General features: G+C 42.1%; 60 protein-coding genes (1 of these 60 running past the window's edge). 31 read left to right on the forward strand and 29 right to left on the reverse strand.

Annotation, left to right across the window (positions count from 1 at the left end):
- The first annotated feature begins 10 nt into the window (after positions 1-10).
- The gene (locus IRQ78_RS20800; protein ID WP_138602026.1) at positions 11-115 is read left to right on the forward strand and encodes an IS3 family transposase; all 105 of its coding nucleotides are present in this window, start codon (positions 11-13) and stop codon (positions 113-115) included.
- Positions 116-273: 158 nt separating this feature from the next.
- On the opposite strand, the gene typA is transcribed toward IRQ78_RS20800, so the two are convergent.
- A complete protein-coding gene (gene typA / locus IRQ78_RS12950; protein WP_054552393.1) occupies positions 274-2,097 on the reverse strand; it encodes a translational GTPase TypA in 1,824 nt (607 codons plus the stop codon).
- A 507-nt stretch (positions 2,098-2,604) separates the two neighbouring features.
- On the opposite strand from typA, the gene glnA reads away from it, so the two are divergent.
- The 5 genes from glnA (at position 2,605) to IRQ78_RS12975 (ending at position 7,704) form a co-directional block, all read left to right on the forward strand.
- The gene (glnA, locus tag IRQ78_RS12955; RefSeq protein WP_054552391.1) at positions 2,605-4,011 is read left to right on the forward strand and encodes a glutamate--ammonia ligase; all 1,407 of its coding nucleotides are present in this window, start codon (positions 2,605-2,607) and stop codon (positions 4,009-4,011) included.
- Positions 4,012-4,129: 118 nt separating this feature from the next.
- Positions 4,130-4,666 (forward strand): DUF4124 domain-containing protein, encoded by a 537-nt coding sequence (locus tag IRQ78_RS12960; RefSeq protein WP_194442441.1) that lies wholly within the window; start codon positions 4,130-4,132, stop codon positions 4,664-4,666.
- An 80-nt stretch (positions 4,667-4,746) separates the two neighbouring features.
- Positions 4,747-5,817, forward strand: coding sequence for a nitrogen regulation protein NR(II) (gene glnL, locus IRQ78_RS12965; RefSeq protein ID WP_054552389.1), 1,071 nt, complete (start codon positions 4,747-4,749; stop codon positions 5,815-5,817).
- An 18-nt stretch (positions 5,818-5,835) separates the two neighbouring features.
- Positions 5,836-7,221, forward strand: a complete 1,386-nt coding sequence (ntrC, locus tag IRQ78_RS12970) for a nitrogen regulation protein NR(I) (protein WP_054552388.1) — start codon at positions 5,836-5,838, stop codon at positions 7,219-7,221.
- A 24-nt stretch (positions 7,222-7,245) separates the two neighbouring features.
- Entirely contained in the window at positions 7,246-7,704 is a 459-nt protein-coding gene (locus tag IRQ78_RS12975) for a cyclic nucleotide-binding domain-containing protein (protein ID WP_138599054.1), read from the forward strand.
- On the opposite strand, the gene IRQ78_RS12980 is transcribed toward IRQ78_RS12975, so the two are convergent.
- Positions 7,701-8,363: a hypothetical protein gene (locus IRQ78_RS12980; protein ID WP_194442442.1), complete on the reverse strand. Its 663-nt coding sequence runs from the start codon at positions 8,361-8,363 to the stop codon at positions 7,701-7,703. The two genes, IRQ78_RS12975 and IRQ78_RS12980, sit on opposite strands and share 4 nt — an antisense overlap.
- Before the next feature lie 57 nt (positions 8,364-8,420).
- The gene (locus tag IRQ78_RS12985) at positions 8,421-8,708 is read right to left on the reverse strand and encodes a hypothetical protein (protein WP_062566674.1); all 288 of its coding nucleotides are present in this window, start codon (positions 8,706-8,708) and stop codon (positions 8,421-8,423) included.
- Between the two features lie 235 nt (positions 8,709-8,943).
- On the opposite strand from IRQ78_RS12985, the gene IRQ78_RS12990 reads away from it, so the two are divergent.
- From IRQ78_RS12990 to IRQ78_RS13005, 4 genes are all read left to right on the forward strand, one after another.
- Complete coding sequence (locus tag IRQ78_RS12990) at positions 8,944-9,318, forward strand: RNA-binding S4 domain-containing protein (RefSeq protein ID WP_194442513.1); 375 nt, start codon at positions 8,944-8,946, stop codon at positions 9,316-9,318.
- Between the two features lie 70 nt (positions 9,319-9,388).
- Positions 9,389-9,808, forward strand: a complete 420-nt coding sequence (locus IRQ78_RS12995) for a hypothetical protein (RefSeq protein ID WP_054552384.1) — start codon at positions 9,389-9,391, stop codon at positions 9,806-9,808.
- 220 nt (positions 9,809-10,028) lie between these two features.
- Entirely contained in the window at positions 10,029-12,779 is a 2,751-nt protein-coding gene (gene acnA / locus IRQ78_RS13000; RefSeq protein WP_138599057.1) for an aconitate hydratase AcnA, read from the forward strand.
- A 212-nt stretch (positions 12,780-12,991) separates the two neighbouring features.
- Positions 12,992-13,237 carry a hypothetical protein gene (locus IRQ78_RS13005; RefSeq protein WP_194442443.1) on the forward strand — a complete coding sequence of 82 codons (246 nt, stop codon included), beginning with the start codon at positions 12,992-12,994 and terminating at the stop codon, positions 13,235-13,237.
- A gap of 8 nt (positions 13,238-13,245) precedes the next feature.
- Here IRQ78_RS13005 and IRQ78_RS13010 read toward each other — a convergent pair whose 3' ends face one another.
- From IRQ78_RS13010 to IRQ78_RS13030, 5 genes are all read right to left on the reverse strand, one after another.
- On the reverse strand, positions 13,246-13,776 hold the full coding sequence (locus IRQ78_RS13010; RefSeq protein ID WP_194442444.1) for a DUF4124 domain-containing protein: 531 nt from the start codon (positions 13,774-13,776) through the stop codon (positions 13,246-13,248).
- Between the two features lie 12 nt (positions 13,777-13,788).
- A complete protein-coding gene (locus IRQ78_RS13015) occupies positions 13,789-14,517 on the reverse strand; it encodes a substrate-binding periplasmic protein (RefSeq protein WP_194442445.1) in 729 nt (242 codons plus the stop codon).
- A gap of 100 nt (positions 14,518-14,617) precedes the next feature.
- Positions 14,618-15,358, reverse strand: coding sequence for a phosphoadenylyl-sulfate reductase (locus tag IRQ78_RS13020; protein ID WP_194442446.1), 741 nt, complete (start codon positions 15,356-15,358; stop codon positions 14,618-14,620).
- A 38-nt stretch (positions 15,359-15,396) separates the two neighbouring features.
- Complete coding sequence (cysI, locus tag IRQ78_RS13025; protein ID WP_062566681.1) at positions 15,397-17,094, reverse strand: assimilatory sulfite reductase (NADPH) hemoprotein subunit; 1,698 nt, start codon at positions 17,092-17,094, stop codon at positions 15,397-15,399.
- A gap of 48 nt (positions 17,095-17,142) precedes the next feature.
- Entirely contained in the window at positions 17,143-18,957 is a 1,815-nt protein-coding gene (locus tag IRQ78_RS13030; protein ID WP_194442447.1) for an assimilatory sulfite reductase (NADPH) flavoprotein subunit, read from the reverse strand.
- A 349-nt stretch (positions 18,958-19,306) separates the two neighbouring features.
- On the opposite strand from IRQ78_RS13030, the gene IRQ78_RS13035 reads away from it, so the two are divergent.
- Positions 19,307-20,947, forward strand: a complete 1,641-nt coding sequence (locus IRQ78_RS13035) for an endonuclease (protein ID WP_194442448.1) — start codon at positions 19,307-19,309, stop codon at positions 20,945-20,947.
- 43 nt (positions 20,948-20,990) lie between these two features.
- Here the strand turns inward: IRQ78_RS13035 and IRQ78_RS13040 are convergent, their stop codons facing one another.
- From IRQ78_RS13040 to rpsJ, 14 genes are all read right to left on the reverse strand, one after another.
- Positions 20,991-21,581, reverse strand: a complete 591-nt coding sequence (locus tag IRQ78_RS13040; RefSeq protein WP_194442449.1) for a hypothetical protein — start codon at positions 21,579-21,581, stop codon at positions 20,991-20,993.
- A 72-nt stretch (positions 21,582-21,653) separates the two neighbouring features.
- Complete coding sequence (locus IRQ78_RS13045; protein WP_054552374.1) at positions 21,654-21,944, reverse strand: hypothetical protein; 291 nt, start codon at positions 21,942-21,944, stop codon at positions 21,654-21,656.
- Between the two features lie 65 nt (positions 21,945-22,009).
- Positions 22,010-22,819, reverse strand: coding sequence for a hypothetical protein (locus IRQ78_RS13050; RefSeq protein WP_194442450.1), 810 nt, complete (start codon positions 22,817-22,819; stop codon positions 22,010-22,012).
- Positions 22,820-22,869: 50 nt separating this feature from the next.
- Positions 22,870-23,127 carry a 30S ribosomal protein S17 gene (gene rpsQ, locus IRQ78_RS13055; protein ID WP_054552372.1) on the reverse strand — a complete coding sequence of 86 codons (258 nt, stop codon included), beginning with the start codon at positions 23,125-23,127 and terminating at the stop codon, positions 22,870-22,872.
- The gene (gene rpmC / locus IRQ78_RS13060; RefSeq protein ID WP_054552371.1) at positions 23,127-23,318 is read right to left on the reverse strand and encodes a 50S ribosomal protein L29; all 192 of its coding nucleotides are present in this window, start codon (positions 23,316-23,318) and stop codon (positions 23,127-23,129) included. Before rpmC ends, rpsQ begins: the two co-directional genes overlap by 1 nt.
- Positions 23,318-23,731 carry a 50S ribosomal protein L16 gene (rplP, locus tag IRQ78_RS13065; RefSeq protein ID WP_036974208.1) on the reverse strand — a complete coding sequence of 138 codons (414 nt, stop codon included), beginning with the start codon at positions 23,729-23,731 and terminating at the stop codon, positions 23,318-23,320. The genes rpmC and rplP overlap by 1 nt, the downstream gene beginning before the upstream one ends.
- A 12-nt stretch (positions 23,732-23,743) precedes the next feature.
- Complete coding sequence (gene rpsC / locus IRQ78_RS13070) at positions 23,744-24,445, reverse strand: 30S ribosomal protein S3 (RefSeq protein ID WP_054552370.1); 702 nt, start codon at positions 24,443-24,445, stop codon at positions 23,744-23,746.
- 11 nt (positions 24,446-24,456) lie between these two features.
- A complete protein-coding gene (gene rplV, locus IRQ78_RS13075) occupies positions 24,457-24,789 on the reverse strand; it encodes a 50S ribosomal protein L22 (protein ID WP_004588690.1) in 333 nt (110 codons plus the stop codon).
- Between the two features lie 14 nt (positions 24,790-24,803).
- A complete protein-coding gene (rpsS, locus tag IRQ78_RS13080) occupies positions 24,804-25,082 on the reverse strand; it encodes a 30S ribosomal protein S19 (protein WP_010376377.1) in 279 nt (92 codons plus the stop codon).
- Positions 25,083-25,098: 16 nt separating this feature from the next.
- Entirely contained in the window at positions 25,099-25,923 is an 825-nt protein-coding gene (rplB, locus tag IRQ78_RS13085) for a 50S ribosomal protein L2 (RefSeq protein WP_054552369.1), read from the reverse strand.
- Positions 25,924-25,940: 17 nt separating this feature from the next.
- Complete coding sequence (rplW, locus tag IRQ78_RS13090; RefSeq protein WP_054552368.1) at positions 25,941-26,243, reverse strand: 50S ribosomal protein L23; 303 nt, start codon at positions 26,241-26,243, stop codon at positions 25,941-25,943.
- On the reverse strand, positions 26,240-26,845 hold the full coding sequence (gene rplD, locus IRQ78_RS13095; RefSeq protein ID WP_062568199.1) for a 50S ribosomal protein L4: 606 nt from the start codon (positions 26,843-26,845) through the stop codon (positions 26,240-26,242). The genes rplW and rplD overlap by 4 nt, the downstream gene beginning before the upstream one ends.
- 17 nt (positions 26,846-26,862) lie before the next feature.
- Positions 26,863-27,498, reverse strand: a complete 636-nt coding sequence (gene rplC / locus IRQ78_RS13100; protein ID WP_036974218.1) for a 50S ribosomal protein L3 — start codon at positions 27,496-27,498, stop codon at positions 26,863-26,865.
- 27 nt (positions 27,499-27,525) lie between these two features.
- Positions 27,526-27,837 carry a 30S ribosomal protein S10 gene (gene rpsJ, locus IRQ78_RS13105; RefSeq protein WP_002957900.1) on the reverse strand — a complete coding sequence of 104 codons (312 nt, stop codon included), beginning with the start codon at positions 27,835-27,837 and terminating at the stop codon, positions 27,526-27,528.
- 431 nt (positions 27,838-28,268) lie between these two features.
- Here rpsJ and plsB point away from each other — a divergent pair, with 431 nt between their 5' ends.
- Positions 28,269-30,719 carry a glycerol-3-phosphate 1-O-acyltransferase PlsB gene (gene plsB / locus IRQ78_RS13110; RefSeq protein ID WP_058583715.1) on the forward strand — a complete coding sequence of 817 codons (2,451 nt, stop codon included), beginning with the start codon at positions 28,269-28,271 and terminating at the stop codon, positions 30,717-30,719.
- Here the strand turns inward: plsB and tesB are convergent.
- Positions 30,716-31,573 carry an acyl-CoA thioesterase II gene (tesB, locus tag IRQ78_RS13115; protein WP_054552365.1) on the reverse strand — a complete coding sequence of 286 codons (858 nt, stop codon included), beginning with the start codon at positions 31,571-31,573 and terminating at the stop codon, positions 30,716-30,718. The two genes, plsB and tesB, sit on opposite strands and share 4 nt — an antisense overlap.
- Positions 31,574-31,652: 79 nt before the next feature.
- Here tesB and IRQ78_RS13120 point away from each other — a divergent pair, with 79 nt between their 5' ends.
- Positions 31,653-32,114, forward strand: coding sequence for an EVE domain-containing protein (locus IRQ78_RS13120; protein WP_194442451.1), 462 nt, complete (start codon positions 31,653-31,655; stop codon positions 32,112-32,114).
- A gap of 85 nt (positions 32,115-32,199) precedes the next feature.
- Complete coding sequence (locus IRQ78_RS13125; RefSeq protein ID WP_054563925.1) at positions 32,200-33,231, forward strand: hypothetical protein; 1,032 nt, start codon at positions 32,200-32,202, stop codon at positions 33,229-33,231.
- A gap of 110 nt (positions 33,232-33,341) precedes the next feature.
- Here IRQ78_RS13125 and IRQ78_RS13130 read toward each other — a convergent pair whose 3' ends face one another.
- From IRQ78_RS13130 to IRQ78_RS13140, 3 genes are all read right to left on the reverse strand, one after another.
- On the reverse strand, positions 33,342-34,757 hold the full coding sequence (locus tag IRQ78_RS13130; RefSeq protein ID WP_194442452.1) for a mannose-1-phosphate guanylyltransferase/mannose-6-phosphate isomerase: 1,416 nt from the start codon (positions 34,755-34,757) through the stop codon (positions 33,342-33,344).
- 65 nt (positions 34,758-34,822) lie between these two features.
- Positions 34,823-35,596 carry an amidohydrolase gene (locus IRQ78_RS13135; RefSeq protein ID WP_166341186.1) on the reverse strand — a complete coding sequence of 258 codons (774 nt, stop codon included), beginning with the start codon at positions 35,594-35,596 and terminating at the stop codon, positions 34,823-34,825.
- Positions 35,584-36,726: a methionine aminotransferase gene (locus IRQ78_RS13140; RefSeq protein ID WP_194442453.1), complete on the reverse strand. Its 1,143-nt coding sequence runs from the start codon at positions 36,724-36,726 to the stop codon at positions 35,584-35,586. Before IRQ78_RS13140 ends, IRQ78_RS13135 begins: the two co-directional genes overlap by 13 nt.
- 99 nt (positions 36,727-36,825) lie before the next feature.
- On the opposite strand from IRQ78_RS13140, the gene IRQ78_RS13145 reads away from it, so the two are divergent.
- From IRQ78_RS13145 to IRQ78_RS13165, 5 genes are all read left to right on the forward strand, one after another.
- Positions 36,826-37,455, forward strand: a complete 630-nt coding sequence (locus IRQ78_RS13145; RefSeq protein WP_166341190.1) for a methylthioribulose 1-phosphate dehydratase — start codon at positions 36,826-36,828, stop codon at positions 37,453-37,455.
- Positions 37,452-38,138, forward strand: coding sequence for an acireductone synthase (mtnC, locus tag IRQ78_RS13150; RefSeq protein WP_138599072.1), 687 nt, complete (start codon positions 37,452-37,454; stop codon positions 38,136-38,138). The genes IRQ78_RS13145 and mtnC overlap by 4 nt, the downstream gene beginning before the upstream one ends.
- On the forward strand, positions 38,135-38,677 hold the full coding sequence (locus IRQ78_RS13155) for a 1,2-dihydroxy-3-keto-5-methylthiopentene dioxygenase (RefSeq protein ID WP_194442454.1): 543 nt from the start codon (positions 38,135-38,137) through the stop codon (positions 38,675-38,677). The genes mtnC and IRQ78_RS13155 overlap by 4 nt, the downstream gene beginning before the upstream one ends.
- Before the next feature lies 1 nt (position 38,678).
- Positions 38,679-39,020 carry a gamma-glutamylcyclotransferase family protein gene (locus tag IRQ78_RS13160; RefSeq protein ID WP_194442455.1) on the forward strand — a complete coding sequence of 114 codons (342 nt, stop codon included), beginning with the start codon at positions 38,679-38,681 and terminating at the stop codon, positions 39,018-39,020.
- A gap of 94 nt (positions 39,021-39,114) precedes the next feature.
- Positions 39,115-41,277, forward strand: a complete 2,163-nt coding sequence (locus IRQ78_RS13165) for a winged helix-turn-helix domain-containing protein (protein WP_138599074.1) — start codon at positions 39,115-39,117, stop codon at positions 41,275-41,277.
- A gap of 4 nt (positions 41,278-41,281) precedes the next feature.
- Here IRQ78_RS13165 and mtnA read toward each other — a convergent pair whose 3' ends face one another.
- Positions 41,282-42,307, reverse strand: a complete 1,026-nt coding sequence (gene mtnA, locus IRQ78_RS13170; protein WP_194442456.1) for an S-methyl-5-thioribose-1-phosphate isomerase — start codon at positions 42,305-42,307, stop codon at positions 41,282-41,284.
- 145 nt (positions 42,308-42,452) lie between these two features.
- On the opposite strand from mtnA, the gene mtnK reads away from it, so the two are divergent.
- Positions 42,453-43,670 carry an S-methyl-5-thioribose kinase gene (gene mtnK / locus IRQ78_RS13175; RefSeq protein ID WP_194442457.1) on the forward strand — a complete coding sequence of 406 codons (1,218 nt, stop codon included), beginning with the start codon at positions 42,453-42,455 and terminating at the stop codon, positions 43,668-43,670.
- Positions 43,671-43,726: 56 nt separating this feature from the next.
- Here the strand turns inward: mtnK and IRQ78_RS13180 are convergent, their stop codons facing one another.
- Together IRQ78_RS13180 and IRQ78_RS13185 are read right to left on the reverse strand one after the other, a co-directional pair.
- Positions 43,727-45,211 carry an FMN-binding glutamate synthase family protein gene (locus tag IRQ78_RS13180; RefSeq protein WP_194442458.1) on the reverse strand — a complete coding sequence of 495 codons (1,485 nt, stop codon included), beginning with the start codon at positions 45,209-45,211 and terminating at the stop codon, positions 43,727-43,729.
- Between the two features lie 115 nt (positions 45,212-45,326).
- Positions 45,327-47,105, reverse strand: coding sequence for a DUF885 domain-containing protein (locus IRQ78_RS13185; RefSeq protein ID WP_194442459.1), 1,779 nt, complete (start codon positions 47,103-47,105; stop codon positions 45,327-45,329).
- Between the two features lie 359 nt (positions 47,106-47,464).
- Between IRQ78_RS13185 and IRQ78_RS13190 the strand changes: the two genes are divergently transcribed.
- The 11 genes from IRQ78_RS13190 to hemB form a co-directional block, all read left to right on the forward strand.
- Entirely contained in the window at positions 47,465-48,451 is a 987-nt protein-coding gene (locus tag IRQ78_RS13190; protein WP_054552347.1) for a GGDEF domain-containing protein, read from the forward strand.
- 121 nt (positions 48,452-48,572) lie between these two features.
- A complete protein-coding gene (gene ubiE / locus IRQ78_RS13195) occupies positions 48,573-49,328 on the forward strand; it encodes a bifunctional demethylmenaquinone methyltransferase/2-methoxy-6-polyprenyl-1,4-benzoquinol methylase UbiE (protein WP_054552346.1) in 756 nt (251 codons plus the stop codon).
- A gap of 28 nt (positions 49,329-49,356) precedes the next feature.
- Positions 49,357-49,962 (forward strand): ubiquinone biosynthesis accessory factor UbiJ, encoded by a 606-nt coding sequence (locus IRQ78_RS13200; RefSeq protein ID WP_138599079.1) that lies wholly within the window; start codon positions 49,357-49,359, stop codon positions 49,960-49,962.
- A 17-nt stretch (positions 49,963-49,979) separates the two neighbouring features.
- Positions 49,980-51,581 carry a ubiquinone biosynthesis regulatory protein kinase UbiB gene (gene ubiB, locus IRQ78_RS13205; protein ID WP_054552344.1) on the forward strand — a complete coding sequence of 534 codons (1,602 nt, stop codon included), beginning with the start codon at positions 49,980-49,982 and terminating at the stop codon, positions 51,579-51,581.
- Between the two features lie 77 nt (positions 51,582-51,658).
- Positions 51,659-51,898: a Sec-independent protein translocase subunit TatA gene (gene tatA / locus IRQ78_RS13210; protein ID WP_054552343.1), complete on the forward strand. Its 240-nt coding sequence runs from the start codon at positions 51,659-51,661 to the stop codon at positions 51,896-51,898.
- Positions 51,899-51,903: 5 nt separating this feature from the next.
- On the forward strand, positions 51,904-52,236 hold the full coding sequence (gene tatB, locus IRQ78_RS13215; protein ID WP_054552342.1) for a Sec-independent protein translocase protein TatB: 333 nt from the start codon (positions 51,904-51,906) through the stop codon (positions 52,234-52,236).
- A 50-nt stretch (positions 52,237-52,286) separates the two neighbouring features.
- A complete protein-coding gene (gene tatC, locus IRQ78_RS13220; RefSeq protein WP_063700986.1) occupies positions 52,287-53,027 on the forward strand; it encodes a twin-arginine translocase subunit TatC in 741 nt (246 codons plus the stop codon).
- Between the two features lies 1 nt (position 53,028).
- On the forward strand, positions 53,029-53,553 hold the full coding sequence (locus IRQ78_RS13225; RefSeq protein ID WP_054552340.1) for a hypothetical protein: 525 nt from the start codon (positions 53,029-53,031) through the stop codon (positions 53,551-53,553).
- Entirely contained in the window at positions 53,553-54,335 is a 783-nt protein-coding gene (locus tag IRQ78_RS13230) for a TatD family hydrolase (RefSeq protein WP_138599080.1), read from the forward strand. The genes IRQ78_RS13225 and IRQ78_RS13230 overlap by 1 nt, the downstream gene beginning before the upstream one ends.
- Position 54,336: 1 nt before the next feature.
- Positions 54,337-56,193 (forward strand): sensor domain-containing diguanylate cyclase, encoded by a 1,857-nt coding sequence (locus IRQ78_RS13235; RefSeq protein WP_194442460.1) that lies wholly within the window; start codon positions 54,337-54,339, stop codon positions 56,191-56,193.
- A 13-nt stretch (positions 56,194-56,206) separates the two neighbouring features.
- On the forward strand, positions 56,207-57,161 hold the 5' portion of the coding sequence (hemB, locus tag IRQ78_RS13240) for a porphobilinogen synthase (protein WP_194442461.1). The gene runs 56 nt beyond the window's last position; the window shows 955 of its 1,011 coding nt (coding positions 1-955); the start codon lies at positions 56,207-56,209; its stop codon lies off the right edge, out of view.

Here is a 57,161-nt window from a genome sequence, read left to right on the forward strand (position 1 = left end):
TCGTAGTGAAATGACAACACAAACGTATTTTTATATTGAAAAATACTACAACTCAGTAAGAAGGCATGGCACCCTAGGGTATAAAAGTCCCATGCAGTACGAACAAGTTAATTAAACCCCGTGTCTACTTTATCGGGGTCAGATCAGACGGCTGACGGCTGACGGCTGACGGCTGACGGCTGACGGCTGACGGCTGACGGCTAATCATTACAACAAAAAACCGCCGTATTTTTCAATACGGCGGCTTCTATTTTGCAAAACTAAAAAACGTTATTAGTCTTTAGCTGCACGGCTCGCACGCTTACGCTCACTTTCAGTTAAGTGACGCTTACGAATGCGGATGTTCTCAGGAGTTACTTCCACTAACTCGTCATCATCGATGAACTCAATCGCTTGTTCAAGCGTGTAGTTTAGTGGTGGAACAAGCGTTTGTGCTTCATCTGTACCCGATGCACGAACGTTTGTAAGTTGCTTACCTTTAAGCGCGTTTACAGTTAGGTCGTTGTCACGGCTGTGGATACCGATAACCATACCTTCGTAAACTTCAACACCGTGACCGATGAATAACTTACCACGGTCTTGTAAGTTGAATAATGCGTTAGTAAGTGCTTTACCAGTTGCGTTTGCAATCATTACACCATTCTTACGAGCACCGATAGTGCCGCCTTTATGTGGACCGTAGTGATCGAATGTGTGGTAAAGAAGACCAGAACCAGACGTTAATGTCATGAATTCAGTTTGGAAACCAATTAAGCCACGGCTTGGGATCATAAAGTCCATACGTACACGGCCTTTACCATCTGGAGACATGTCTGTTAGTTCACCCTTACGAAGACCAATTTGTTCCATGATAGAACCTTGGTGCTCTTCTTGACAGTCGATTGTAAGTGTTTCGTATGGCTCTTCTTTTTGACCATCAACTTCACGAAGGATTACTTGTGGACGAGATACCGCAAGCTCGTAACCTTCACGACGCATGTTCTCGATTAAGATACCTAAGTGTAACTCACCACGACCAGAAACACGGAAGCTATCTGGGTTGTCAGTTTCTTCAACACGTAATGCAACGTTGTGAACAAGCTCAGCTTGTAAACGCTCAAGAATGTTACGTGACGTTACGAATTTACCTTCTTTACCAGCAAATGGTGATGTGTTTACAGAGAACGTCATTGTTACTGTAGGCTCATCAACGCTTAGTGGTGGTAATGCTTCAACGGTATTTACATCACAGATAGTGTCTGAGATTTTCAGCTCACCAAGACCAGTGATTGCAATGATGTCACCTGCGCCTGCAGATTCTGCTTCATGACGCTCAAGGCCTAAGTAACTCATTACTTGGCCAACTTTACCGTTACGCTTAGTACCGTCTGCGCTTACAACAGTCACCTGTTGGTTAGGACGAACAGTACCACGCTTGATACGACCTACACCGATAACACCGATGTATGAGTTGTAGTCAAGCTGAGAAATTTGCATTTGGAAAGCACCTTCAGGATCTGCATCCGGTGGAGATACTTCGTCAACGATCATCTGGAACATTGGTTCCATGTTATCTGATGGCTCGTCTAAATCCATTGTTGCCCAGCCGTTGATAGCTGATGCATAGATTACTTTAAAGTCTAACTGTTCGTCAGTTGCACCTAGGTTATCGAATAAATCGAAAACTTGGTCCATAACCCAGTCAGGACGTGCACCAGGTTTGTCGATTTTGTTGATAACAACAATCGGCGTTAAACCTTGTGCGAATGCTTTTTGCGTTACGAAACGCGTTTGCGGCATTGGACCTTCTTGAGCATCAACAAGTAGTAATACTGAGTCAGCCATCGAAAGTACGCGTTCTACTTCACCACCGAAGTCGGCGTGTCCTGGGGTGTCTACGATATTGATATGGTAGTCGTTCCAAGAGATAGCTGTGTTCTTAGCTAAAATGGTAATACCACGTTCTTTCTCAATGTCGTTTGAGTCCATTACGCGCTCTTCGTTACCGCCGCGCGTTTCTAATGTGCCTGATTGCTCAAGCAGTTTATCAACCAAAGTTGTTTTACCGTGGTCAACGTGGGCGATAATCGCTATATTTCTTAACTTTTCGATGCTCATATTTTTTCTCAGAGAAATTGAATCTCATTGATCCTGCAAGATCTACGCAGTCACCTGCGTTTTCACCAGATGTCCCAGCATAGGATTTAAAAGGGCGCATATTATCCCTTAATAATGGCATGGATGAAAGTTTATCCAATATAAATTTATAAACTTTCTTCAGGCTTTTTATAAGTATCTGTTTTATAAATGACAAATTTATGAAAATTAAAGTGAATCTGAGCTCAAAACTGGCGAAATTTTAGTTTTTGAACCATATTTTGGCACTAAATCGTGTTCATAACCGAAAAATTGGCACGCTTAATAATTGTGCAAAACAAGGTCGCACTTTTTACGCACCAGAATGATCTTTTTACGCACCAACTTAGTGCAATAAAAGTTAACAAAACGAAACCCTGTTCACTTTTTACAAGCCTAAACAAGGTGTTAAAAACATGGCACGAAACCAGCTTATATAAGCGAAAAGCAATAATGCAGCAAAAATAAAACCCAACAATTGGAGGACACATGTCACAATCGGTTTTAGATTTTATCAAAGAAAATGACGTTAAGTTCATTGATTTACGCTTTACTGATACCAAAGGTAAAGAACAGCATGTTTCTATTCCTCATCATCAAATTGATGAAGACTTCTTCGAAGACGGCAAAATGTTTGACGGTTCTTCAATTGCTGGCTGGAAAGGTATCAACGAATCAGACATGGTACTTATGCCTGTTCCTGAGTCTGCGAAAATGGACCCGTTTTCTGAAGAAGCTACACTAATCGTACGTTGTGACGTAGTTGAGCCTTCAACACTTCAAGGTTACGAGCGTGATCCACGTTCTGTTGCAAAACGCGCTGAAGAGTACATGCGCTCTACTGGTATTGCTGACACTGTATTATTCGGTCCAGAGCCAGAATTCTTCCTTTTTGATGACGTTAAATACAAATCAGACATGTCTGGTTCTATGTACAAAATCGATTCTGTAGAAGCAGCTTGGAACTCAGATAAAGATTATGAAGGCGGTAACATGGGTCACCGTCCAGGTGTTAAAGGCGGTTACTTCCCGTGTTCACCTGTTGATTCATCACATGACTGGCGTTCAGCAACTTGTTTAGTTCTTGAAGAACTAGGTCAAGTAGTAGAAGCTCACCACCACGAAGTAGCAACTGCAGGTCAAAATGAGATCGCAACTCGCTTCAATACAATGGTATTAAAAGCTGACGAAATCCAAGAGATGAAATATGTTATCCATAACATGGCTCACTTATACGGAAAAACAGCGACATTCATGCCTAAACCAATCGTAGGTGATAACGGTTCTGGTATGCACTGTCACCAATCTCTAGGTAAAGATGGCGTAAACATCTTCGCGGGTGACAAATACGCAGGTCTTTCTGAAGAAGCACTTTACTACATCGGTGGTATCATCAAGCACGCTAAAGCAATCAACGCATTCGCTAACGCGTCAACGAACTCATACAAGCGTTTAGTACCAGGCTTCGAAGCTCCTGTAATGCTTGCATACTCTGCACGTAACCGTTCTGCTTCAATCCGAATCCCAGTGGTACCGTCTGCAAAAGCACGTCGTATCGAAGTACGTTTCCCTGATCCAACTGCGAACCCATACTTAGCATTCTCTGCAATGCTTATGGCTGGCCTAGACGGTATCAAGAACAAGATCCACCCTGGCGATGCAATGGATAAAGACTTATACGATCTACCTGCTGAAGAAGCAGCTGAGATCCCACAAGTTGCATCTTCTTTACAAGAAGCACTTGCATCATTAGACGCAGACCGTGAGTTCTTAACTCAAGGTGGCGTATTCACTGATGACCTAATCGATGCATACATCGCGCTTAAGAGCCAAGAAGTTGAAAAACTTAACATGACAACTCACCCAGTTGAGTTCGAAATGTACTACAGCGTGTAATACACGCTGTATCAGAATTATCTAAAAGATAATAAATGTGTGTTCTCAAGCCCGCTCTGCGGGCTTTTTTAATGGTAATTGAGCGGGTTCTACTCTACAGTTTTAGTTAAGTGAAAAAATGCAGGGTCGCAGGGTGAAAAGCACAACCTTATTGGTATTATCGTTTTTATTTGCAAGCTTTTTTGGTTATACAGCAGCACAAAAAGTCTATTCTTGGAAAGATGAGAATGGTGTATTAGTATTTTCTGATACTCCTCGCCCCGGTGCTACTGAGGTCAAGTTAAATACCCAAAACCTTACAATGCCTGCAGCTGATACCAGTATTCTTGATACTGCTCCAAGTGCAGTCCCTGTTAACTTTAAAGTGTCAATTGCAGCCCCCGCAAATGAAGAAACTGTGAGAGAAAATACAGGTTCTGTTTATGTTACTACACGAATCAGCCCCCGTTTTGAAACTGGTTTCAAAGTTCAATTACTCGTTGATGGTTCACCTCATGGCGCACCAAGTAATAGCACGACCTTTGCTCTAAGAGAGGTCTTTCGAGGCGAACACACATTACAAGCGAAACTTTTTGATGCAAATAATAAACTCGTTTCAGTTAGCCCTGTCAGCACTTTTTTCATGCACAGAACTTCAATTAATAACGGAAATTAGAATTTTCGACATGATGTCTCGCAAAGCAAAAAGACTATGCTAAGCTGCACTAAATTGAAACGCACTAAAATGGTGCAAACATGCTCAGAGATCTACATTTTAATTCTCAATTACTCGACAGTATTTGGAAAAATTTAAGTACTGCCGTTATTTTACTCGATCATGATTTTAAACTGGTTTACGCAAACGATAGCGCCAGTGAGCTTTTAGGTTTAGGCCCAAAACGTATCATCAACCAACCGTTCGACAACCTATTTAACTACCACTCGATAGATTTAAAACGTATTGCTCAGTATTCGTTGTTTGATGGTGTCGATTGCCACCAACATAGAGCTGACGTGGTGTTCGTCGATTCTCGCCATGCCAAGTTAACTATTAGCACACGCCGAATAAGTAGCAACGATGAAAATTATATCCTGTTCGAATGCCGCCAAATGGATGATGAAATTCGCCATGACCAAGCTTCGAATCAAATGCATCAATATCAAGCTGCCCGTAACCTTATTCGTGGTTTAGCACATGAAATTAAAAATCCTTTAGGTGGAATTCGCGGAGCGGCGCAATTATTGCAGTATGAGGTTGATCAGCAAGAACGTGATCAATGTGCCGAATTAATCATTGAACAAGCAGACCGTTTACGCGAGCTTGTCGACCGTTTACTTGGTCCGAATCAACTGCCACACAAATCCCATGGCAATATTCACCAAGCGTTAGAGTCGGTGATTAAACTGAGCATGTTAGACAACAATGCCAATATCACTTTAGTGAAAGACTATGATCCAAGTATACCGAGTGTATACATAGATCAGAGTAAAATTCAGCAAGTGGTACTGAACATTATTCGTAATGCACAACAGGCACTTGTTGATGGTGGCGAGATAAGAATAAAAACTCGCATCAATCATCAACACAGGCGCCCGGGTAAGGCACCGAAAAAAACCTTGCTGATCCAAATTTCGGATAACGGCCCAGGTATAGACAAGAGCTTACGTGAAACCTTGTTCTACCCAATGATCACCAACAAAGAAAATGGATCAGGGCTTGGTTTATCGATAGCGCAAACCTTGGTTGACCAACATGACGGCCACATTGATTGTGACAGTTGGCCAGGCCATACAGAATTTAATATCTATTTGCCTTTTACGGATTAATGGTTTTTTGGAGTAGTCATGAAAACAGTCTGGTTAGTTGATGATGATGCCTCAATTCGCTTTGTATTGGAAAAAGCGTTGGCACGTGCAGGATTTGACACTGAAAGCTATGCAAACGCACAAGATGTGCTTAACGCATTAAAGTTTAGCCAGCCCACGGTATTGGTATCTGATGTGCGTATGCCTGGCATGGACGGCATGGCGTTACTCGAAACAATTGCCGAGCAAAATCCTGGCTTACCTGTTATTATCATGACAGCTCACTCGGATTTAGATTCGGCGGTAAATGCCTTCCAAAAAGGGGCGTTTGAGTACCTCGCCAAACCGTTTGACTTAGACGAAGCCGTGGCACTGGTAGAAAGCGCCTGTCGTGCTAACTCAACGAAGAAAACTAAACGCAAACAAGCACCACAAACCAATGCGCATATCATCGGTGAAGCACCTGCAATGCAAGAGGTGTTTCGCGCGATCGGTAAATTATCAGCATCAAGTATGAGCGTGCTGATTAATGGTGAGTCAGGGACAGGTAAAGAGCTAGTTGCAAGCGCCCTGCATAACCACAGCCCACGCAAAGAAAACCAATTTATAGCTCTGAATATGGCTGCCATTCCTAAAGAATTAGTTGAGTCAGAGTTATTTGGCCACGAAAAAGGCGCATTTACTGGAGCCGACAGCATTCGTAAAGGCCGTTTCGAACAGGCGAATGGTGGCACTTTATTTTTAGATGAAATTGGTGATATGCCACTCGACGTTCAAACACGTTTATTACGCGTGTTAGCCGATGGTGAGTTTTACCGCGTGGGCGGCCATCAAAGTATTAAAGTTGATGTACGTATTATTGCTGCAACGCACCAAAACCTCGAAGACTTGGTAAAACAAGGTAAGTTTCGTGACGACTTATTCCACCGCTTAAACGTAGTGCGTTTACGCTTACCCGCGCTGCGTGAGCGTACGGAAGATATTGAACGACTAGCACAACACTTTTTACATAAAAGTGCCAAAGAGCTGCAAGTTGACAGCAAAATTTTAAGCCCAAAAGCCACTGAGCAACTACGCCTATTTAACTGGCCAGGTAACGTGCGCCAATTAGAAAACACCTGCCGTTGGTTAACCGTTATGGCGCCGGGTGAACTTATTAGTGAACAAGATTTACCACCTGAAATCGTCGCAGTTACACCAATCGAGCAAGAAGGCGACTGGCTAGATGCATTTCAACAATGGCTTAACCTTGAACTTAAACAAGGTAAAGAGAATATTTGGCCTGCCATTCAAGCACAACTCGAGACTCGCTTGATTAAAACTGCTCTTGCCAACTGTGCTGGGCACAAGCAAGAAGCCGCAGTGAAGATCGGCTGGGGTCGTAATACATTGACCCGCAAGCTAAAAGAGCGCAATATTAGCTAATTTCGCGCAAACCAATGTGAGTCAATGAATTTAATCGAGCACATTCCACTAATTAAACAAATGGAAATTATTAACAGATTACCATTTTTTAGAGAGTTCACATTAAGCGAACGACAAGTGTTATTAGAGTCATTTAGCCATTTATATTTGGTCAAGCAAGGCCGCGCTGTTTTCAAACAATACGATACTGATAAGCGGCTTTATATTGTGCTAAGCGGCTCACTGATGGTATTCAAACAAAGCCATCTTCTTGAACTTGGCACGATTGAGCCTGGTGAATTTATCGGTGAAGGTGCTTTTATCAATAACCGCGAGCACAGTACGAGTGCGCGCGCAAAAGTTGATACCATTTTGTTAGCTATCACCCCTGAAGCACTTACCCGCTTGCCGAATGTGATCCGCGAGAAAATTAAAGATCGCATAATCGAAGGTATGAGTGAACGTATTACTAAGTTAAGCACTTACCTTGAGTCACGTAGCTAGTCCATATACACAATTTGAAATGAGCAATTTAACCAACTTGGGCTATTAACGCGAGCCGTGTAACGGTAGGTGTCTGATGGTTTCATACCAAAAGGGGTACTCACTTCTGGCGTTAAATGGCTGTAACTTTGCGAATAGTTTTTATAATAAATGACTAGGTGGCCGTATAAGTATTCCCAATCAAGAGTAACTTTACTACCGCCAGCAAGAGTAAAGTGAGCTTGCTTATCACTGAATGTAACAACAAGATCATTATACTTGTCTTCAACACATCCTGTGGTGAGTACACGAGCCGGCATAGTAAAATTAGTGGTAGTATTTTTAGCTTTTAAATAAAAGCCAATATTGCCATGATTGTAAAAGTGGTTGGCATCTGTGGTGTATTTGATTTCAACTTCATAACCCAATCCTTGCATAATTTCAGCAAGTTGCTCAGTTTCATGAGTGAGGATTTTATCACTCGATAACATTAAGGTTGCATCCGCAAACTCTCTTGGCACTGGGAGCTGAGTGTATTCATAGGGTAAGCTTTGCTTATTTAATGCTTGCTCTAATAATTGCAACTGCGACTGTTCAAGATTTTCTGTGTATACGTAGACTGTAGCTTGCTGACAACCAGCCAAAATTAAAAATATGGCTGCCGAAATTATCCTTTTCATATTCTTTCTCACTTTAGATTACAAATGTAGTCTAAAGTGAGAAAAACAATAAATCAATTAATTAAGATGTTTTTTTAGCCAACTATTAACACTTTGACGGGTATATAAAATATCTTTAAATAAACGGTGAGTTTGATGCTGAAGCAGTTTTTCTTTATTTGTTTCACCTGAACTTAACTGGCTATGATTATCATTAAAACGCGAAATTAACGCAAAACCTTGTTCTGACTTTTCAGGCTGAGATTTAATTGTTTGCGTTAACAAAGCTCGCACATCATCTGCAGCAAGCAATGACGAATCTTGCAAACCCATTAACTCTTTTCTTAGCGCTGATCTTACGCCCATTACAACTTCTCCTGAACGAATAAAAAATGAAACGGACATGCATTTAGCAATTTGTACACCAATTCCGAACGCGCGCAGTGTACCCAGTAAATACTGCAGTTTTTTTACTGTTTATAAAAATGTCAGATTTTTTATTGCTGTAAATTTTAACCGCCTGAAGAGCTTAAAAATTTAATCTTGGTTCAATTGAGTGCTAGGCTTTATAATGGCTGCGATTGAATTAAGAGAGACCAACATGAACGAAGATTTCATCGAAATTGAACTAGAAGAAGAGCCAATAGAGTTATGCAACTTGTTAAAAGTGCTCGTCCTAGTCGAAACAGGCGGCCAAGCAAAAGCCTTAATTGGTGAAGGTTATGTTGGGGTTAACTATGAAATTTGTACAATAAAACGGAAAAAATTATACAGTGGTGACGTGTTGGCTTTCGATGGTGAGTTGTTCCAACTTACTTTAAGCGAAAATGCAACACCGAATCCTCGCCCACCGGAACCTGTACAAAAAGCACAACCACAAAGTACTGAAGAAGCGCCAAAAAAATCGAAGCGTAAACGTACTAAAAAACCAAAAGTAGACGAAAAAACCGGTCGCCGCCCTATCTCTTTTGGTTAACTAGAGCTTGCTTAGTTAGCATAAATCACCTTTAATTGAACCAGATAATAACAACAATAAAAGGTGATTTATGAATCCTCCAGCTTGGCTCAAGCCACTTGCTTGGGCAGCCCTTGTTTGGAATCTTTTAGGTGTCATTGCGTTTATAATGCAACTGTTGATCACACCCGAAATGATTAACCAACTCCCCGAAGCACAACAAGCCGCATACCGCGACATACCGCTCTGGTCAACGGCTGCCTTTGCGATAGCCGTGTTTGCAGCAAGCTTCGCGAGCATCTTATTACTGGTAAAAAAAGCCCTTGCGCGCGAGTTATTTTTAATCTCGTTTATCGCCGTATTAGTCCAGCAATATTATAATTTTGTGGTGATAGATAGCCTTGCTATGTTTGGTACTAGCGCATTAGCAATGCCATTGTGTGTTATCGTTATTGGTTTACTATTACTGTTTATTAGCCATAAAGGTAAACAACAAAACTGGCTTAACTAAAAACACTTATTTCTGAGGGTAGTTTAAAGTGACTACCCTTTTTATCTGCCTCCTTCCCTTGAAATAAATCACATCAGCAGCAACTATATTAGGTAGCATATTTTTTCATCAGCTAGATGAATTTCTCAGCTGGTATTAAGTTTGCAATAACACTGTGTCTATTTCGAAAAGGAAACAACAAAGCAAGCCAAATTGCTTGCTCAAACCACAGGGGCAAATAATGAATAACAGTTTTGATACCCAAAAGCAGCTTACGATTAATGGTGAGCAATATCATATTCACTCTTTACAAGGTTTAGGCGACAAAGCAAAACGTCTGCCATTCTCTCTAAAAATCTTACTTGAAAACCTGTTGCGCAATGAAGATGGCGTTAATATTAAAAAGCAAGATATCGATGCCTTATTAAACTGGGACCCTCAAGCGAAACCATCAGCAGAGGTAGCGTTTACGCCTGCTCGTGTTGTCATGCAAGATTTTACCGGCGTACCCGCCATTGTCGATTTAGCCGCGATGCGTGATGCCATGGAAAAACTTGGCGGCGACCCTGCGAAGATTAATCCGCTGTCGCCTGCCGAGCTTGTTATTGACCATTCAGTACAAGTTGACGGCTACGGTGAAGATGGTTCATTCGACTTAAATGCAAAACTTGAATATGAGCGTAACAAAGAGCGTTACGAATTTTTACGCTGGGGGCAAACTGCCTTCGATAACTTGAAAGTCGTGCCACCAGCAACCGGCATCGTACACCAAGTTAATTTAGAATATTTAGCCCGCGTGGTATTTAACGATAGTAAAAATGGTAAATCACTCGCCTACCCAGATACCCTAGTCGGAACCGATTCGCACACCACCATGATCAATGGTCTTGGGGTACTAGGCTGGGGTGTCGGTGGTATTGAAGCCGAAGCCGCAATGCTTGGTCAACCGATTAGCTTACTTATTCCACAAGTGGTTGGCTTTAAGCTCAATGGTCGCCTGCCAGAAGGCACAACTGCAACCGACCTTGTACTAACCGTGACAGAAATGCTGCGTAAGCATGGCGTAGTAGGTAAATTTGTTGAGTTTTATGGTGATGGTCTTGCTGATTTACCGCTTGCAGACCGTGCAACTATTGCAAACATGGCGCCTGAGTATGGTGCAACCTGCGGTATTTTCCCAATTGATGATGAAACCATCAACTACCTACGTTTAACTAACCGCGATGACAAACAACTTAAACTCATCGAGGACTATGCTAAGCACCAAGGTTTATGGCGTAACCCTGGCGATGAAGCTCATTATACCGACACACTAGAGTTATCACTTGACGATGTTGTGCCAAGCCTTGCTGGACCTAAGCGCCCGCAAGATAGAATTGCCCTTGATAAAGCAGGTAGCATCATTGGTGAGCATTTAAAAGGCTTTCAAGAAGAACGTATGCAACATCGCGATAAAAGCGATGTTCAAGAGGCGCGCATTGAAGACGAGGGCCCAACCACTAACCCTGATGAGCCAGTAAACGAAGCACAGTTTATGGGCGCAGCTAAGGTTAACTTTAAAGGCGAAGAGTTTGAGCTTAATGATGGTGCTTGTGTCATTGCTGCAATTACAAGTTGTACAAACACGTCAAACCCAAGTGTTATTTTAGCTGCTGGCCTAGTGGCTAAAAAAGCCAAACAATTAGGATTAAAGGTTAAGCCATGGGTTAAAACCTCACTTGCTCCTGGCTCACAAGTTGTGACTGATTACTTGAAAAAAGCCGACTTAATGGATGATTTAGATTCGTTAGGCTTTAACCTTGTCGGTTATGGTTGTACAACCTGTATCGGTAACTCAGGCCCACTAGCTGATGAAATCAGTGAAGCTATTCAAAAGCATAAACTAGTTGTAAGCTCTATTTTATCGGGTAACCGTAACTTTGAAGGCCGTATTCACCAAGATGTGAAAATGAACTTTTTAGCGTCACCACCCCTTGTGGTTGCATACGCAATTGCGGGTCGTACAGATATAGACGTGTATAACGAGCCGCTTGCGCAAGACCCTAATGGTAATGACATTTATCTAAAAAATATCTGGCCAAGTGTTAGTGAGGTAAACGAACTCGTCCGCGAGACCGTGACCAAAGAAATGTTCGCATCAAGCTATGGCAATGTGTATCAAGGTGATGATCGTTGGCAGAAAATTCAAATTCCTGATGGCAAACTTTATGATTGGGATGATGCGTCAACCTACATCAAAAAAGCGCCATTCTTTGATGGCATGGAGATTGAGCCTCCGGGCATTCCGAGCATTAGTGGTGCGCGCTGTTTAGCAAAATTAGGTGACTCAGTTACCACTGACCACATTTCGCCAGCAGGTGCGATTAAAGCGGATGCGCCAGCAGGTCTTTACTTGCAAGAGCACGGTGTGCAAAAAGCGCAATTTAACTCGTATGGTTCGCGTCGTGGTAACCACGAAGTGATGATGCGCGGTACCTTTGCTAATGTGCGTTTACGTAATCTATTAGCACCGGGTACCGAAGGTGGTGTGACCCGTATGCAACCAAGTGATGAGCTCGCCAGTATTTATGATGCAGCGATGCAATATCAGCAAGATGGTACGCCACTGATTATTTTAGCGGGCGCGGAATATGGCACAGGCTCATCACGCGACTGGGCTGCTAAAGGTTCACTTTTACTTGGTGTTAAAGCCGTTATTGCACAAAGTTATGAGCGTATTCACCGTTCAAATCTGATTGGTATGGGTGTTTTACCCCTACAATTTAAAGAAGGTGAAAGCTATGAGTCACTCGGTTTAACCGGCCAAGAGTCGTTCGATTTTGAAGGCTTATACGACAAAACCAATGAAGTCAGTGTGATTGCCACTAACAGCGAAGGCAAACAAATTAGCTTTAGTGTTGATGTTCGTATAGATACCCCGAAAGAATGGGACTACTACAAACATGGCGGTATTTTACAGTATGTTCTGCGTAATATGCTGGCTGAGCAGTAATTGCTTTTAAGTTAACTAAGGGGCTGAATTTTCAGCCCCTTTTTTACAATAAATTGCAGTTTAGGCCAACATACTTATTTACAAAAAATGAAAAGCGCATAAAAACCAGCGCGTTAAAATTAGACAAATAACCGACACTTGCTTGATTTAGAACAATCCTCTTAATGACAACAGTACCTACACTTTAATTAAGGCTAAAGTGAGGTGCTTGTATGACTGAACAAACCATCATTCGAATCTTAAAAACCTTTATTATTTTAGGTATTTGTCTAATCATTTTGGGGCATTCTTTATTAGCCGGCAATTACTTAAGTGATAGCATGGGTATACATGGCATTATGATAAGCGCAGTGTGTATTGCTGTTGGTGTGCTGTTCTCGTTACCCACCAAAATTTATCTCACTATTTTACTGATGAAAATGGAAAGCGATCTCACAGCGCAAAACAAACAAAGCTAATTCCCACCTTACTCTTTGAGCTGCTGCTCAAGTTGCTTATTACGTTGCTCCATAAGCTGTTTTACTTGCTCAGCATCTTGCATCATCTTTTGTACATTTTTAGGGTCGTATACCCCAAGCACTGAAGGTACTTCGTCAGTTTTAACTGTTGCTGCTTGCTTTTCATCAGCTTGAAAAGTCTCTGCAGGTAACACAGTTATATCGTTCGGATCCAAAGTTACTGTAGTACTAACGTAATTAGGGTGAGGGGTATCAGCATAGTGCCACTGACCATGTTCATCTTGCCATTTATACACGACGACAGGTGCATCCGCGTTTTTGCTCAAGCTCAACTTCTCAGTGAGCTTTTTTGCTTGGCTGGTCAGTGTATCGGCACCTTGCGAAGCAAAATCACTCACATCACCACTTACTTTTTCTGAGTAACGCTCGAACATGCTCAGCTCTAGGTAAGGTTTACCGTCTGGCTTTTTAATATAAAACAGCAGGGCAACACTGGTCAGTAGCAACATAACCGCAAGATAACAAAAACGCTTAATCATTCCATTTACCGATTATTGGTAGTTACTCTCAATCTTAGCAAATTCACCGGATGATTTAAGATTTTTCATAAATTCGTTAAATTGCTCGCTCATATGCTTACCTTTTTCATTGTATGTAAACTGTAATTGCATCGGCGCTCTGCCCACACTGTAATCACTTACCGTGAATTTCTTAAAGACATGATTTCTTGAGGCATACCACTGCAATGTGTTTTTTGAGATGACGGCAACACGTTGATTTTGCTGCATATCGACTAAAGCATTCAACATATCTATTTCAGAGTAAAAATCTTCACGATGCAACTTGCCAGCTGAAAACAATGCTTCAAATTGCGGGTAAGTGTAACCAAAGCGAGCCATCAACACATAGCCGCCGAGCTCATCAATCGCTGGAATATGACAACCTCTGGGCATAACTAAAATATCTTCAACAATCGCAATACTATCACTCCAATAATATTGATTATCTCCACGATACCATTGCTCAGACTCTAAACGAACATCAACCTGACCCTCATCAAGTAAATGCTGCGAACGCACTTCTGGTACCAGCATGTACTGAAGATCATAATTATATTTTTCGGCAAAGCGGCTTAATAGATCAGCGACTAGGCCTTTTTGACCGCTATCAACAAAATGATAAGGTGGGTAATCCGTGTCATACAACGCAACACGTAAAGTTTCTGCTCGCACTAAAGGCGTAATTAATAGCAATAATAAAAAAACAACGGCACGACTCATAATTTTCTCTCATAAAATTGAGCCAGGGATTGTATATAAATAGCACAAAAAAAGCGCAGGCTAAGCTGCGCTTTGAGAAAATTCTGATAGGAATTTAGGATTAGATACCGTCACCATCAATATGTAAGCCACATTCACGGTTTAAACCGAAGAAACGCGTTTCTTCTTCTGTCATGCCAGGCTCAAGTTTACGGGTGGTGTGAACATCACCCATAGACACATAACCTTGCTCCCAAAGCGGGTGATACGGCAAATCATGCTTAGTTAGATACTGATAAATATCGCGGTTATTCCACTCGATAAGTGGGTACACTTTCACTGTGCCACGGCTAATTTCAACAATTTGCTTATCAGCACGGCTTGATGACTGATCACGACGCAAACCACTAAACCAGGTGCCTGCTTGCAGCTCGTTTAAAGCGCGAGTCATTGGCTCAACTTTATTCAGTTGATTGTACTGCTTAATACCCTCTTCACCTTGCTCCCAAAGTTTACCAAACTTTGCTTCTTGCCACGCTGGGCTAAGCTGTGCTTTATAAACCTTAAGATTAAGCGAAAGTCGCTCCGTCATTTGCTCGATGAACTGATAGGTTTCAGGGAACAAATAACCCGTATCAGTCAGTACCACAGGAATATCTGGCTGCTGTGATGTCACTAAGTGCAACATCACCGCCGCTTGAATACCAAAGCTAGACGACAAAAAGTGCGTGCTTGGTAAGTTTTCAAGTGCCCACGCAACACGCTCTTCTGCGCTTTTATCAGTCAGAAGACCATTAATATCAGCCAGCATGGCTGTTTGGTCTTCTTTGCTCATCGTTAAGATGTCTTTAAATTCACTCATGGTTAATTCCAAACCTTAAAGCGGTGTCGCTTATAAAATTATGCGTGAAAATCGGTTACTGAAACTTTAACTTCAGCAACAATGCCTTTGCGAATTACAAAATCACCAAAACACTCGCCTTCATTACGCTCACTTGCCCATTGGCCAATTAGCTTATCGAATGCGTCTAGGTATACGTCTTCGCCAACATTTTCTAAATACAATTTTGGAATACGCGTGCCTTCACGGTTACCACCTAAGTACACGTTGTATTTACCCGGACCTTTACCAACCAGACCCGCTTCTGCCAACATTGCGCGGCCACAGCCATTCGGACAACCCACGACACGCATAATGATGTTGTCATCGCTAATGCCGTGCTTAGCTAATAGCGCTTCTGTTTTCTCAATTAAGCTTGGTAAATAACGCTCTGCCTCAGCCATCGCTAGCGGACAGGTTGGTAATGCCACACACGCCATTGAGTTTTTACGCTGCTCTGTATGGCTGTCATCAATTAAGCCATGGTTGCGAGCAATCTCTTCGATTACCGCTTTTTGATCAGCCGGAACACCTGCGATGATCAAGTTTTGGTTTGCAGTCATGCGGAAATCACCTTGGTGAATTTCAGCAATTTTACGGCAACCTGTTTTAAGAGGTTGATTTGGGTAATCTAAAATACGGCCACTTTGGATAAACAGCGTTAAGTGGTGCTTACCATCAATACCTTCAACCCAACCGATACGGTCACCACGGTGAGTGAACTCATACGGGCGGCTTTGCTCAAATTGAACACCGGCACGTTTTTCAACTTCAGCTTTAAATACATCAGAACCTACACGGTCTAGTGTGTATTTAGTTTTCGCATTTTTACGATTTGAGCGGTTACCCCAATCACGCTGTACAGACACCACGTGCTCAGCAATTTTTAACGTGTGCTCAAGTGGAATGAAACCAAAGTCATCTGCTTTACGAGGATACGTTGCTGTATCACCGTGAGTCATCGCAAGACCACCACCTACTAACACGTTAAAACCAACTAACTTGCCGTTTTCTGCAATTGCTACAAAGTTTAAGTCGTTCGCATGCACATCCACTTCATTGTTCGGTGGAATTGTCACTGTGGTTTTAAACTTACGTGGTAAGTAAGTTGAACCTAAGATTGGCTCTTCAGTGGTTTCACTCTTTTCGCCATTTAACCAAATTTCAGCATACGCTTTAGTTTTTGGTAATAGGTGCTCAGAGATCTTCGCTGCCCACTCGTACGCTTCTTGGTGCAGCTCAGACTCAACAGGATTCGTTGTACATAACACGTTTCGGTTTACATCGCCCGCCGTTGCAATTGAGTCAATACCCACGCTATTAAGCATTTGGTGCATGCCTTTAATATTTGGCTTAAGCACACCATGGAACTGAAATGTTTGACGTGTGGTTAAACGAATACTGCCATAGCTGGTTTTCTCTTCAGCAAACTTATCAATCGCTAACCATTGCTCTGGCTTGATGATACCGCCAGGCATACGAGCACGTAACATAACATTATGTAACGGCTCTAGTTTTTGTTTGGCGCGCTCAGGGCGAATATCACGGTCATCTTGCTGGTACATGCCGTGGAAACGGATCAGTTGGAAGTTATCAGCAGTGAAACCACCGGTGATCTCGTCTTTTAAATCTTGCTCAATGGTGCCACGTAAAAAGTTACTTTCTCTTTTCAAACGCTCGTTATCAGAAAGCTTTACGTTTTTGTCTTGTTCGCTCATGGTATTTCCTAAATTTGTTACAGTGACGGCTGTTAGCTTTAAACGTGATTAGTACACGTCTTTCTGATAGCGGTTTGCGCTACGTAAATCTTTTAAATATTGCTCAGCTTGTTCATCATCTTTGCCGCTATTTTCTTTGATAATGTCTACAAGCGCCTGATGAACATCTTTCGCCATACGGTTTGCATCACCACAGATATAGAAATGAGCACCCGCTTCTAACCAAGCAAATACTTCTTGGCTGTTTTTGCGAAGTTTGTCTTGAACATATACTTTTTCCGCTTGGTCACGGCTAAACGCCACATCCACTTTTGTCAGTAAACCTGACTTCAAGTAACCTTGAATTTCTACTTGATATAAAAAGTCTTGGGTAAAGTGTGGGTTACCAAAGAATAACCAGTTTTTACCGCTTGCTTCACGGGCATCACGCTCTTGTAAAAACGCACGGAAAGGTGCAATACCTGTACCCGGACCTACCATGATAATTGGCGTTTCATCATTAGCCGGTAAACGGAAATTATCGTTATGCTCGCTAAATACTTTTACTTTGCAGCCTTCTTCAGCACGACGTGCTAAATAGCCAGAACAACCACCTAAGTGCTCGCTACCGAATGCATCAAACTCAACCAAGCCCACCGTTAAATGAACTTCTTCTTCAACTTCTGCTTGGCTAGATGCAATCGAATATAAACGTGCTTGTAGTTTACGTAAGCAGTCTACTAATGTTTGCGCTTCTAGTTGAGCTGGGTTTTGAAGAATAATATCGAAGATTTGGCGAGGCTCAATGTACTCACGCATTGCCGCTCTATCTTCAACTAGCTTTAATAAATCAGGGTTGCCCGTTGCTGTTGCATATTTTTCAACAAAGCCAGGGTAAGACTGAGTTAATTCTAATTTTTCGATTAATGCATCACGAATACTTAGTTCTTCGTCGCCGAGTTTAACCGTACTAGATGAATCGATTTGTGTAAGCGCAAGGACTTCATCAACAAGCGCTTCGTCATTTAAGAAGTAAACGCCTAGCGAGTCACCCGGTGTATAGGTAATGTCTGAACCTTCTAATGAAATTTCAACATGACGCACATCTTTGGTTGAATCACGACCGGTAATTTTTTGCACAACGCTAAGCTCTGCAGCAAATGGGTTTTGCTTGGTGTATTGGCTTGCTGCTGGTGCCGCGGCACCAAATGGCATCGCCACAACTTGACCACCACTTGCTTGCTGCTGCGCTTTAAGATCAGGTTCAAACGCATCAAGTGCACCGTCAATCCACTTAGCAGCTTCATCATCGTAATCAACATCTAAGTCAGCACGCTGGAAAATAGTTTCTGCGCCAAGCTTGTTAAAACGCTCTTCAAAATCTTTTGCTGTTTGGCAGAAGAACTCGTAGCTTGAATCACCTAAGCCGATCACAGCCACTTTAACACCATCTAGTTTTGGTGCTTTTTTAGTCGTTAAGAATTCATGCAGACTTTCAGCGTCTTCTGGTGGTTCACCCTCACCGTAAGTTGAAACAACAACCGTGATGAACTTTTCTTTTTTCAGGGCAGTTGGTTTGTAGTCAGCCATGTTTACTAACTTAACCGTTAGACCGCGCGACTCTGCTTGCTCTTTTAACTTACTTGCCACGCCTTTTGCGTTACCCGTTTGAGAGCCGTATAAAATAGTTAGCGGGGCCGCATCACCTGCATCTGGAGCGGCTGCAACACCACCGGTTAATGCACCTGCGTTGGCATTTGCAGCTAAGTAACCACTTACCCACGCTTGCTGAATTGGATTAAGTTCAGCCACTAAGCCTTGCAGCTTTTGTACTTGCTCTTGCGATAGCGGGCTCGCCGCTGCATTTAGTTGACTTAACAACATGAATTTATTCCTCGTAACCCTGAAAAGTTAACTGCGAAACGAACTTGCTACCGTCATTTCGCGAACAATTTTTTCGACTTTAAAGACCTAATAAAAACGCTTTAAAGGTTTATCTGAGCGTGAAGAATAACGAGGTCTGAGGCGATTAAAAAAGAATAGAATCTGCTTTGATATTCCATTTAGTTATTAATTTAGTATTTATCCAAAAAAAACATGTTAAAAGCAAAAATTCCCAAATAAGAAACTTTTATTAATTAACATTATTGCAACATAAGACAATTAGCCTATACTCGCTGTGTTCATTTTAAGAACAGCAATAACTATTAAAAAATATGAAAAGGAAAATACAATGTCACACGGGACATGTAAAAAATATATGCTAGCCAGTGGCTTACTGTGCCTAGCGAGTTCAGCATTGGCAAATGTTAATAACGCCAGCTTCGAAAGCTGGTCAGCAAACACCCCTGCAAGCTGGAGCACCATAGATAGCGGTATTAGCCTTAGCGCTAATAGTAATGTGGTTTACTCAGGTAATTACTCAGCGCAAGTCGTGGTTAATACTGGCACGCAAAGTAATACCGATTTACAGCAGCTAGTTGATGTAGTGGCGGGTGAAACTTATGAGTTTTCAGCTTGGGTTTACCATACAGAAGGCGGCGTAAGAGCTCGCTTAGTGGTTGATGGCTATCAAGGCTATTCTAATTCAGCATTAACTAATCAATGGCAACAAATCAGTTATCAGTACACAGCCTCTGCTACCACATCAATTAATGTTGGCCTGCGCTTTTACGACGTAACTGGTTTTGATGGCAGCGAAGTAGTTTATGTAGATAACTTTGCACCAAGCACTGGCGCAACCCCACCACCTTCGGGCAGCTGCGCCTATAACCAAGTGTCTTTAACCCTCACTACCGATAACTATGGAGAAGAAACCAGCTGGCAAATCACCAATAGCCAAGGTAGTGCAGTAGCATCAGGCGGCAGCTATGCAGCAAATACTCAGTACAGTGAGCAAGCATGTTTAACGGATGGTGACTATAGCTTTACTATTTTTGATAGTTATGGTGATGGCATATGCTGCTCATTCGGCAATGGCAGTTACAGCCTTTCATTAGGTCAAACAGTACTTGCCAGTGGTGCAAGCTTCCAAAGCTCAGAAGCAACGCCGTTTAGCCTAGGCGATAGCTCAGGCGGCGGTGACGGTGGTGGTACAACCCCAACAGAGCCATCGGGATACTATGTTACAACGCAAGGCCTTAGTGGTTATGCACTAAAAACAGAGTTATACAACATCATTAAAGATCACAACTCACAAGGCTATTCTGCGATTTGGAGCTTTTACGATGTTGCTTCACGCGATAAGTATTTTGAAAACGACAACTCTATTTTAGATCGTTATTCAGAAAACCCTGCAGGCCAAGACAGCTACAACTATGTTGCTGTGAGCGACCAATGTGGGACATACAACAGCGAAGCAGACTGCTACAACCGTGAGCATTCTTTCCCGAAAAGTTGGTTTGGTGGAACAATTGAGCCAATGAATTCAGACGTACATCATATTTTTGCCACTGACGGTTATGTCAATTCAAAACGCAGTAACTACCCATTTGGTGAAGTAGCTAGTGCAAACTATACCTCTAGTAACGGCAGCAAAGTAGGTAGTGCAGCCAGCTCATTAAATTACTCAGGAACGGTTTTTGAACCAATTGATGAATTTAAAGGTGACTTTGCAAGAGCGTACTTCTATATGGCAACACGCTATGAAAACGTGATTGGCTCATGGCAAAACAACACAACCTACAGTAACGCTGTACTGAATGGTTCATCTAATCAGGTCTTTGAGAGCTGGGTCGTTACTATGTTATTAAAGTGGCATAACGAGGATCCCGTTAGCCAATTAGAGCTTGACCGTAACCAAGCCGCTTATGAACATCAAGGTAACCGCAACCCATTTGTGGATCACCCAGAATTTGTAGAAATGATTTGGTAACTTCGTTAAGCCAAGGCGCTTAGTTTCGGCTAAGTGCCTTTTTTCAGTCAAGCATAATGACTTTGTTTTCGTGAATTAACTCTGATACATAGCGTTTTTCTAAATGCCACGGATGACGCTTCCAGCCCTGAAAACCAAAACCTGCTATATGCACTTTTGAAAACAATTTAAGGTAGTGAACAATCGCTAAAGTTCCTGAACTTGGGCAATATGGCTTATGTATTGTTGGCCCTAACGTTAATAGATACTCAAGGACTGATTGGCGAAATTGCTGGGTTAACCTTTCTTGCTGTAATCCTTTGCCATATCGATTAAACAAAGCGTCACCATGGTCAAGCCGGCTTTGACGGCGGATCAGTTTGAATATGTGCTGCATAAGTAAATTTGGCGCAGGATCAGTGACGACAACTTTACTTATCCCTTCAAGCGGCATCACAAGCGGATCAGTAAGTAAGCTTTGCGCCTGCCTTCCTCGGCCCAGTAGCCATAGATCAGTGCATCGCTTACCTAGGTGCGTAGGCATTGCTGCACAGCGGTTAAAACGAACGACACGAGGGCAACAATCAATCAGCTTAGCAAGCTCGGTATTTATTGGGCCATTACCTATAATAATTATCTCTGGCTGCTCATTCATGATGCAGAAACTCCGTTTCAATCCTTAAAACAGTATTATTTCACCCAACCTTTGTGACCTAATAATGACAGCTCATAATAATTCTAACGAATGTGAAAAGCGCTTATGCGCAACAAGTAAATTATTACCGACTTGAGATTGGGCACTATAGCCAAGAAGCTGTAACACCTGCTTTAACAGTGCTTGATGCTGCTGTTGTTTTGAATGGTTTACTACTTCTAATACCTCCAGCATGGCCAGTGCATAGCTAGAGCCTGATTGGAGTGATTGCCAAATACGCGTTTGTATTTCAATAACTTGATAAATTGAAGTTTTATAAGTATTAATCTGCAAGCTTAATAGATAGTTTTCTAATGGATTCATTGTAGCGCCCTTTTAAAAACGCCACTTTAAAAGCTCAAGTTAAGTTGAGGTAAAGTGTTTTTTTATTAGTTTTTACTCCACTTATTCATTATTTCTTTAAATAATTTAGCATCCTTGTCTTCACAAGGTCTGGGCGAACCGCTTGGCACTCCAGATTTACCAAACACTGAATTAAAATCGATGCCATAACACATACCATTTAGCACCTCGATGCGCTTGCTGCCATCACCACTCTGCCAAACGACTTTTGCCTTATCTGATACTGTTAATTGCACAGGTACAGATATCCTGCCTACAGAAGAATTACTATTTGCGGCGTTCACCTGACCAAATAGCGATGCATTAGAAGAGTCATTTTCAAACTTAAGTTCTGGAATTGGCGCATACGGGTTGAGCTTTTTAAAGGGTACTTCGGTTATTTTTGAGTGTTCAGGTGCCTGATCAGGCTTTGCGACCTCAGTTGTCACTTCTTGGGATTCACTAACTGAGTATTCAACAACCTTAGCATCTCTTTTCTGCTTAGGACTGCTATGAGGGGTTTCCTCTCTTAGCGGCAAAGCCTTCGCTTCATCAACTATTTCTGGCGGCTGATCCGATAAAGGTTTGTCTTGAGTCTTCTGCAAACTAGGTAGCTTTGTTAAATCGACACTCACATACGCGTTGATTACCTTGGGCGGTTCAGCGACTGCGGGAAGTTTCACAGACTTTCCATATCGAGCAAATAACAATAAAAGCATAGCATGTAGCGTAATCGAGATGATCCATGCTTTGTAATTCCCTTTTAACACCCAAGCGCCTCGCTTTTTATTTTTAAGAGTGTCAGATGAGTGAAATAGTTCATCAGAAAATGGCGGTAAGCGGTATTTTAAAAACAAAAAGCCCCAGCAGATGCCGGGGCTTTTTAGTAAGGAAACTTAATTAAAAATTAAGCTTTCTTTGGACGCTCAACAACGTCTACTAAAGTCCAAGACTTAGTCTTAGAAATAGGAGCGCACTCAGAAATAGTAACTACGTCACCAGTTTGAGCTGTGTTGTTTTCGTCATGTACGTGTAGTTTAGTCGTACGTTTGATGAATTTTCCATATACTGGATGCTTCACGTAACGTGCGATAGCAACAGTGAAAGATTTATCCATCTTGTCGCTGATTACACGGCCTTGAAGAGTACGGATTTTATCGCTCATTATTGACCTGCCTTCTGGTTAATAACTGTTTTTACACGCGCGATATCGCGACGTACTGTTCTTAGCGTGTGTGTCTGAGCTAACTGACCAGTGCTTGCTTGCATGCGCAGGTTGAACTGCTCACGAAGAAGTCCTAGAAGTTCAGCATTTAGCTCTTCTACGCTTTTGTCTTTTAGTTCGCTAGCTTTCATTACATCACCGTCCGAGTTACGAAAGTTGTTGTGAATGGTAATTTACGCGCTGCAAGGTTAAATGCTTCACGAGCAAGCTCTTCAGAAACACCTTCCATTTCGTAAAGTACTTTACCAGGTTGAATTTCAGCAACCCAATATTCAACAGAACCTTTACCTTTACCCATACGAACTTCTAATGGTTTGTTCGTAATTGGCTTATCTGGGAATACACGAATCCAGATTTTACCTTGACGCTTTACGTGACGTGTCATAGCACGACGAGCTGCTTCGATTTGACGAGCAGTCATACGGCCACGGCCAGTAGCTTTCAAACCGAAAGTACCGAAGCTTACTTTGTTACCGTTTTGCGCTAAACCGCGGTTGCGGCCTTTGTGCATTTTACGGAATTTTGTACGTTTTGGCTGTAACATTACTCGCTACCTCTACTTAGCACTTTTTTTGGCTTTCTTTGGCGCGCGTTTAGCTGGCTTCTCTTGCTCTTGTACTAGTGGTAAACCACCAATAACTTCGCCTTTGAAGATCCAAACTTTAACACCAATGATACCATAAGTGGTTAAGGCTTCAGAAGTTGCGTAGTCGATATCAGCACGAAGAGTATGTAGAGGTACACGACCTTCACGATACCATTCTGAACGTGCGATCTCAGCACCGCCAAGACGACCGCTAACTTCAACTTTGATACCCTTTGCACCAATGCGCATTGCATTTTGTACCGAACGCTTCATAGCGCGACGGAACATAACACGACGCTCTAGCTGTGACGCAATACCGTCAGCTACTAGTTGTGCATCAAGTTCAGGCTTACGAACTTCAGCGATATTAATCTGAGCCGGAACACCTGCAATCTTAGTTACTGCTTGACGTAGTTTTTCAACGTCTTCGCCTTTTTTACCGATAACAACACCAGGACGAGCTGTGTGAATTGTTACACGGATAGATTTAGCTGGACGCTCGATAACGATTTTAGACACAGAAGCCGCTTTTAATTCCTTAGTAAGGAAAGTACGTACTTTGTGATCGCCAAAAAGCTGATCAGAGAAATCTTTTGAATTCGCGTACCAGGTAGAAACCCAAGGTTTAGAGATACCTAGGCGAATACCAGTAGGATGAACTTTTTGTCCCATTACTTATACTCCTAGCTATCTGAAACCACAACAGTGATGTGGCTTGTACGCTTAAGGATGCGGTCTGCGCGTCCTTTAGCACGTGGCATAATACGCTTCATTGTTGGACCATCGTCCACAAAGATCGTAGTTACACGAAGCTCATCAATGTCAGCACCTTCGTTATGCTCTGCGTTAGCAATAGCAGACTCAAGTACTTTTTTAACTAATACAGCCGCTTTTTTAGGGCTGTACGCCAGGATTTCTAGAGCGCGATCAACCGGAAGTCCGCGGATCTGATCTGCAACTAGACGTGCTTTTTGCGCCGAACCAGAGGCGAATTTATGTTTAGCTAATGCTTGCATTTATCATTCCCCTCTTAACGTTTCTTCGCTTTCTTATCCGCAGCGTGACCGCGGTAAGTACGAGTTGGTGCAAATTCACCTAGTTTGTGACCGATCATTTCGTCTGTGATGAACACAGGAACGTGCTGACGACCATTATGGACAGCGATGGTCAATCCGATCATGTTAGGTATGATCATTGAACGACGGCTCCAAGTTTTAATTGGCTTCTTGTCACCGCTTTCCAACGCTTTCTCTACCTTCTTCAGCAAGTGTAGGTCAATAAAAGGACCTTTCTTGAGAGAACGTGGCATGGCTATTCCTCAACTATTATTTAGTACGACGACGTACGATAAATTTATCAGTACGCTTGTTCTTACGTGTCTTAGCACCTTTAGTCGGTTTACCCCATGGAGACACAGGATGACGACCACCAGATGTACGACCTTCACCACCACCGTGCGGGTGATCTACCGGGTTCATGGCAACACCACGAACTGTCGGACGGATACCACGCCAGCGATTTGCACCAGCTTTACCTAGTGAACGAAGCATATGCTCAGCATTGCCTACTTCACCAAGTGTTGCGCGACAGTCAGCTGGAACTTTACGAACTTCGCCAGAACGAAGACGTAGAGTTACGTATTGACCTTCACGAGCAAGGATTTGAACGTATGCACCAGCAGAACGTGCGATTTGCGCGCCTTTACCTGGTTTTAATTCTACGTTGTGAACAGTCGAACCTACAGGCATGTTACGCATTGGTAACGTGTTACCAGCTTTGATTGGTGCATCAATACCAGATTGGATTGAATCACCAGCTTTTAAGCCTTTAGGTGCAATAATGTAACGACGCTCACCGTCTGCATATAATACAAGAGCGATGTTTGCGCTACGGTTTGGATCATACTCTAGACGCTCAACAACAGCTGGAATGCCATCTTTAGTGCGTTTAAAGTCGATTACACGGTAATGATGCTTATGACCACCACCGATGTGACGAACCGTGATACGACCTTTGTTATTACGACCACCAGACTTAGAGTTTTTCTCTAGTAGTGGTGCGTAAGGTTTACCCTTATGTAGATCTGGGTTAACCACTTTAACCAGGTGACGACGACCCGCAGAAGTTGGTTTACACTTTTGAAGTGCCATAATTCTAACTCCCCTTATTACTCGGCGCCGCCGACAAAGTCTAGCTCGCTACCTTCTTTAAGAGTAACGTAAGCTTTCTTCCAGTCTGAACGACGACCGAAACGCATGCCAGTACGTTTTGTTTTACCCTTAACGTTTAGTGTGCGAACACCAGTTACTTCTACTTCAAAAAGCTTTTCTGCTGCAGCTTTGATTTCAGCTTTAGTTGCATCAGAAGCTACTTTGAAAACAATCGTGTTGTTCTCTTCAGCAGCGATAGTGCTTTTCTCAGAGATGTGTGGAGCAAGGATCACTTTTAAAAGACGTTCTTCACGGATCATGCTAGCGCCTCCTCAAGTTGCTTAACAGCAGCAGCTGTAATAAGTACCTTATCGAAAGCGATTAGGCTTACAGGATCGATACCAGCTACATCACGCGTGTCAACCTTGTATAGGTTACGTGCCGATAAGAAAAGATTCTCATCTACTTCTTCAGTCACGATTAGAACATCTTTAAGCTCAAGTTCTTTAAGCTTAGCAACTAGTTCTTTAGTTTTTGGTGCTTCAAGACCAAACTGCTCAACAACGATTAAACGCTCTTGACGAACTAATTCAGATAAGATGCTTTTGATCGCACCGCGGTACATTTTACGGTTTACTTTTTGGCTGTGATCTTGTGGTTTAGCTGCGAAGCTAACGCCACCTGAACGCCAAATTGGGCTACGAATTGTACCAGCACGTGCACGGCCAGTACCTTTTTGAGACCATGGTTTTTTACCACCACCGCTAACTTCAGAACGTGTCTTCTGAGCACGAGTACCTTGACGAGCACCTGCTGCGTAAGCAACAACTACTTGGTGTACTAATGCTTCGTTAAACTCACGTCCAAAAGTAGCTTCAGAAACTTCAAGAGCGCCAGAAGCGTCTTTAATTGCTAATTCCATCACTAAATCTCCAGGACTTATGCTTTAACAGCTGGTTTAACGATAACGTCACCGCCGATAGCGCCAGGTACTGCACCTTTAACTAAAAGCAAGTTACGCTCAGCGTCAACGCGAACTAGTTCTAAGTTTTGAGTCGTTACACGCTCAGCACCCATGTGACCGGCCATTTTCTTACCTTTAAACACCTTACCAGGTGATTGGTTTTGACCGATTGAACCAGGAGCACGGTGAGATAGAGAGTTACCGTGAGTAGCGTCTTGCATGCTGAAGTTCCAGCGCTTAACACCACCTTGGAAACCTTTACCTTTAGAAGTACCGGTTACGTCAACTTTGTTGATTTCGTTGAATAATTCAACAGTAAGCTCAGCGCCTACTTCAAAATCGCCTTCACCACCATTTAGGCGGAATTCCCACAGACCGCGACCCGCTTCAACACCAGCTTTAGCGAAGTGACCCGCTGCTGCTTTGTTTACACGGCTTGCTTTTTTAGTGCCTGCGGTTACTTGAAGCGCGTTATAACCGTCAGTTGCTTCAGATTTGATCTGAGCAATGCGGTTAGGTGTCGCTTCGATAACTGTCACAGGGATAGATACACCATCTTCAGTGAAGATACGTGTCATACCCACTTTACGACCGACTAGACCTAATGCCATTTTCCTAAAACCTCTCTAATCTTCCGATTAACCCAGGCTGATTTGAACATCAACACCAGCAGCAAGATCTAAACGCATAAGAGCGTCAACAGTCTTGTCAGTTGGTTCTACGATGTCGATCAGACGTTTATGGGTGCGGATTTCGTACTGATCACGCGCGTCTTTGTTAACGTGCGGTGAAGTTAGTACAGTAAAACGTTCAAAGCGTGTAGGTAGTGGGATTGGACCACGTACTTGTGCGCCAGTGCGTTTCGCAGTTTCCACGATTTCCGCCGTTGATTGGTCAATCAAACGGTGGTCAAAAGCTTTTAGGCGAATACGAATGCGTTGATTTGACATTCTTAAACCTCAATATAAAGAGCATTTAAAAAGAGCATAAAAAAACGACCGAAACAATCTTAATAACTAAGATGTCGGCTGCTTTCTTATATCTACGTTGAATTCCAAATCGGAATTCCTGTTTATTAGCTTGAAATCCAAGCTTAATCTTTCCTTCCAAGTTCCCGAGGGAATTTTGAAAGCCTGCGTATTATAGATAGATTGGTGATAAATGCAACAACTATTTTGAAAATCTCAAAGGTCTAAATTAAATTTTGTTTAATTTTCGAACTTTATCAATAACATTAGCGTCTTTAAATTATACTTGTGCGAGTAAAGAGGCTAGAAAATCGCTTTTAAATGGTCAGTCCAGTTAATAATTGTTATTCTATGCCGCTTATTTTTGACCACACTCGGTCTATTTAATATCTACTAATAACTTTGGTGAGTTGATGCGTATCATTAATCGTTGTTTAAATTTCATTTCTGCCGGTATGAACCGCTTGTTTGTAAAAAGTAAGGTGCTGCCAGAAAATCCGATTGAACAATACAATCTAAACCCAGCCAACCCTACTTTCTACATTGTTAGGCTAAATGCACGCTCTGATTTAGCAGCACTGGCGCGGGTATGTAAAAAATACGGCTTACCTAATCCGACCGAAGAGCAGTTATTAGGTAATGCAGAACTTGATCGCTTTATCGGTATTCAAAACCCACCACCGCTATTTGGTAATAAAAGCAAACCAAGCAATGCCCTGCAGCAAGGCAAACAAATTATTGACCACCTGATGCAATCAGGTGAGAAAAACGTCCAAGTGATCCCGGTGACGATTTTATGGGGCCGAAATCCGGGTAAAGAAAAGCCAGGTTTAGGTACTTTGGTGTCTCATTCATTAACACCCAGCTGGTTTCGTAAGTTCTTTGTGTTGCTATTTTCTGGGCGCGATAACTTTATTCGCTTTAGTCAGCCACTAGATTTATCTTTATTGGTCAATGAAAAAGCAGAGGTTGATGAACTACCACATAAGCTTTTACGAGTAGCCCGCGTGCACTTTCGTCGCCAAAAATTGGCAGCGACAGGCCCGAAAATGCCATCACGTGAGCAGCTATTTAATTCGCTACTTGCCTCACCAACAATAAAAAAAGCAATTCAAATAGAAGCGAAAGAAAAAAACATCAGCCAAGAGCAAGCTCGCCAAAATGCGCTAAAGCTACTTGATGAGATTGCCGCCAATTATAGCGATGCCACCATTCGTGTTGCAGACCGTATTTTAACGTGGCTGTGGAATAAGCTTTATAACGGGATTGATATTAAGTTTTCTGAACAGGTACATGAGCTTACAGATAAAGGCCACGAGATTATCTATATGCCATGTCACCGTTCGCATATGGATTACTTATTGCTGACCTATTCTATTTACCACTTAGGCTTAGTTCCGCCGCATATCGCTGCCGGTATCAACTTAAATTTCTTCCCGGCAGGGGGAATTTTCCGTCGCAGTGGTGCTTTCTTTATTCGCCGATCATTCGCGGGCAATAAATTGTATTCGTCAGTATTTAAAGAGTACCTGAGCCAGTTATTTATCAAAGGCTATTCAGTAAAGTTTTACACTGAAGGTGGTCGTAGCCGTACTGGTCGCTTATTACCGCCAAAAACAGGTATGCTCGCCATGACATTACAAGCCATGTTACGTGGCATAGACCGCCCTATTTCAATTGTGCCTGTATACATTGGTTATGAGCACGTAATGGAAATTAATACTTACTTAAAAGAGCTTGCCGGTAACGATAAAAAAGGTGAGTCGGTATTAGGTATCTTTAAGGCAATTAAAAACCTTAAAAACTATGGTCGTGGTTATTTAAACTTTGGCGACCCTATATCGATAAACCAATATCTCAATGATCAACAACCTGATTGGCGAGAGTCGATTCACCCAACTGATGTTCAGAAACCACAATGGCTTGGACCACAAGTCGCTAACCTCGCTGATAAGGTAATGGTTAATATTAATAGCGCCGCTGCACTCAATGCAGTGAATCTACTTGCGATGATATTACTGGTAAATGATAAACACGCGCTAAGTAAACCTAAGCTGATTGCTCAGCTTGAGTTTTATTTACATTTACAACGTAGCGCAAGCTACAGCGAAAAGGTGACCACGCCAGACGAAAGCGCCGAGCAGCTATTAGAGCATGCACTTAAACTTAATAAGTTTGATGTGATCAGTGACGAGTTTGGCGAAATTATCGCAATTAACGATAAAGAAAAAACACTGTTCAACTACTACCGTAATAACGTGTTGCACTTATTTGCAGTACCGAGCTTATTGGCGCTGCATTTATTCAAAGCACATCAAACTACCATGGCTGATTGCCAAGCCTTAATTGCACGTTTTTACCCACTGTTTGCCAAAGAGTGGTTCTTACACGAGCTAGATGAAAACTACATTACTCGCGTACTTGCAAGCTTCGTTGATCAAGACCTGATTGAAATTGATGGCGATAATATCAAGATCACTAACAGCAACGACTGCTTAGCGAAACTCGAAATGCTCGGTCGTGCCCTAAGTTTAACACTACAACGCTACGCTATCGTGGTTGGCTTTATTCAAACTAGCAGTGGTATTGAGCGTGAAGAACTTGAACACGAAAGCCAAGTGTTAGCTGAGCGCTTAGGTACCTTGCACGGCATTAAAACCCCTGAGTTCTTCGACAAAAAAGTACTTATTGGTTTTATTTCAAGCTTGCGAGAGCAAAAGCTAATTACCGAAACAGAGCAAGGCTTAACGGGTAGCAATGAACTGTGTGAGGTGTATTTATACCTTAAAGCATTGCTGCCAGCACGGGTCTGGCAGTCAATTGACGATATAGTGCAAAGCCAAGCTCAGCACACAAAAGATTAACGCTGACGCATGACCCCTTCTTGGATCGTTGAGGCAACTAAATTGCCTTGACGGTCAAAGAACTGACCTCGCACCAAACCACGACCAGAGCTCGCACTTGGGCTATCAATCGAATATAAAATCCAATCGTCTAGTCTAAACGGGCGGTGAAACCACATCGCATGGTCAATCGTCGCAACCTGCATATTCGGCTGCATAAACGATACGCCGTGCGGCTGTAATGCAGTTGGTAAAAATTCAAAGTCAGATGCGTACGCAAGTAAGTAATTATGAATGCGCTGATCGTCAGGCATCTCACCATTAGCTTTAAACCAAATATGCTTAACTGGCTCCATCACTTGTGGTTTGAATGGGTTATGAAAGGTCACAGGACGCATTTCAATTGGCACTTCACGGATGAACTTATTTCGAATTGGTTCAGGAATAAGCTCTGCATTTGCTTGGTAAAATTCAAGCGATGACTTTAATTCTTCAGGCTGTGGTACATCAGGCATCTGCGCTTGATGTGATAAGCCCTCTTCTTCACCTTGGAAAGAAGCGGTCATGTAAAAAATCGGCTTACCATATTGAATTGCTTTTACACGGCGAGTACTAAAACTTTTACCATCACGGATATTTTCTACATCATAGACAATCGGCTTTGCAGCATCACCAGGGCGCAAAAAGTAAGAGTGTAAAGAGTGAACAATACGCCCTTGTGGTAATGTTTCTTTTGCGGCAGATAGAGCTTGGCCCATTACTTGGCCACCGAATACAGCTCTAAATCCTAAATCTTGGCTTTGCCCGCGATACAAGCCTTGCTCAATCTCTTCTAACGACATTAATGACAGTAGGTCATCTAATACTTGGCTCATTTATTTATCCTCAATCCCGACAAGCGTTTAATGATACTATAGACTAATTGGAAGTAAATCTTTGTAAGAGCACCTCATTATGGCTTATTGGCTTTTTAAAACCGAACCCGATGCATTTTCAATTGATGATCTAAAAAACGCACCTGAGCAAACCTCTATGTGGGATGGCGTGCGTAATTATCAAGCCCGCAACTTTCTTCGCGATGGTATCAAGCACGGTGACTTGGTAATGATTTATCATTCAAGTTGTAAACAGGTGGGTGTTGCAGGTATCGCTACGGTGACTCGCGAAGCTTATGCCGACCCAACACAGTTTGATTTAAATAGCGATTACTACGATGCTAAAGCAACTGCTGATAACCCGCGCTGGTTTGTGGTCGATGTGCAATATCAAGCACACCTTAAAAAGCTAGTTAGCCTGCAGGCGATTAAAGCCAATGAGTCAATTACCGAAATCGCTCTTAAAAAAGGCGGCCGTTTGTCAGTAATGCCTGTAACTGAACATGACTGGCAACAGATCATCGCAATGAGCGAGGGCTAAGCATATAAAGTAGCGGCCATTTTTAATGAGCTGCTATTTTTGCTATAATTTCGCCCCTTTATTTTAGAGGTACTAAGGGGGATGTATGAAATTACTGTATTGGTTAGAGGAATGGACCAACCTCCCACGCGATGAGCAACAAAGCCTTGTACCTATGACTGGCGGTGATTTGCTCGGCGATGTTTATGTAAAATACCATATCATTGATGCCAATAAGCCCCTGCTAATTACCTTCTCTCCTGCTGGAACAAATTATCAAGAACATGATATTAATGATGATTTTTCGCCTTGGGCTTATAAGCTCGCGAAAAAGCAAGATGTGAATATTATCGCCTTTCAACATTTAGGCATTAGCAACTGGTTTAGGCACCGCAATCTGTTGTTTTTCATTGAGCAGCTAGCACCACTGATTGGCGGATTCAAAGAGCGGTTAGGTTATGGTTTGAGCCGAGGAGGCTTTGCCGTTGGCGCCTTTGCCAATCTATTAAAGCTTGATAAAGTTTTACTCTTTCACCCTGTTAGCACAAAAAACAAAGAAAAAGCACCATGGGATGACCGTTCAAGCACTGACATCGCGCAAAAATTCGATTGGAACGGTGACTACCACGATTTAGATTTAGGCCATGCAAAGGGTTATATTATTTACGACCCAACTAATCGTATCGACCGAGCTCATGCTAAACGTTACCCACAACTCACCCACTTACGCGTGTTTGGTATGGGCCATAGTGTTCATGCAACATATTTAAATAAGTTTGGCTTTTATAAAGATGTTGCTGTTGATTTTATAAGCCACCAGCAAGTTGATATCGCCCAATTCCGCCAGCAAACCAAAACGCTACGCTTTAAAGAAGACTATTATCGTCGCCTAAATAAGGCAAACAAGAGTTCGCCACATCGTTTAGCCTTACTAAGCACCGCGCATACAATTTTAGCTGAAGAAAAAGCCGAGCACATGCAAGAGCAAAAAGATGCGATTGATGTGCAACCGCTGATTGATGTTGCAATCAAACATCAAGATGAGCACCCAAACGATGCAATTAAGGTCTTAGAAGTGGCTCAGCAACTCTCACCCGATGATCCTGTGATAGACCATAAACTAAAACAGTTGAAGTGATACAGCAGCTGTAAGTTTAGAAGCATTAGCAGTAAGCGGCAAAAATCCAACTTATGAATCAAATAAGCTCTGTTAAAAAGCCTCCTTTTCGATAAGCTTAAAGCTTCCAGCTATCCCCTCCCATACCTATCATCAAATCGCTCGATGTCAGTTTCATCAAGTATCGCTCCGGTTTGTACTTCGATAACGATTAGTGGCGTGTATTGTTGATTAGCAAGGCTGTGTAGCTGCTTAGCCGCGATGTAACAAGATTGGTCGGCGGATAATTCAAATTCATCATCACCTACTCGCACGCTTGCCACTCCAAATACGACGACCCAATGTTCTGCACGGTGCTGATGGCGTTGAGTTGAGAGCTTTGCGCCGCTGTTTACGATTATTTTCTTTACTTTAAAGCCAGTGCTTTCAATTAAAGTTCGATAGTTGCCCCAAGGTCTGAATACGGCTTGATGGTGGGTTAGTTTATCGCTATCAACAACAGCAAGCTGTTTAAGTAAATCAGGGAGCTTATCGAGCGCACTTTTGTCTGCCACTAAGGTGGCATCATGAGTATGTATAATTGCTTGATTACTCACGCCGAGCGCCGCAATAGTGTGATCAGCCTCGCTGATCAGTAGATTATTTTCGCTATCTAAACTCACCCCTTGTGAGGCTAAATAGTTGCCATGATGGTCTTTTTCTGCGATTTTCGATAATGCAGAAAAGCTGCCAACATCGCTCCAATTTAAGTCAACAGGTATAACAGCAACGTTAGCGCTACGCTCCAAAATAGCATAATCAATAGAATCACTTGGGCATGCTGTGAGCGCACCCGCAACAGGCCGTTGAAACCCTAAATCTGCGGTGAAGCTAGCCGCTTTTGCGACACTGTCAGCAATCTTTGGCGCAAAACGATTAAGCTCACTCAAGTACACATCTGGCAAAAATAAAAACATGCCGCTATTCCAGCCATACTCACCACTGGCAAGGTATTTTTCGGCTAATTGCAGAGCTGGTTTTTCTTTGAAGTCAGCCACCTTAAAACAGCCTTTATGAGCTAACTGTTCACCTTGGCGAATATAACCATAGCCGGTATGTGGCTCAGTGGGAGTAATGGCAAAGGTTACTAATTGTTGTTGCTGACAAAGCGCTATCGCATTATCTAAGCAGGCAATAAGTTTATCAAAATTACTGATATGATGATCAGCAGGCATCACCAACAAGGGATCAGTTAGACCATTTTGCAGTGCAAATTCAGCGGCTAGGGCAATCGCGGGGGCGGTATTTTTACCTTCAGGTTCAAGCAATAAAGTATAGCTATCTGTGATTTCTGCAATTTGCGCTTTAGCGATAAAGCGATGCTCTTCATTGCACACTAGAATTGGCGCATTAAATCGTGAGTCAGCCACTCGTAAAAGCGTGCTCTGTAACAGTGATTTTTCGCTAAGCAAAGACAAAAACTGCTTAGGCATCGCTTTACGCGACAAAGGCCATAAACGAGAACCTATGCCACCAGCAAGAATAACGGGGGTGATTTTGCGACTCATGATTGCTTAAAGTAAATAATCCAACCATGAGTTTAACAAATTTTTGAGTATGCGGCTTCGAGCAATTACAGTAACTGAAATTGATCAGCATCTAAGTGAGCAGGAAACGCTCTTCGAAAGTCATCAAGCGGTGATTTTTCTAAGCGCTGAATAATGATACCCGATTGGCCATCTTCGAGCTTAGCCAAGGTGTCACCTTTAAAATCATAAACGGCAGTACCACCACTGTGGGCAACATTATTACCATCAGCACCAATGCGATTGACACCCACGACATAACACAGGTTTTCCATTGCGCGTGCTTTTAGCAGGGTATCCCAGACATGGCGACGTGCCGCCGGCCAATTAGCTACGTTGATCATCACATCGTAGTCGTTGCAATTACGCTGAAATACAGGAAAGCGTAAGTCGTAACACACTTGCGGCAAAATGCGAAAATCATTGATAGCGAATATCTCGCGATGCTCGCCTGCTGCGACGAAATTGCCTTCGTTACCTAAACAGAATAAATGGCGTTTGTCGTAATACTTCACTTCGCCATTTGGCCAAACCCAATAAAAGCGATTAGCCTTTTTGTCGCCTTTTGCAACTAAAACAGAGCCTGCAACCACAGCATTTTTTTGCTTAGCTGTGGCTTTTAACCAGCTAAGTACCTCGCCTTGTTCTGGTTCGCTGCAATCTAGATTAATCGCAAAACCAGTGGCAAATGTTTCTGGCAAGACAATTAAATCAACTTGCTCGTTTAAACTGTTAAGCTGCTCAGTAAAGTGCGCAAGGTTAGCGCTTTTATCAAGCCAATGCAGTGATGACTGCACTAAAGCTAAGGTTAAAGTTGGCATAAAATCTCCGCGGCACATTTTAATGTGTCATCATTTTTAGCAAAACATAAACGAATCACTTTATCGCTGCTTGCACTATTATAAAACACACTGAGTGGTACAGCTGCAACCCCCGCTTGCTCGACCAACCAATGGCAAAACTCAACATCATCAAGATCAGACACATCACTGTAATCGAGTAGTAAAAAGTAGGTACCTTCACTTGGTAATATTTTAAAACGGCTTTGCGCTAGTGCTTCGCTGAGCAAGTCGCGTTTTTGTTGATAAAAACAACTTAGCTCATCAACATGCTCAGGCTCTAACTCAAGCATATCGGCTAATGCATGCTGGGCAGGCGTAAAACTTGAAAAGGTCACATATTGGTGAATTTTACGAAACTCCACCATCAGCTGAGCGGGTGCAACACAATAACCCATCTTCCAGCCGGTGCTGTGAAAGGTTTTACCAAAGCTTGAGATCACAAAACTGCGTGCAAATAACTCAGGGTCAGTCAGCGCACTTAAATGCAAAGCACCATCAAAGGTAATGTGCTCATACACTTCATCACTAATTACATATAAATCATGCTTAGTAACAAGCGCTTTAAGGGCATTTATATCTTCTGCTTTAAAAATTTTACCGCTTGGGTTATGTGGCGTGTTGATGATGATGACACGTGTTTTGTCTGTGATGACATCGGCTACGGCTTGCCAATCGATTTTGTAGTCTGGCGCATGCAAAGCAACGTGAACTGAACGACCGCCTGCAAGTTCAATTGCCGGCTGGTAAGAGTCATAAGCGGGGTCAAACACCACCACTTCGTCACCCTCTTTGACAAGTGCTTGAATTGCTACGAATAATGCCTCTGTTGCCCCTGAGGTGACGGTAATTTGTTGCTCGTAATTTATGTTGTTATGGTATTTTCTAGCAATCAAAGCTGCTATTTGCTGTTGTAGCTTTGCAACCCCACTTGAAGGCGCATATTGATTTGCTCCCTCAAGTACATAATGATTGAGCTGTTTTTTTAGTAATTCTGGTGCATCAAATTCAGGAAAACCCTGAGATAAATTAAGCGCTTGGTGCTTATTTGCTAGAGCGGTCATTTGACTAAAAATACTGGTGCCTAAATTCGGCAATTTACTTTCAAACACAGAGGTTCCTTAAAGATGGTTTTGCGCCCGAAGCGATGCTATCATTGCTTAAAACAGATGTATAGCCGTCTAAATAACTTTTAGAATGTCGAGGAATATATGCATAACAATACCGCTATTTCAGAACTAATTGAAGCTGGTAAATGGGTAAGCCAACGTGGCTGGGTCCCTGCTACTGGTGGTAACTTTTCAGCCCGCACTGCAAGCGGTTATGTCGTCACAGCAAGTGGTTTCGATAAAGGTCAACTCGGCACTCATGCGTTTATTGAATTTGACCATGAAGGTAATCGCACTAAAGGCTCTGGTAATCCATCAGCTGAAACTGAGCTACATTTGAATATGTATAAGCTTATCCCGTCAGCTAAATTTGTTTTGCACACTCATTCTGTTGCGGCAACCGTGTTATCTCGTGTGATCAAAGGCCACGCTATCAATTTGCATGGCTACGAAATGCAAAAATCTTTAAGCGGTATCAAATCGCACTTAGATACCTTAACTATTCCCATTTTTGATAATGACCAAGACATTGACCGTTTAAGCTTACTAGTCAGTGATCATCACCTTCACACCCCTATTGAGCATGCCGTATTAATTCGTGGCCATGGTTTATATGTCGTTGGTCGAGATATCAAAGAAGTACTTCGTCATTTAGAAGGGTTAGAGTTTCTATTTAGCTGTGAGCTTGAGCGCCTAAAACTAGAAGGTATTCAAGCTGGAGTTCAGCCATGATCAAAGCAATTTTAACTGATATTGAAGGCACTATTACCCGCATCTCATTTGTTAAAGACGTATTATTTCCTTACGCGGCAGGGCAATTACCTGAGTTTGTAAAATCACATCAAACAGACCCAGAAGTTGCAGCCCAAATTGAGGCCGTTAAAGCACACATTGAACAACCCGAAGCCGATATCGACACGGTTATTAGTCATTTAATTCATTGGATTGAAACTGATCAAAAAATTACCCCACTCAAGCAGTTGCAAGGCTTAATTTGGCAAACGGGCTACGAAAGTGGTGATTTTACTGGCCACCTTTACCCTGACGCTTATGACTTTTTACAAGCCCAAAAACATGCTGGTAAAAGTTTATATGTCTACTCATCAGGCTCAGTAAAAGCCCAGCACCTGATTTTTGAGTTTTCTGATTATGGTGATGTTAGACCTTTATTTAGTGATTACTTCGACACTAAAGTTGGCGCAAAACAACAGCAGAGCTCTTATGAAAATATTATTGCCGAGCTGCCATTTGACGCTGCCGAAGTATTGTTTTTAAGCGATGTGGTGGCAGAGCTTGATGCTGCCAAAGCTGCAGGCCTTGGCACTTTACACCTTGTTCGCGATGGACAAGCAGTAAGCGACGCTCACCCATACATTAACGATTTCACAGCATTTAGTGCGGAGCTTTTAGCATGAGCCAATTAACTATTTTTAATGATAACAACGCAAACAACATACTGTTTCATAGTGAAGACTTAAGCGCGATTGCCAGTGAGCTGAATGCGGTTGGCGTTCGCTTTGAGCAATGGCAAGCAACAGCACAGATTGACCAAGATACCAGCCATGACGCTATTTTAACTGCCTATGCTAACGATATAGAGCGCCTTAAGGCTGAAGGGGGTTATCAAACAGTGGACGTTATTTCGCTTGCTAAGGGAAGTCCAAATGCCAGCGAACTACGCAGTAAGTTCTTATTTGAACATACACATAGCGAAGATGAAGTTCGTTTTTTTGTGAAAGGCCAAGGTTTATTCTGCTTACACTTAGGCGACAAAGTGTATCAAGTGCTTTGCCAACAAGGCGACCTAATTTCAGTACCAGAACTCACACCACATTGGTTTGATATGGGCAGCGACCCTGAATTCACAGCAATTCGCTTATTCAATAATACCGAAGGTTGGGTCGCTAAAAGCACTGAGTCAACTATTGCTACCAACTTCCCGCTGCTGGATTAACATGGAAAAGCTATTCTCGTACGGTACCTTACAGTACCCGCAGGTTCAGCTTGATACCTTTGGGCGTTTGCTCGAAGGTCAACCTGCTACGCTAACTGGGTATGTCATTGGTGAAGTCGAGATCACCGACGAAGCCGTGCTTAAAAGTAATGGTCAACGTTTTCACCCGGCGTTAATCAAAACAGGCAAACAAAGTGATATTGTTAATGGCACTATTTATTTAATCACTAAACGTGAGCTCAATCAGGCTGATGCTTACGAAGTAGATGATTATCAACGAATCGCAGAAACATTCCAATGTAACAACCAAGCTTGGCTATATGTTGCAAAAAACAGCCTTTAATTTACAAATATAAAACAAAAAGACCCAAATCAAGAACAAAAGCTGTTATTATCTTCCCTATCAAAATTAATATTTTTTAGTTAAAGGACTAAACATGGGGTCGGCATTTTCACCCTTACGCGATACCGTTATTTATGTGGGTGAGTGGCAATTTAACACTCAGCAGCAAACCATCAGCGATGGCACTCATAAGCGTGAACTAGAACCTTTATTGTTTAAATTGCTGTGTTTCTTTATTGAGCATAATGATCGCATTATCACTCGCCAAGAGCTGGTTGAGAATATTTGGCAACAAAGTTTTGTTGATGACAATGCTATTAACCGTGCCATCTCTGAACTAAGAAAAACTCTCAAATCAGAAAAGCAGCCCGGGCAAACTATTAAAACCCATTACCGCAAAGGTTATAGCCTATTTATTAAAGTTAAGCCTCTTGAGCCCACCCCCATTTCAGACCCACAAATAACAGAAGATAAAAACACAGAACATAAAGAAGCTGAAACTCCAGTTAATACAACTCCCCTTAACGTGCAAAAAGCGCATTCTTCACGCTGGCCATGGTCTTTTGCGGCCTTAGCGCTTGGTTTATTGATTGCGGCTATTTGGTTGTTCTTACAGCAACCTAAAGTAAATGATGAAGCACAAAACGAAGCGCCATTTTTAGACCTGCAAGCCGAAACGATTTCATGGCATAAGGGCACTCACTATCAATTATTGCTAAATCACGACAAAACGCAGCTTGCCTATGTGCTGCAAAATGACAATCAGCATATTTATGTTGTCGACTTAACGACAAAAAAAGAGTACTCAATTACATCTGGCGCTGTCTTTTTACAGGGCTGGTCTGAAGATGGCGAGCGGCTATTTTATAGTTCATGTGAAAACAGTGACTTCAATGATTGTAGTGCTTGGCAAGCAAGCAATTTGCTATCAAATGAAGTATTACTAAAGCCAGTTACAAATCAATCTATATTAAATATCACACCAGATCAGTACATTGAAATTGGTAATACGGCAATTACAAGACGTAATAATTACCGTGGCTTAACTCACCTATCTGCTCTGTATGCGCAAGACTTAAAGACCGGTGAAGAAATTCGCATTACATCACCTAATATTACTGGCACTGGCGATTATATTTTAACAACACTTAAAAACCCCAACCGTGTTATTTTTGAACGCCACAATGTTGGCCAAGCAGAAATTTATATAGCGAATTTAGACGGTAGCTCACTCAAACTTTTAACCACCAACGAATACCGAGCTTGGGCTGCAACTTATGATAAACAAACTAACTCGCTTGTTTGGTATAACCGCGGTAAATTAACTATTGAATCATTTTCATTTGATACCATGAGTCGGGGACAAGCCATTAAAGCCCCAGTAAAACGAGCAAATTACGCTTACCCTCTTAATAAACAAAGTGTACTGATCAGCACTGATTTACACGACAGTGATGCGGCTATATTTGACATAAAATCAAAACAAATGAGCTATATTGCCACAGCTAATAAGCATGAAGGTGATTTGGTCGCCCTAACTAATAATGATGTCTACTTCGCTGATCTTGAATACTATAAACGACAGCACTGGCTCAGAAAAAACAACCAATATATAGATATAACCGACAAAATTGGTGAAGATACCACCATTATTTCTGCAAATAACGACAGCAGTCAGCTGGTGAGTTTTAATAAAAGCAATCAAAAGCTAAGCTTATTAAATGCCAATGACTTTTCAGAAGTTAAACACTGGACACTACCAGGAAACAGCAAACTAGCAGCAGTCAGAGGTAATAAAATTGCAGTAATCTTTACCGAGCTTAGTAACCAGCAAAACCAACTAATGATTTTGCACACCAACAGCGATCAGGTTGTCAAAAGCACCATCGACACCCCATTGGCAATTGCTTGGTATGATGATAATCAGCTAATCGTCCATTCTAAATACGGAAAATATTTGCTTTTAGATAGTGACAGCAATACTTATAGTGAGCTGATAACTCCTGACAAACTAATAGAGCTAAAGCCTTCAATTATCACTATGACAAGCAACCATCACAGCTTATATATTGCCACAAATAATGAAATTTATAGTATTGACTTGGCAAACATACAAAATGTTGATCTAGCAATGAAAATGCGGCCCTTACACTATATAACGCATATCAATGCGAGTAATGACAAGCTGGCGATTTCGTTACTAACCGCAAATAGTCAAAATAGCATTGAGCTCTACACTAAAAAAAGTGCTGAGTAATTTTCTATTTTAATTGCTTTAGAATACCTTGCTCGATATCGGATTGGTTATAAACGCCGCTATCGAGCACCCAGCCTGTGACTAGGCTAGCCGGTGTAACATCAAATGCCGGGTTATAAACCTTCGCGTTAGCTGGTGCCCATATTGCTTCGCCAAAACTGCCACTAACACCGCGCACTTCATTAGGGCTGCGTTGCTCAATTTCGATATTCGCACCACACGCCGTTTGTGTATCAAGTGTCGTAAGTGGCGCAACGACATAAAATGGAATGTTATGGAAATGCGCTAACACAGCAAGGTTATATGTACCTACCTTATTAGCAAAGTCACCGTTTGCAGCAATACGGTCAGCACCAACAAAGATTTTATCAACTTTGCCCGCAGCCATTAAACTCGCCGCCATGTTATCGCAAATCAAGGTATAAGGAATTTGCCAGCGCTCAAGCTCAAAAGCCGTTAAACGACCACCTTGCAGTAGCGGTCTCGTTTCATCAACCCAAACATGAATATCACCGTGGCGTTGCTGCGCTTTATGAATAACCCCTAATGCAGTACCGACACCCGCAGTCGCTAACGCACCGGTATTACAGTGCGTTAAAATGTTATCACCTTTATCAACCAAGGCAGCACCACGTTCTGCCATGCTATCGCAAAGGGCAATATCTTCTTTAAATAACTGCTCAGCAGTAGAGACAACAGCTGCAACATAATCAGTCTCTACAAGCGCTACGCGTAACTTGGCCATGCAGTGCATAAGGTTAACGGCGGTTGGGCGTGTTGCTTCTAGTTCATCTATAGCAACCGCAAGTGCTGATTGACTCATGCCCTGCTCGGCTAGGTGTGCAACCAACAAGCTAGCACCTAAGCCGATTAAAGGCGCTCCCCGGATTTTCAAAGTCAGAATCAAATCTTTCATCGTTTCAACATCGTTACATACATGCCAATGCTGTTGATGTGGCAACAAATACTGATCAAGCACGGTTAGCGTACCTTGCTGATATTTAATACTGCTGGCGATGAGATCTTGCATACTGAATCCGAATAACTAATGAATAACTAATTTATGTGAATAGTTATTTTACATCAGTTTTGATAACTAACAAGCTAGATGTATGGACATCTAAACGGTTACAGGTATAGAATGCTCAAAGTTAATTGTATTACGAGATAGAGCCATGGCTAAATACACTGCCTTTAATGCAGAGCATGCTGTTGATTACATTAAAGAACTTGTTAAAAGTGAACTAATTTCAGTCTTCCCTGCTGATGCAGCACTGACTGCATACGAGTTTGGAGATGGAAACTTAAACTTAGTTTTTCGGGTTGCTGATCAGCACAACAACAGTGTAATTCTAAAGCAAGCACTCCCTTATGCCCGCTGCGTAGGTGAGTCATGGCCATTATCGTTAGACCGCGCCAGAATCGAAGCCGAAGTATTGATTAATCATGGTAAGTTATGCCCAGAGCATACCGTGGCGATATTACATCACAATGTCGAGCTGGCATTAACCGTGTTAGAAGATTTAGGTGAGTTACAAATTTTACGTGGCGCACAAATCAACGCAGAGCAATTTCCCTTATTGGCAAGTCATGTTGCGCTCTACTTAAGCCGTATAGGCTTTTATAACTCGGATTTTTACTTATCTGCTGAAGATAAAAAAGCCAAAGTCAGTCAATTTATTAACCCTGATTTATGTAAGATCACAGAAGACTTATTCTTTACTGATCCGTACATTGAGCATGAGCGCAATAATTTCCCTGCAGAGCTTACTGAGCACGTCGAAAGTATTCGTAATAATGATGCTTTAAAACTAGCCGCAGCTAAATTAAAAGCGAAATTTTTATCGTGCCCGCAAACTTTATTGCATGGCGATATGCACAGTGGCAGCATTTTTGTTGATAGCAAAACCACTAAAATGATCGACCCAGAGTTCGGCTTTTTTGGCCCTGTTGGTTTCGATATCGGCTCATTTATGGGTAACTTGCTACTAAATTACTGTGCCCAAAACGCCCGTATTGCCGAACAAGCAAAACGCCGACAGTATCAAACCCATCTATTAACCTGCTTACAAGACTGTTATAGCCAATTTGAACAACATTGGTTAAACCTAGCAAGCAGCGAAGCAACTGATATTAGCTTTGCAAACCGCGCCTTTAGCGAAGATTACTTACAACACGTATTGCGTGATGCGATTGGCTACTGTGGCGCTGAACTTATTCGCCGTACTATTGGTTTAGCCCATGTTGCAGATATAGACGGTATTGAAGATGCACAAGCTCGTTTAGCAGTACAACAGCAAACGCTCGTACTCGGCGAGCAACTGATGCTCAATGCCACAAGCTGTAACAATAAAGACGAGTTCTTTTCGTTGTTAATCAGTTTATTAAACTGATAGTCAAAAAGTAAAAAGGCGCTCAATGCGCCTTTTAATTATTCAACTCAACTAGATTATTTATTGTAGTGCTCATACATTTTATCGAGCGGCTCTGATAAACCATTTTCTTGTACCACTCGCACATGCTGGCGAGCTAACTCGCGGGCACTTGATACACCACATGAATGAGCAATCAGCCCTGCACCATAATGAATAAACTTATTATAATTGGCGACACGTTGTGCCTTATCGGTCACATCTAGGCCCCGCTGTAAGCGTTCATTATGAGTCGTAATACCGGTCGGGCAGGTATCTTTATTACATTGTAGAGCCTGAATACAACCTAGCGAAAACATATGACCACGCGCCGACACAATAAAATCAGCACCCAGCGCGAGTGCCCAAGCCACTTTTGACGGTACGATTAGCTTACCCGATGCAATCACTTTCACTCGTTCTCTGAGACCATGTTTTTTTAGCAAGTCAACAACCAAAGGCAGGCTCTCTCGTAGCGGTAAACCAACTGAATCCATCAAGGGTTGAGGGGCGGCGCCCGTTCCACCGTCGGCACTATCAATAGTGATAAAATCAGGGGCAGATTCAATACCACGGTTATTTATTTCACTAAACAAGGTTTCGAGCCAAGTGTATTCACCAATAACCGCTTTAAAACCGGTTGGTTTACCTGTGGTACTGCGTACCGTTTCAATCATATCGAGTAAATCTGCTGGGCATTTAATCTCTGGGTGACCATTTGGACTAATCGAGTCATGCCCTTCAGGAATACCCCGAATTTTTGCAATTTCAGCAGTCACTTTGCGCCCTGGTAACATACCCCCTTTACCGGGTTTAGCACCTTGACTCATTTTAATTTCGAACATTTTAACTTGTTCGTGCTCAGCAATCGCTTTGAGTTTTTCGGGGCTTAATTTACCGTGCTCATCTCGTACACCATATTTTGCCGTGCCAATCTGAAACACAATATCGGCGCCACCTTCAAGGTGGTAAGGGCTGAGCCCTCCTTCGCCGGTATTCATCCAACAGCCGGCTAATTTTGCCCCTCGCGATAATGCGCGAACAGCGGGCTTAGATAATGCGCCAAAGCTCATACCTGAAATATTAAATAACGAGTTTGTTGTATAAGGAGCTTGGCAATAAGGCCCTAACGTGACTTCGCTTGGATCAAGTGCATCTTCATCTAAAGTCGGAAACGCACAGTTCATAAACATCACAGTGCCCGTTGCTTCAAGGCTTTGGGTTGAACCAAAGGCCGTAGTACGGTCAACATTTTTCGCAGCACGATACACCCAGCTTCGCTCAGCTCGGTTAAATGGTAGTTCTTCCCTATCCATAGCAAAAAAGTATTGTCGGAAGAATTCACCTTGGCGCTCAAAGAAATAACGAAAGCGGCCAATCACCGGGTAGTTACGGCGAATCGCCTGTTTAGATTGCGTCACATCACTAATGTAAAAGCACACAATCACCAGCAAACCTATACCGAGTGCAAAAATAAACAAGCTGGCAAATACATCGATACTAAAAATTATAAAATCACTCATCCAAGGCCCCTTTGTGAAATGACATCCTTCAAAGCATATAAGGTGTTTATATTACGTGCAATAAACAAAAAAGGCGTGATGTAAATCACGCCTCTTCTTTTATACTGCTATACAGCTATGCTGCTCGTTTTGCTAATTCAGCTTTAATATAAAGTTGAATTTGCTCTTCAAGCACTGACATTGGCACTGAGCCATGACGCAATATTTGATGGTGGAATTCGCGAATATCGAAATCTGCACCAAGTGCTTGCTCAGCTTCGTGGCGTAGACGTTTAATAGTTAGCTCACCAATTTTGTATGACAACGCTTGTGCAGGCCATGAGATATAACGGTCAGTTTCAGTCTTCACGTTGTGTAATGAAAGCGCGGTGTTTTCGCTCATAAACTTCATTGCACGATCACGGCTCCAGCCATACATATGCATACCGGTATCAACCACTAAACGCGCCGCTCGCCACATCTCATAAGTCAAACGACCAAAGTCACTGTATGGGTCTTGATAAAAGCCCGCTTCGATACCTAAAAACTCCGAATATAAGCCCCAACCTTCACCAAATGCCGACAAATATGCATTACGGCGATAACTTGGTAATGACTCAAGTTCAGCATTTAGCGAGATTTGTAAATGATGCCCTGGTACAGCTTCGTGTAAAGTTAATGCTTCAAGAACATACAACGGGCGCTTATCTAGCGCATAGGTATTAACCCAGTAATAACCTGCTTGGTCATCACGGCGAGAGCCTGAGTAACGACCCGTTGTATATTTAGGTGCAATGCTCTCTGGCACTGGCGCAACACCGTACGGCATTCTTGGCAAGGTGTGGAATAACTTAGGTAACTGCGCATCCATTTTCTTGGCAATGTAAGACGCTTCTTTTAGCAAATCTTTTGGTGTTTTTGCGTAAAATTGCGGATCAGTACGTAAAAAGTGCACAAAATCAGCAAACGAGCCTTCAAAGCCTACTTTCTCGATAATTTTTTCCATTTCTGCGCGAATACGCGCGACTTCTTGTAAACCCAGCTCATGGATTTCTTTTGGCGTCATATCTGTGGTGGTGTAGTACTTAGCGCGATTTTCGTAAAACGCTTTGCCATTCGGCGTACTTGAAATACCAATATCTGTACGTGCACCCGGTTGATATTCATTATTAAAGAAAGTTAAGTAACCTTGATATGCCGGAATAACTTGTTCTGTGATAATGGTTTGCGCTTGCTTTTGTAGCGCTGCAAACTCGCTATCACTTAGGCCTGCCGTATTATTTAAAAATGGTTTGTAGAATTCAGACTTAGTAGCATCATCAACAATATAAGCCGTGATTGAGTCTTGATAACCTTCTAAAACAGCCTTTGGCTGGGTTAGGCCCACTTCAAGCCCCTTTCGCATCCAGCCGATATTTTGCGAAAAATAGCGAGGAATTTGCTGTAATTTAGCAAGATATAGCTGGTAATCTTGTGGTTTTGTGTAATCTGAGCTGGAGATCATAAATGACAAGCTAGAATGGAACCCATATTCAGATGTCAGCGGCATATAGTGCGCATTAAACACATATTCATCGACACTATTTTGCACTTGGCCGCGTAAAATAGTCAGGTTAATGCGATTTTCTTCCGATAACTTATCACGGTCGATAGCGTCTAGCTCGGCAAGTAACTCTGTATTCTTTTGGTATTTTTGTTCTAAAAATTCAGCCGATAGATTTTCTAATAAATAACCATCAACGCCATTATCTTTACCATACGGGCTGATGCTTTGGCGGTAATTAACAATATTTTCGGCTACTTGAGTAAATTGCTGATCAGCATCAATATTTGTTACTTGGCAAGCGCTTAAAGTACACGCTAAAGCAACCGCAATAACAGAACGATTTAAAGTTCGCGACAGTGTTTGTTTCATAGCATTCTTTTTAGTTTTAATCAGTATCGCTAAAGTAGCGCAGCACTGGCTAAAACCCAAACAAATGCGACCAAGCTCAGGTTAAATACGCTCAAATTAACAACGGTGTATAAATAAGAATGAGCAAGGTTTAAGCAATTTTTAATTACACTTGTTAAAGTTGTTGAGAAAATCAGCTAATAGACACAAACGAAACAAATTTAAGTTCCAAAGTAAGCGATTTTGCTTTTAAATAGGCTGATTACAGATTACTGTAGACTCAGTATTTATGCTTGGAAGCAGCTATACCTTACGGAAGAGATGATTAATTGGTTGATATGCGTATTTAGTGGTATTGAAAAATGATGTTCCATGATCCCATGGCTATTGCTCAAGAAAAAATGACAAAGGTATGTATCTTTTTAGAACATCATGCATTACCGCCGTCACCACTTAACTACCAAGTTGTTTACACCTACGTCAGCCAGTCTAATCCTAAACTTAACGCCGCTATTGACCGTGCCATCGCACAAAGAAAAACCATCGATTGTGTCTATGTAGAACAGCTTTATTTCGATTTTATAGAGCAAGGGCATAAAATGAAAACCGCCATTGTTCGCAACGTTGACTCAGTAATAAACACCCTTTCGCGAAATGCTAACAATAACGAGCAAAATATTGTGCGCTTTGCTGATCAAGTCACAGAATGTGTTCATTCAATTGATGAAAACAATATTGAGCAAACCCGTCATGCATTAAAAATGCTCAGTAAGCAATCTGAAGTCCTGCTCAATCAGCACCGTCAATTTAAGCAAGAAATAGCAAAAGCCAAATCACTACAAGAAAAAACCCAAAAACAACTCACTCAATTACGCAAACAACACATTACCGACCAACAAACCGGCTTATACAAACGCCATTATTTAAATCAACAAACTCAACTTTGGGTCGGCCAAAATAAAGCGGTTTGTGCTATCTCTATTCACATTGAGAACTTAAACCATTTTATTGAAAACTATGGTGATGTGATTGGTGAAGTAATTTTAAATAAAGTCGCCAAACAGGTGCAAAAATACGTACAAGAAAGCGGCTTACCTGGGCGCACAAGTAAAGATGAATTTACCATCTTACTTGCTGATATTGAGCCTGAAACTGCCAACTTAATAGCCGAAAAAGTACGAAATGGTGTCGAAAAGCTGCGCTTTGTCAGCTCAAAAAATGGCACCAAACTCCCCGCTATTACCTTAGCCCTAGGTATCGCTAAACATGAAGGCGATGGCGACTTTAACAGCTTAGCCCGTAAAGCCTCTTTAGCAGCTGCGAAAGCCAAGTCGCTTGGGCAAAGTAGTTTTATTGCCGGCCAGTAAAGTTTAAACCTGTGCTAAATCATGAAAAGCAATGCTAATCTGATGATTTAGTTATAATCAAATTGCACCCCACAGCTACAATCAAGTACACTAGTCTTTATTGCCACGATAGAGATTAATCATGAACGAGAATCAAGAAAAGACCACGCATTTTGGCTATAAAACCGTTGCTGAAAACGACAAAGCATCAATGGTTGCAGATGTATTCCACTCAGTCGCTGCAAAGTATGACGTAATGAATGATCTAATGTCGTTCGGTATTCATCGTTTATGGAAACGCCAAACTATTGCAAGTTCTGGTGTTCGTAAAGGTCACTATGTATTAGACCTTGCAGGCGGTACAGGCGATTTGACCGCTAAATTTAGTCAGTTAGTGGGTGAAACAGGCCAAGTTATCTTAGGCGATATCAACTCTTCAATGCTGAAAGTTGGCCGCGAGAAACTGCGTAATCTTGGTCGTGTTGGCAATATTGAATATGTACAAATGAATGCCGAAGCATTGCCATTTCCTGACAACAGCTTCGACTTAATTACGATTGCCTTTGGTCTTCGTAACGTGACCGATAAAGATAAAGCTCTACGCTCAATGTATCGTATTCTTAAGCCTGGCGGTCGTTTACTTGTGCTTGAGTTCTCAAAACCAGAACAAGAAATACTGAGCAAAGCTTACGATTTCTACTCATTTAATATCTTACCTAAGATGGGTGAGCTGGTTGCGAATGACAGCGAGTCTTATCAATACCTTGCTGAGTCTATCCGTATGCATCCAGATCAAGAAACATTAAAAGGCATGATGGAAGATGCGGGTTTTGAACAAACCAGTTATCAAAACCTTACTGGCGGTATTGTTGCCCTTCACCGTGGTTTTAAATACTAAAAACTCTGTAAATTAAGTAGGTAACGCGATGTTAGCAAACGCTCTGTTATCACTCGTCGAACGAATCATTAATCAACTGCTGCAGTTAGACCCTCATTTAAAGGGTAAGCTTGCAGCAATTGCTGATAAACAGCTGTTGATTGAGATACGTGATTGGCAACAGTCAATTTTGTGCGTTTACAGCGACGAGCAAATTCACTTATACAGTACGCAAGAACGCAGTTTTGACTGCATGATCAGCGCCGATATCAACACCTTGTTAGCGCTTAAAGATCCATCAATGCTCACGCAACTCATTCGCCAAGACAAGCTCGACTTACAAGGCGATTTAAATCTTGCGCAAGGCTTTAGCAATGCGTTTGCTGAGCTTGATATTGATTGGCCAGAACATTTTTCTCGATACATTGGCGATGCCCCAGCACAACAGTTGTGGCTCTCTATTCAAGCTTTAAAACGTCGTGGTTCACAAACGAGAAGCAAGTTAGAAAATACCTTAACAACGCTTTGCCAAGATGAGTTAGCAGTGACCATAAATCCTCTTGAACTTGCTGAATTTAAACAGCAAAATCGCCAATTAAAAAGCCAAGTATCTCAATTAGAGATGCGAATTAACGCGCTGTTACAGTCACGCTAATGCGCTAAGGAACTTGTGTGTCGTCTGCTCGTCTTTATTACATCACTAAAACCCTACTGAGCTATGGCTTAGACGAATTAATACCACGTAAACGAGTGCCTTGGTTTGCCAAACTCGCCCGTGGCAGCTTATTTTGGTTACGTAACCAACATAAAGATAAACCTGCAGGTATGCGCTTAAGACTTGCATTGCAAGAGCTCGGCCCGGTGTGGATCAAGTTTGGTCAAATGCTTTCTACACGCCGTGATTTACTGCCGCATGATGTCGCATTAGAGCTTGCACTGCTACAAGATCAGGTTGAACCTTTTGAAGGTGAGCTTGCCCAGCAACTGATCGAAAAGGCGCTCGGTATTAATGATATTAGTGAATTATTTAGTGATTTTTCGCAAACACCTTTGGCATCAGCCTCGATTGCACAAGTTCACACGGCAACCTTAATAGATGAGCATGGCGCACCACAAGATGTGGTGATTAAGGTCATTCGCCCTAACATTAAAGAGCAAATTGATGCCGACTTAATGCTAATGCAAAAAGTCGCACGCTTAGTGGCTAAGTTATTAAAAGAAGCCAAACGTTTACGCCCTATAGAGGTAGTAAACGAGTACAAAAAAACCTTGCTCGATGAGCTCGACTTAATGCGTGAAGGGGCGAATGCGATTCAGCTACGCCGTAACTTCGAAGACTCAGATTCGCTCTACATTCCCTTTGTTTATAGTGACTACAGCCGCAGTAACGTATTAGTAATGGAGCGCATTTATGGTATTCCGGTATCAGATACCGACGCATTACTGGCACAAAATACCAATATGCAGCTACTAGCTGAGCGTGGAGTCGAAGTATTTTTCACACAAGTATTCCGCGACAGTTTCTTCCACGCTGATATGCATCCGGGTAATATCTTCGTTTCACGTGAAAACCCTCATAACCCAAAATATATCGGCATTGATTGCGGCATTGTGGGCACCCTTAATCGTGAAGATAAACGCTATTTAGCAGAGAACTTTATTGCCTTTTTCAACCGTGATTACCGCCAAGTAGCGCAACTGCATGTTGATTCTGGCTGGGTACCCGCCGATACCAGCATTGAAGAGTTTGAATTTGCCATTCGTACTGTGTGTGAACCAATTTTCAACAAACCACTGGCCGAAATCTCTTTTGGCCACGTGCTAGTTAACCTGTTTAATACGGCTCGTCGCTTTAATATGCAAGTTCAACCGCAATTAGTGTTACTACAAAAGACGCTGTTGTATGTTGAAGGCCTTGGCAGACAACTGTATCCGCAGCTTGATTTATGGAAAACCGCTAAACCTTTTCTAGAAGATTGGGTCAAAGAACAAGTTGGTCCGCTTGCAGTAATGAAAAAAATGTATGCGAACTTGCCATTTTGGGCAGAAAAAATGCCTGAATTACCTGATTTAATTTATCAAAACTTAAAGCGTCAACAACAACCTGTACAATTGCCAGCGCCGCAATCTGCTAAGCCTTTGTTACTTAGTATCTTTGCTGGTAGCTGTTTAATAGTTTCAGGCTTATGTTATTTACAGCATGACTTAGTCGCCAGTGTAATTACCGCAGGCTTTGCTATAGCAGGCTTTATTGCAGCATGGCGAAGCGCATAAACTAAGTGCTATTTATGTTTTGGTGGGTATAATCAAGGCAAGTCTATTCAATAAATTTGATAAAAACGGAGTAACCCATGGGTTTTGGTGGTATCAGTATTTGGCAATTAATCATTATTTTAGCAATCATCGTGTTGTTATTTGGCACAAAGAAACTTCGTGGCATTGGCGGTGATTTAGGTAGCGCAGTAAAAGGCTTTAAAAAAGCCGTGTCTGATGATGACCAAACTAATTCCAAAAGCGAGCAAATAGAGCAAGCTTCTAACACGCAAAGCAAAGAAACCGTAGAGAAAAGCAAAGACGACCATAAGGCTTAATCAACATGGGGATGTGGGAACTTGTTGTCGTACTTATCGTAGGTCTGATTGTGTTAGGCCCTGAGCGCTTGCCTGTGGCAATTCGTACAGTTAGCCGCTGGGTAAAAACATTAAAGTCAGTCGCCAATTCAGTGAAAGCTGAAGTGAACGAAGAACTCCGTATCCATGAGCTTCACGAGAACTTAAAAAAAGCAGAACAGCAAAACTTGCAAGAGCTCACACCAGATCTGCAAGATTCTGTAAACGAACTTCAAAAGGCTGCTCAGTCAGTTACCCACAGTTATAAAAAAGACACACCAGAAAAAGCAGAAACTAACAATAATGACGAAAAAAAGTGAATTTAATCTCTGCTTTTGTGGTCAATAACAATGATGATGAATAGTAAATTATGACCGAGCAAGCTCACACAGGCTTTGTTGGCCACTTGATTGAGTTACGAAACCGACTCATGAAAGCTTTGTTAAGCATTTTGCTAATATTTATCAGCTTGGTGTATTTTGCCAACGATATTTATAGCTTTGTTGCAGCTCCACTGATTGCAAACTTGCCAAGCACTGCCACCATGATCGCAACGGATGTAACAGCACCTTTTTTTGCACCGTTTAAACTCACCTTATTTGTGGCGTTATTTGCTGCTATTCCCATGATACTGCATCAAGTTTGGAGCTTTATAGCACCAGGTTTGTATCAACATGAAAAGCGCATGCTAATGCCAATTTTGGCCTCAAGTATCTTGCTATTTTATAGTGGTATCGCATTTTGCTACTTTGTGGTGCTACCTATTATTTTAGGGTTTTTTACTAATACTGGCCCTGATATGATGACATTAGCACCTGATATTAGTAGTTATTTAAGTTTTGCTTTAAAACTGTTTTTTGCTTTTGGTATTGCGTTTGAAATACCTGTTGCCATCATGCTGTTATGCTGGAGTGGCGCAACAACAACGAAAAGTTTAAAAGAAAAACGACCTTATATCGTGGTAGGTGTATTCGTGGTTGCCATGTTCTTAACACCTCCTGATGTACTGTCACAAACATTACTAGCATTACCCATGCTGTTATTATTTGAATTAGGTTTAATTTTGGCTGCATTCTATACCGCCAAACCTCAACAGGAATCCGAGGAATAAAATGAAAAAACAACTCATTCCCTTCGTTGCTCTTTTAACTATTGCTGGTACTGCACAGGCAGACGAAGTTAACTTACAAGCATTGCAAGCCTGTACTTTTGTTGAAAATGATTTTAACCGCTTACTTTGTTACGACAACGTAATGGCAGGTAAATCACTTTCAAAACCGGCTACAAAAAAACAAATTGAGCAACCTGTAACTAGCTCAGCAGCTCCTGTTGCCGCAGCAGCCGCAACAAGTGAACAAGCTCTAAAAACAAAAAATGAAGACTTTGGTTTAGAACACAAAGAAGTTGCAAAAAAAAATGATGACGAAATAACCGCAGTGGTTAAGAGCGTTAGAAAAGCGCCTTACGGGGAGCTGATTATAGAACTAGAAAACGGTCAACAGTGGCGCCAAGTAGGCTCAGATAGAATGAAGCTAGAGGTGAGCGACAAAGTCATAATTGAACGAGGCGTTTTCAATTCATTCTTGTTAAGAATCGAAGGGCAAAACCGTTCAATTCGTGTTAAGCGTACTGACTAATGAACTATTCGCTAGTTGATGCTGGCGTCAATTTAAGCAATCATCAATTTGATGATATTCATCAAGCTGTGTTACAACGTGCCGCAGAGGCAAATGTAACACAGATGCTTCTTATTGGCTGCGATCTGCAAAGTAGCCAAGCCTCTCTTAAACTCGCCAAACAGTTTAAGCAATTTTGCACAGCTGGGGTCCACCCTCATGATGCAAAAACTGCAGATGATCAGCTTGAAGCACACTTAACAACTCTCAGCCAACACCCTGAAGTGGTTGCAATTGGCGAGTGTGGCCTCGATTACAATCGTGACTTTTCTCCTCGCGATGTTCAGCGCAGCGTTTTTAGACGCCAGTTACAGCTTGCTGAGCAACTAAATATGCCTGTGTATTTGCATGAGCGAGATGCCAGCGAAGATATGCTCGCAATCTTGAGTGATTACAAGGTACGAGGCGTACTACACTGCTTCACGGGTGACGAAAACGCACTCCAAAGTTACCTAGCAATGGGGCTTTATATCGGTGTTACGGGCTGGGTCTGCGATGAACGCCGTGGTGAACAACTACAAGCCTTAGTACCAACTATCCCTTTAAATCGCTTGTTAATTGAGACTGATGCGCCCTTTTTAATGCCGAGAAATATTAGGCCTAGACCTAAAACTCGCCGTAATGAGCCTCAGAACCTTCCTTATGTATGTCAGCAAATTGCTGATTTAAAAGGCTCAGAATTTACTGAAGTGGCAAAACAAACTACACTAAACTTTCAGCAATTATTTTCCATAAAGGGTTAAGATGAAGCGCCTATGGTCACTTTGTGGCGTAATCTTCGTTGTTTTATTTACTCCTTACTTGCAGGCTAACTCCATTGTTGTTAGTTCACAATTCAAATCTCAACATACGCTTAATGTTGAGTACACCCTTGATCCTATCACTCAACAGCAAGCCTTTAGCAGTAACAATGTAACTTGGCATTCAAGCCAAGGCGAAACCCTAAATCTAGGTATGACTCTAAAACCAATGTGGCTCAAGCTATCGATAAGAAACACCTCATTAGATGTTATTCCACTGATATTATCGATAGATAACCCTTTACTCGATGAAGTGAGCGTGTTTCATCTTCAAGGTAGCCAATTATTATTTAACACAAAGATTGGGGATGCAGTCCCATTATCTAATCGGCAAATCAAAAATGAGTCTCTGTTAGTCTCATTAACCATTCCAAAAGCCAGCCACTCCGTTGTTTATCTTAAAGTTAAAAACAATGGGGGTTTAAGAGTACCTCTAAGCCTTTGGAAACCCTCAGAATACCTAAAGCATAAAAGTAAATTTAATTTATTGTACGGTTTATTAGTCGGTTTTATATTATCACTCGCACTCACTAATTTAGTGCTTTATGGCTTTTCTAGACGCCGCTATTTCGCCTATACAGGATTATTACTTACCTTGCTGTGGCTTTCTTTGGCTTACCTTTATGGCTTTGGTTATCGTTATTTACAACCTAGTGGCTCATCGTTTCAACAACTGACAATCCCAACTCTATTTTTTATCTGTGGTGCGTTATTTGTACCATTGCAAGGCTATATATTCGGCTTTACCAAATCTCGCTTAAACCGTTTTCAGTATTGGCTAGCATGGGCAGTTGTGCTTGCCACTATAACAATGTGGTTTTTGCCTATTCATATTGCTATCACACTCTGCTTATTGAGTTTACCTGCGGTGCTTATCATTTTTGCAGGTATTGCTCTAAAACAGTTTAATCATGAATATAAGCAGCCGTGCATTGGCTTTTTTGTTGCTTTGTTCGCTTTCTTCTGTGCCATTGTTTACAGTGCACTCGGTGTATTTAATCCATTTGATTTAAATATCGGAATGCTTTCGCTCACCTTCGTTTGCTTTTTAGTTTGTAGCTTGAGCTTGAGTTATGCGGTAATAAAATTGTTTTTGATGCAACGCGACGCTGAAGTCGCAGCGCAACAAAATGCACTAGCAGAGAGTAAAGCACAAGATACCTTAATGCGTGAGCGCCTTGAACTGCAAGAGCAAGCACGCCAAGATCTTGAAGCTAATATTGAAGAGCGTACCTTTGAGTTACAAGTGACCTTACGCGAGCTTGAAGAGAAAAACCGAGAGCTTGAACAACTCAATATGGAAGATGCTCTCACTAAAACCAAGAACCGCCGTTACTTCGATAAAAAGCTACTGATGGATATTCGTCGCTCGCGACGTGAACAAACACCTTTAGCCATCATCATGTTAGATATCGACCATTTCAAAGCAATTAATGACACCTACGGTCACTTAACCGGTGATCAAACCATTCAAGCAGCTGCCGATGTCATCAAACAGCATCTTAAACGACCTCTCGATGAAGTGGCACGCTACGGCGGCGAAGAATTTGTCGTGCTGTTGCCTAATACGCCACTGGCAGGTGCATTAGAAATTGCCGAACAAATACGCAAAGCAGCCCAAAATACTGATATAATAGTTGCCGGAACAACGATTAAATTTACTTTGAGTGCAGGTGTTTACAGCGCAATTGCTGAAGACATTAATAACCCAAGTTTTTTCACTGACTATGCCGACAAAGCCTTATATCATGCCAAGCAAACAGGTCGAAATCGCGTAGTGAGTTATCCTCTACCAGACTAGGAGTATACAAAGCATGGCCCAATCAGGACTCGACCTTTTCCCTTATACACGTATGCGCCGCATGCGTCGTGATGACTTCTCTCGTCGCCTAATGGCTGAAAACCAACTAACTGTAAATGACCTTATTTTTCCTGTATTTGTGCTAGAAGGTAAGAACCGCCGCGAAGCCATTGAGTCTATGCCAGGTATAGATCGTCTTTCTATTGATTTGTTGCTTGAGGAAGCGAAAGAGCTTGTAGAGCTAGGTGTACCTGCCGTCGCTATTTTCCCGGTAACACCGAGCGATAAAAAATCCCTTCTTGCTGAAGAAGCCTATAACCCAGATGCATTAGCACAACGCACTGTACGCGCACTTAAAGAAGCTTTTCCTACATTAGGTGTGATCACAGATGTTGCACTTGACCCATTCACTATTCATGGTCAAGACGGCATCATCGATGAAGACGGTTATGTGATTAACGATGTAACAACTGAAATCTTAGTTAAACAAGCGCTATCGCATGCCGAAGCTGGAGCTGATGTAGTTGCGCCATCAGACATGATGGATGGACGTATTGGTGCAATTCGTGAAGCTCTCGAAGCCGAAGGCCATATCCACACTCGTATCATGGCTTACTCAGCTAAATACGCTTCAAGCTACTATGGCCCATTCCGTGATGCGGTAGGTTCTGCAGGCAACTTAAAAGGTGCCGATAAAAAGACCTATCAAATGGACCCTGCCAACTCTGATGAAGCGATTCGTGAAGTAGCCCTTGATCTGCAAGAAGGTGCAGACATGGTGATGGTAAAACCAGGTATGCCATATTTAGATGTAGTACGCCGCGTAAAAGATGAGTTTGGTGTGCCCACATTTGCTTATCAAGTAAGTGGTGAATATGCTATGCATAAAGCAGCCATTGATAACGGTTGGCTTGCAGAAGATGCAATAATCATGGAGTCATTATTAGCATTTAAGCGCGCTGGCGCCG

Origin of the sequence: Pseudoalteromonas simplex, assembly GCF_015278155.1 — a bacterium.
Taxonomy (GTDB): domain Bacteria; phylum Pseudomonadota; class Gammaproteobacteria; order Enterobacterales; family Alteromonadaceae; genus Pseudoalteromonas; species Pseudoalteromonas simplex.

Excerpts from the sequence above, each read along its gene's own strand:
- IRQ78_RS13120 (WP_194442451.1), top strand. The coding sequence starts at position 31,653 with ATGGCTTATTGGCTTTTTAAAACCGAACCCGATGCATTTTCAATTGAT.
- rplC (WP_036974218.1), bottom strand. The coding sequence starts at position 27,498 with ATGGCATTAGGTCTAGTCGGTCGTAAAGTGGGTATGACACGTATCTTC.
- rpsS (WP_010376377.1), bottom strand. The coding sequence starts at position 25,082 with ATGCCACGTTCTCTCAAGAAAGGTCCTTTTATTGACCTACACTTGCTG.
- mtnA (WP_194442456.1), bottom strand. The coding sequence starts at position 42,307 with ATGCAAGATCTCATCGCCAGCAGTATTAAATATCAGCAAGGTACGCTA.
- rpsC (WP_054552370.1), bottom strand. The coding sequence starts at position 24,445 with ATGGGACAAAAAGTTCATCCTACTGGTATTCGCCTAGGTATCTCTAAA.
- rpsQ (WP_054552372.1), bottom strand. The coding sequence starts at position 23,127 with ATGAGCGATAAAATCCGTACTCTTCAAGGCCGTGTAATCAGCGACAAG.
- IRQ78_RS13200 (WP_138599079.1), top strand. The coding sequence starts at position 49,357 with ATGTTAGCAAACGCTCTGTTATCACTCGTCGAACGAATCATTAATCAA.
- IRQ78_RS13160 (WP_194442455.1), top strand. The coding sequence starts at position 38,679 with ATGGAAAAGCTATTCTCGTACGGTACCTTACAGTACCCGCAGGTTCAG.
- rplB (WP_054552369.1), bottom strand. The coding sequence starts at position 25,923 with ATGGCACTTCAAAAGTGTAAACCAACTTCTGCGGGTCGTCGTCACCTG.
- IRQ78_RS13125 (WP_054563925.1), top strand. The coding sequence starts at position 32,200 with ATGAAATTACTGTATTGGTTAGAGGAATGGACCAACCTCCCACGCGAT.
- tatB (WP_054552342.1), top strand. The coding sequence starts at position 51,904 with ATGGGGATGTGGGAACTTGTTGTCGTACTTATCGTAGGTCTGATTGTG.
- IRQ78_RS12985 (WP_062566674.1), bottom strand. The coding sequence starts at position 8,708 with ATGGGCGTAAGATCAGCGCTAAGAAAAGAGTTAATGGGTTTGCAAGAT.
- IRQ78_RS13045 (WP_054552374.1), bottom strand. The coding sequence starts at position 21,944 with ATGAATCCATTAGAAAACTATCTATTAAGCTTGCAGATTAATACTTAT.
- ubiE (WP_054552346.1), top strand. The coding sequence starts at position 48,573 with ATGAACGAGAATCAAGAAAAGACCACGCATTTTGGCTATAAAACCGTT.
- rpmC (WP_054552371.1), bottom strand. The coding sequence starts at position 23,318 with ATGAAAGCTAGCGAACTAAAAGACAAAAGCGTAGAAGAGCTAAATGCT.
- IRQ78_RS13030 (WP_194442447.1), bottom strand. The coding sequence starts at position 18,957 with ATGTTGTTAAGTCAACTAAATGCAGCGGCGAGCCCGCTATCGCAAGAG.
- IRQ78_RS13190 (WP_054552347.1), top strand. The coding sequence starts at position 47,465 with ATGGCTATTGCTCAAGAAAAAATGACAAAGGTATGTATCTTTTTAGAA.
- IRQ78_RS13155 (WP_194442454.1), top strand. The coding sequence starts at position 38,135 with ATGAGCCAATTAACTATTTTTAATGATAACAACGCAAACAACATACTG.
- IRQ78_RS13010 (WP_194442444.1), bottom strand. The coding sequence starts at position 13,776 with ATGATTAAGCGTTTTTGTTATCTTGCGGTTATGTTGCTACTGACCAGT.
- tesB (WP_054552365.1), bottom strand. The coding sequence starts at position 31,573 with ATGAGCCAAGTATTAGATGACCTACTGTCATTAATGTCGTTAGAAGAG.
- IRQ78_RS12975 (WP_138599054.1), top strand. The coding sequence starts at position 7,246 with ATGAATTTAATCGAGCACATTCCACTAATTAAACAAATGGAAATTATT.
- IRQ78_RS13225 (WP_054552340.1), top strand. The coding sequence starts at position 53,029 with ATGAAAAAACAACTCATTCCCTTCGTTGCTCTTTTAACTATTGCTGGT.
- IRQ78_RS20800 (WP_138602026.1), top strand. The coding sequence starts at position 11 with ATGACAACACAAACGTATTTTTATATTGAAAAATACTACAACTCAGTA.
- IRQ78_RS12990 (WP_194442513.1), top strand. The coding sequence starts at position 8,944 with ATGAACGAAGATTTCATCGAAATTGAACTAGAAGAAGAGCCAATAGAG.
- plsB (WP_058583715.1), top strand. The coding sequence starts at position 28,269 with ATGCGTATCATTAATCGTTGTTTAAATTTCATTTCTGCCGGTATGAAC.
- rplV (WP_004588690.1), bottom strand. The coding sequence starts at position 24,789 with ATGCAAGCATTAGCTAAACATAAATTCGCCTCTGGTTCGGCGCAAAAA.
- IRQ78_RS13185 (WP_194442459.1), bottom strand. The coding sequence starts at position 47,105 with ATGAAACAAACACTGTCGCGAACTTTAAATCGTTCTGTTATTGCGGTT.
- rpsJ (WP_002957900.1), bottom strand. The coding sequence starts at position 27,837 with ATGTCAAATCAACGCATTCGTATTCGCCTAAAAGCTTTTGACCACCGT.
- IRQ78_RS12980 (WP_194442442.1), bottom strand. The coding sequence starts at position 8,363 with ATGAAAAGGATAATTTCGGCAGCCATATTTTTAATTTTGGCTGGTTGT.
- IRQ78_RS13040 (WP_194442449.1), bottom strand. The coding sequence starts at position 21,581 with ATGAATGAGCAGCCAGAGATAATTATTATAGGTAATGGCCCAATAAAT.
- IRQ78_RS13230 (WP_138599080.1), top strand. The coding sequence starts at position 53,553 with ATGAACTATTCGCTAGTTGATGCTGGCGTCAATTTAAGCAATCATCAA.
- rplP (WP_036974208.1), bottom strand. The coding sequence starts at position 23,731 with ATGTTACAGCCAAAACGTACAAAATTCCGTAAAATGCACAAAGGCCGC.
- glnL (WP_054552389.1), top strand. The coding sequence starts at position 4,747 with ATGCTCAGAGATCTACATTTTAATTCTCAATTACTCGACAGTATTTGG.
- IRQ78_RS13130 (WP_194442452.1), bottom strand. The coding sequence starts at position 34,757 with ATGAGTCGCAAAATCACCCCCGTTATTCTTGCTGGTGGCATAGGTTCT.
- typA (WP_054552393.1), bottom strand. The coding sequence starts at position 2,097 with ATGAGCATCGAAAAGTTAAGAAATATAGCGATTATCGCCCACGTTGAC.
- rplW (WP_054552368.1), bottom strand. The coding sequence starts at position 26,243 with ATGATCCGTGAAGAACGTCTTTTAAAAGTGATCCTTGCTCCACACATC.
- ntrC (WP_054552388.1), top strand. The coding sequence starts at position 5,836 with ATGAAAACAGTCTGGTTAGTTGATGATGATGCCTCAATTCGCTTTGTA.
- IRQ78_RS13180 (WP_194442458.1), bottom strand. The coding sequence starts at position 45,211 with ATGAGTGATTTTATAATTTTTAGTATCGATGTATTTGCCAGCTTGTTT.
- mtnK (WP_194442457.1), top strand. The coding sequence starts at position 42,453 with ATGGCTAAATACACTGCCTTTAATGCAGAGCATGCTGTTGATTACATT.
- IRQ78_RS13035 (WP_194442448.1), top strand. The coding sequence starts at position 19,307 with ATGTCACACGGGACATGTAAAAAATATATGCTAGCCAGTGGCTTACTG.
- rplD (WP_062568199.1), bottom strand. The coding sequence starts at position 26,845 with ATGGAATTAGCAATTAAAGACGCTTCTGGCGCTCTTGAAGTTTCTGAA.
- IRQ78_RS13020 (WP_194442446.1), bottom strand. The coding sequence starts at position 15,358 with ATGAGTGAATTTAAAGACATCTTAACGATGAGCAAAGAAGACCAAACA.
- IRQ78_RS13015 (WP_194442445.1), bottom strand. The coding sequence starts at position 14,517 with ATGAGTCGTGCCGTTGTTTTTTTATTATTGCTATTAATTACGCCTTTA.
- acnA (WP_138599057.1), top strand. The coding sequence starts at position 10,029 with ATGAATAACAGTTTTGATACCCAAAAGCAGCTTACGATTAATGGTGAG.
- IRQ78_RS13235 (WP_194442460.1), top strand. The coding sequence starts at position 54,337 with ATGAAGCGCCTATGGTCACTTTGTGGCGTAATCTTCGTTGTTTTATTT.
- IRQ78_RS13135 (WP_166341186.1), bottom strand. The coding sequence starts at position 35,596 with ATGCCAACTTTAACCTTAGCTTTAGTGCAGTCATCACTGCATTGGCTT.
- IRQ78_RS12960 (WP_194442441.1), top strand. The coding sequence starts at position 4,130 with ATGCAGGGTCGCAGGGTGAAAAGCACAACCTTATTGGTATTATCGTTT.
- IRQ78_RS13145 (WP_166341190.1), top strand. The coding sequence starts at position 36,826 with ATGCATAACAATACCGCTATTTCAGAACTAATTGAAGCTGGTAAATGG.
- IRQ78_RS13005 (WP_194442443.1), top strand. The coding sequence starts at position 12,992 with ATGACTGAACAAACCATCATTCGAATCTTAAAAACCTTTATTATTTTA.
- tatC (WP_063700986.1), top strand. The coding sequence starts at position 52,287 with ATGACCGAGCAAGCTCACACAGGCTTTGTTGGCCACTTGATTGAGTTA.
- glnA (WP_054552391.1), top strand. The coding sequence starts at position 2,605 with ATGTCACAATCGGTTTTAGATTTTATCAAAGAAAATGACGTTAAGTTC.
- IRQ78_RS13165 (WP_138599074.1), top strand. The coding sequence starts at position 39,115 with ATGGGGTCGGCATTTTCACCCTTACGCGATACCGTTATTTATGTGGGT.
- tatA (WP_054552343.1), top strand. The coding sequence starts at position 51,659 with ATGGGTTTTGGTGGTATCAGTATTTGGCAATTAATCATTATTTTAGCA.
- mtnC (WP_138599072.1), top strand. The coding sequence starts at position 37,452 with ATGATCAAAGCAATTTTAACTGATATTGAAGGCACTATTACCCGCATC.
- cysI (WP_062566681.1), bottom strand. The coding sequence starts at position 17,094 with ATGAGCGAACAAGACAAAAACGTAAAGCTTTCTGATAACGAGCGTTTG.
- IRQ78_RS12995 (WP_054552384.1), top strand. The coding sequence starts at position 9,389 with ATGAATCCTCCAGCTTGGCTCAAGCCACTTGCTTGGGCAGCCCTTGTT.